The sequence below is a fragment of the Caulobacter sp. P4_E5 genome, assembly GCF_056401555.1.
In genome coordinates this window covers 1-50,583 of record NZ_JBFUJD010000030.1, presented here as the reverse complement: position 1 = coordinate 50,583, position 50,583 = coordinate 1, and the positions used below count along the sequence as shown (strand labels likewise).

The following is a 50,583-nucleotide window of genomic DNA, read 5'->3' as shown; positions in this document are numbered from 1 at the left end:
TCCTCCTCCCATGCGAAGCGGGGGAGGTGGCGCGATGCGGATACGCATCGTGACGGAGGGGGCGGTAACCGCCCTTTCTTCTACAAAACGTCGCGTTCGGACGTTATGAGGGGCGCCAGCCCACGGAGCCTCCCAGCAGGGAAACCCATGTCCGACGTCTTCAAGTTCGATCCCTTCGCCAAGACCGTCACCTTCCATGGCGATGCCGGGCTCGAAATGCTCTACGATCTGCTGCTGCGCGCCAAGTTCGGCGACGGCTACGAGAAGCCGCTGCTGATCAGCCCCTGGCTGGCGGCCCTGCTCAGCCAGCTGGACAAGGCCTTGCCGGACGAGGGTCAGTGGTTCCCGGAAAAGCCCGGCCAGCCGATCTTCGACACCGACGACCTGCTGGCCATGGGCGACGCGGTCATCGAGGAAGGCCACACCGTCGGTTGGTGGACCATGACCGAGCCGGAAAAGCGCGCCTACCTGCGCAACGTCGTCGCCGCGCCGCACCCGCTGACCGACCTCGAGGTCGAGTTCATCGAGAACGACATCGACGCGGCCCTGGCCCAGGCCCGCCGCCTGGTGGCCGACGCCGACGAGCCGCTGTCCCTGCCGGGGCACGGCTGATCCCGCTATAGTGGGGTCATGGGCCACCATCTGACCGCCCCCGCCGAGCTCTCGTTCCGCCGCTATGGCCAGGACGCGCCGCCGCACGTCCACGCGTTCGATCAGATCGTGCTGCCGCGCCGGGGCGTGCTGGAGATGGAGATCGACGGCCGGGGCGGCCGGGTCGATCCGGGCCGCGCGGCGGTGGTCCCGCCCGGCGCGCGCCACGCCTTCGCCGCCTCGGGCGAGAACCTGTTCGTGGTCGCCGACATCGGCGGCGCGCTGATGAAGCCGTTCGAACGCCTGCGCGAGCGGCCGTTCGCCCCGGTGACTGGCGCGGTGCGGGGTCTGCTTGAGTTCTTGGCTGGCGAAGGCCCCGGCCCGATCGAGGGCGGCGTGGCCAGCCTGTGGATGCCGCTGCTGCTGCGCGGGCTGTCGGCGGCCCCGGACCAGGTCGACCCACGCCTGGCCCGCGCCGCCGCCCTGATCGAGGCGCGCTACGACCAGCCTCTGACCGTCCGCGACCTGGCCGCCGAGGCGGGGATGAGCCAGAGCCAGTTCTTCGCGCGGTTCTCGGAGGTCTATGGGACCACCCCGCATGGCGCGCTGTCGGACGCGCGGCTCCGCGCGGCGCAGCGGCTGCTGTCGGACAGCGATCTGTCGATCGCAGAAATCGCCGTGCGGACGGGTCACGGCGACCAGAGCGGGCTGACCAGGCGGATGAAGGCCGTGTTGGGCGTCACGCCGGGCGCGTGGCGGAAGGGGCGGTAGTTTCCTTCTCCCCTTGCGGGAGAAGGTGGCGCGCAGCGCCGGATGAGGGGTCGAAAGGCCTGTCCGATAGGGCGGCGCGACCCCTCACCCGACCCGCTTCGCGGGCCACCCTCTCCCGCAAGGGGAGAGGGAGAGAAAACACCAAACCTCCAGGAGCTTTCGCCAAGCCGCCCGCGCCGTGACCTGCTAATCCCCCATCCTCATGAACACCTCCCGCAACCTCGTCCTGGGCCTGCTGTGCGGCCTGATCGCCGGCGCGTTCTGGGGCGGGGTGTTCCTGGCCCCGAAGCTGCTCTCCGCCTTCACGCCGTTGCAGATGACGGCGGGGCGCTACATCGCCTACGGCCTGGCCTCGGCGGCGCTGCTGGTCCCGACCTGGCGGACGGTGATGGCCAAGATGGATGGCCGCGACTGGCGCGACCTGGTGCTGCTCAGCCTGCTGGGCAATCTGATCTACTATGTCGGCCTGTCAATCGCGGTGCAGAGCGCGGGCGTGGCCCTGGCCTCGCTGATCATCGGCTTGCTGCCAGTGACGGTGACCCTGGTCGGGGCCAGACCAGGGGAGGGGGTCGCGCTCCGTCACCTGGCCGCGCCGCTGGCCCTGGTCGTGGCCGGCGGGGTCTGCATCAACGTCTCGGTGTTCACGGACGGCCACGGCGTCGGGATCGGCCGGCAGATGGCAGGCGTGCTGGGCGCGACCCTGGCCCTGGCCATGTGGACCGCCTACGCCGTCTGGAACGCCCGGCGGCTGGCGGCGACGCCGAAGTTCACCAGCCACGAGTGGTCGCTGCTGACCGGCCTGGCCACCGGCCTGCTGGCGTTGCTGCTGGTGGTCCCGGCCTTCCTGCTGGGCGGCAAGGTCCATGCGCCGGCCGCCTGGGGCGGGTTCTGGGCGGTCAGTCTCGCGGTGGCGATCGGGGCCTCGGTGATCGGCAATGGCCTGTGGAACGCCGCCAGCCGCCTGCTGCCGCTCAGCCTGTCGGGCCAGCTGATCGTGTTCGAGACCCTGTTCGCCCTGCTGTACGGCTTCCTGCACGAGGGCCGCTGGCCGCGCGGCCTGGAGACGGCGGCGATCGTGCTGATGCTGGCGGGCGTGCTGTGGTCGGTGCGGCTGCATCGGCCGGCCGCTAAACCCGCCACCGTGAGCTAAACCCAAATTCAGAGTCATCCCGGGCGGCGAAGCCGACCCGGGACCCAGGGGCCAAGCGCAGTGCGGCGACCCCTGGGTCCCGGTTCTCCGCTTCGCTGCGGCCGGGATGACGCGCGTTTTTTGGCTTTGGGAAGTTTTTCTCAACATGAAGCGAATCTGAACAGCGCGGTTCAGATCAGGTTCAAGCGCGGGGTCCTACAACTCGTATCAACAGCGCCGTCCAATCTCATCTTCGGGAAAGGGGGCGACGCTCTCGATAGGAGCCCTGCCATGAAGACCATCGGCAAGTTCACCAAGACCGTCGTCGCCGTCGCCATCACCGGCGCGCTGGTCGCCCCCGCCTCGGCCGCGTTCGCCGGCGAGAAGACCAACCGCGCCCTGGTCGGCGCCGTGATCGGCGGTCTGGCCGGTGCGGCCATCGGCGACGGCAAGACCGACGCGGTCGCCATCGGCGCGGTCGCCGGCGCGGCGCTGGGCGCCACCACGGCCAAGGACAAGCACGACCGTCGCTACAGCAGCGGCTATCGGACCGCCCCGCGCTACGACAACCGCTACAGCGGCTACCACAACAGCGGCTACACCAACAACGGCCGCTACGGCTACGACAACCGCTACAACGACAACCGCTACAACGACAACCGCTATCGCGACAGCCGCTACGCCTATGACCGCGACGACCGTCGCCACGACCGTTACGACGACCGCTACGCCTACGGCTATCGCCGCTAGGCCCCCGGCACGACCGTCGCTGGTGTCATGATCCCTCCCCAGTGACGCAGACTGCGCCGTCCGGCTCAAACCGGGCGGCGCTTTTTCGCGCCCTCCGTCTTTTCGAGAAGGAATGGGGCGGCGCTTTTTCGCGCCGCCTCACCTAATCGACGTTCGGTTGTTCGGACCCGCTAGTTCCGGTGCGAAATCTGCTATAGCCCCCATCTAGGAACGGGTGGTCTTTAACCCCTGGCGCTTGACGCTAGGCTAGACCTGTTCAGGGTTAGGGAGCGCACGCGGGCGAGATGGCTGCATCCGGCATCGCCGTTCGAGGTCCACGCAGCCTGCTGCGGCAGATCCGCGAGGCCATGGCCGGCGGGGGACCCGCCCAGGCCAAGCTCGACATGGTGGTGCGCACCATCGCCATCTCGATGGTGGCGGAAGTCTGCTCGATCTATCTGCGCCGCGCGTCCGGCGATCTCGAACTGTTCGCCACCGAAGGCCTGGCCCGCGAGGCCGTCCACGTCACGCGGCTGAAGCCGGGCGAGGGCCTGGTCGGCGAGACCATGCGCCTGGGCCGGCCGCTGAACCTGTCGGACGCCGCCAGCCATCCGCAATTCTCGTACCGTCCGGAAACGGGCGAAGACCCCTACCACGCCTTCCTGGCCGTGCCGCTGCTGCGCGGCGGCCGGGCGATCGGCGTGCTGGTCGTCCAGAACCGCACCGAGCGGGTCTATGACGAGGAGGAGGTCGAGGACCTCCAGATCATCGCCATGGTGCTGGCCGAGATGGTCAGCTCCAGCGAGCTCCTAGGCGCCGCCGAGCTCAAGGACGTCGAGCTGGCCCCGCACAAGCCGGAGCGGCTGAAGGGCTCGCGCTTCGCCGAGGGCCTGGCCTATGGCGTGGCGGTGCTGCACGAGCAGCCGGTCGCCCCCGAGACCCTGCTGTCCGACGACGCCCTGGCCGAGGAGGCCCGCCTCTCCTACGCGATCGAGGCGCTGCAGACCCAGATCGACGAGATGCTGGAAGGTCAGCACGGCCTGGTCGGCGCCTCGTACGAGGTGCTCGAGACCTACCGGATGTTCGCCCACGACCGGGGCTGGAATCGGGGCCTGCAAGAGGCGGTGCGTTCGGGCCTGACGGCGGAGGCCGCCGTCGAACGGGTCCGCTCCGAGCACCGCGCCCGCCTGGGCCAGGCCCGCGATCCCTATCTGCGCGAGCGGCTGCACGACCTGGAAGACCTGAACGACCGGCTGCTGCGCCACCTGTCGGGCGACGTGCACAAGGTGCGCCAGCTGCCCGACGACGCCATCCTGATCGCCCGGAACCTGGGGCCGGCCGACTTGCTGGAATACGACCGCACCAAGCTGAAGGGCATCCTGCTGGAGGAAGGCTCGGCCGCCAGCCATGCCGGCATCGTGGCCCGCGCCCTGGACATTCCCTGCGTCGGCCGCCTGGCCGGCCTGCGCGACCGGCTCAGCGAGGGCGACCCGGTGGTGGTCGACGCCGAGACCCAGGAGGCCTGGCTGCGGCCGCGACCGGACGTGGTCAAGGCGCTGCGGGCCCGGATGGAGGTCCGCGCCCAGCGCAAGGCCGAGTTCGCCCGCCTGCGCGACACCCCGCCGATCACCAAGGACGGGGCCAAGATCACCCTGCTGATGAACGCCGGCCTGGCCGTCGACCTCGACATCCTGGCCGAGACCGGGGCCGAGGGCATCGGCCTGTTCCGCACCGAGTTCCAGTTCATGGTCGCCGAGGAGCTGCCGCGCCTCGAGGCCCAGACCATCCTCTACGAGAAGGTGCTGGAGGCCGCCAACGGCATGCCGGTGACCTTCCGCACGCTCGACCTGGGCGGCGACAAGCTGCTGCCGTACATGGAGCTGGAGCGCGAGGACAATCCGGCCCTGGGCTGGCGCGCCGTGCGCATGGGCCTGGACCGTCCGGCCCTGCTGCGCATGCAGATCCGCGCCCTGATCAAGGCCGCCGCCGGCCGGCCGCTGCGGGTGATGTTCCCGCTGGTGGCCAATGTCGACGAGTTTCGCGCCGCCCGCTCGTTCGTCGACCAGGAAGTGGCCTGGGCCCTGAAGCGCGGCCGGCCCGCGCCCGCCCGCCTCGACGTCGGGGCGATGATCGAGGCCCCGTCCTTGCTGTGGCATTTGGACGCGCTGTTGCCGATGACCGACTTCGTTTCGGTCGGCACCAACGACCTGATGCAGTACCTGTTCGCCGCCGATCGGGGCAATCCGAAGGTCTCGGACCGCTACGACCCGCTGTCGCCGGCCGCCCTGCGGGCCCTGAAAACCATCCAGCAGGCCTGCGCCGACACCGGCACCCCGGTGTCCGTCTGCGGAGAAATGGCCGGCCGTCCGCTGGAGGCGTTCGCATTGATCGCGCTGGGTTTTGAAGCCCTTTCGATGCCGCCGGCCGGCATCGGACCGGTCAAGCAGATGGTGCTGTCGTGCGACCGCGAGGCCGCCCGCCGCAACGTCGAGGCCCTGCTGAAGGGGACCAGCGGATCCTTGCGTGGCGAGATCGAAACCTTGGCCCGGAAGCTGTACGTGGCGGTGTGATCTAAGCTTGGCTATTAACCAAGCGTGACCTTTTAGTACATTGAATCCCGCTACTTAGTTTGATATCCACAAACACTTGTTAAGACTCCGTGCGTTACGGAGTGGGGGAGCGTACGCCGCGTTCGCGCGCGGCGCGATTTTGGGGGCTACTGACTCGCATGCCGCTGGATATGGGCAACGTGAGGCGTTTGCATTTGGTCGCGGACGCTGAAGCGGACGACACACCGGCAGCCGTGGCGCAACCGTCGCTGGAACATGGCGCCGACATCGGCCTGGCCCTGAAGGCGGCCCGCGAATTCCGCGGCCTGACCACCCAGGACGTGGCCGACGCCACTCGCATCCGCCAGAGCTATATCGAGGCTCTCGAGGACATGCGCCTCGACGACCTGCCCTCGCGCCCGTTCACCATCGGCTATGTCCGCGCCTATGCCGGCCTGCTGGGCCTGGACGGCGACGCCGCCGTGGCCCGGTTCAAGACCGACGCCCCCGACGAGGGCGGCGAGCTGCGGGCCCCGGTCGGCGTGCGCCGCGAGCGCGACCCGCGCCTGGCCCTGATCTTCGCCGGCGGCCTGCTGGTGGTCGGCGCCATCCTGCTGTGGAACGTCGCCCAGCGCGCCATGGCCAAGGAAGAGCCGCCGGCCCAGGTGGCCTCGGCCGCCGCCTCGACCCAGGTCCAGGCCCACGCCAGCAACAGCCAGGTCGCGCTCGGCGCGCCGCTGCCGGCCCCGGTCGAGTCGACCACGCCCGAGCCCTACAAGACCCCTGGCCTCGACGACGCCGCCGCCAACGGCGGTTCGGTCGACGCGGCCCACGCCGCCGCCAAGGCGCGCGATGCGGCCGACGCCAGGAACGGCGTTGTGGATCCGAGCACGCAGTTCGTGCTGGGCGGGTCGTTCAAGCCCAAGGGCGCGGTGCTGGGCGCTTCGCCCGCCGAGTCCTCGGGCGTCATCCTGCAGGCCCGCAAGGCCGCCACCCTGGTGGTGCGCGGCGCCGACGGCCAGGTCTATTTCGCCCGCGCCCTCGCCGCTGGCGAGGCCTATCGAGCGCCGCGCACGCCTGGCCTGACCGCCGACGTCTCGGACCCGGCGCAGTTCGAGGTCTATGGCAACGGCGTGCTGACCGGCCGCCTGCAATCGAGCCAGACGGCGCTGAGCAAGCTGGTCCCGGCCGCGCCGGTGGCGGCGAAGCCGGCGGCTCCGGCGGCGGCTCCGAAGCCCTAGCAACCCTTCTCCCCTTGCGGGAGAAGGTGGCCGCGAAGCGGACGGATGAGGGGTTGAAAGCCCGCTCCGACAGGTCCGTGCGACCCCTCATCCGTCGCCTGGCGGCGACACCTTCTCCCGCAAGGGGAGAAGGAATGGGTTCGGCCCTTCAGTTCCTGCCTGAGAACCTCTAAATTACCCCCATGGCCGCAGACCACACGCACGTCCGTCCCTGGCGCATGATCACGCGTCGGCAATCGCGCAAGATCCGCGTCGGCAATGTCGAGGTGGGCGGCGACGCGCCGATCACCGTCCAGTCGATGACCAACACCCTGACCAGCGACGCCAAGGCGACGCTGGAGCAGATCCGTCAGCTGGAAGAGGCCGGCGCCGACATCGTGCGGGTCAGCTGTCCCGACGTCGACAGCACCGCCGCGTTCAAGACCATCGCCCGCGAGGCCAAGGTCCCGCTCGTGGCCGACATCCACTTCCACTACAAGCGCGGCATCGAGGCGGCCCAGGCGGGCGCGGCGTGCCTGCGGATCAATCCGGGCAATATCGGCTCGGCGGACCGGGTCCGCGACGTGATCCAGGCCGCCCGCGACCACGGCTGCTCGATGCGGATCGGCGTCAACGCCGGCTCGCTGGAACGCGAGCTCTTGGAAAAGTACGGCGAGCCGTGCCCCGAGGCGATGGTCGAGAGCGCCCTGAACCACGCCCGCATCCTGCAGGACCACGACTTCCACGAGTTCAAGATCTCGGTGAAGGCCTCCGACCCGTTCATGACCGTGGCCGCCTATTACCAGCTGGCCGAGGCCATCGACTGTCCGCTGCACCTGGGCGTCACCGAGGCCGGGGCGCTGCGCACGGGGACGGTGAAGTCCTCGATCGGCATCGGCTCGATGCTGTGGGCCGGCATCGGCGACACCATCCGGGTCTCGCTGGCCGCCGATCCCGTCGAGGAGATCAAGGTCGGCTTCGACATCCTGAAGTCGCTGGGCCTGCGCCACCGCGGCGTCAACATCATCGCCTGCCCGTCGTGCGCCCGGCAGGGCTTCAACGTCATCAAGACGGTGGAGGCCCTGGAAGAGCGCCTGGCCCACATCTCCCAGCCCATGTCGCTGTCGATCATCGGCTGCGTGGTCAACGGCCCGGGCGAGGCCCTGATGACCGACATCGGCTTCACCGGCGGCGGGGCCGGGGCGGGCATGGTCTACATGGCGGGCAAGCCCGACCACAAGCAATCCAACGACGGCATGATCGACCACATCGTCGAGCTCGTCGAAAAGAAGGCCGCCGAGCTGCGGGCGGCCCAGGACGCGGAAGTTTTGGCGGCGGAATAGGGAGTCGAACGATGCGCGCGATGCTTCACGGGTTGGCGGCGGTCCTCGTCCTGGCCGGGGCGTCCGCCGCGCTCGCGGCCGAAAAACACCGGGAGCCGCCCGAGGCGCAGCTGGCCAAGCTGCTCGAAGGCCGCACCGCCGGGAAGCCGGTCGACTGCCTCAACCTGCGCCTGGCCGGGTCCTCGCGGATCATCGACAACACCGCCATCGTCTACGAGATGCCGGGCGGCGCCCTCTATGTGAACCGGCCCAACGGCGCCGACTTCCTGGACCGAAACGCCACCCTGGTGACCAAGACCAACGGCGGCCAGCTGTGCCGCATGGACATCGTCACCCTGGTCGACCAAGGCTCGCGCATCTCGCAGGGTTCGGTCAGCCTGAACGCCTTCGTTCCGTATCCCAGACCCGGCCGGTAAGCGGTCCTCGATCCGGGGACGGCGTATTTCCACTAGCCACGACGCGCCATGACCGCTAACGCCGCGTCATGATCGAACCTCATCCGTCCGGCGGCTACATCCTGGAAGAACTGTCCGTCGGGATGGTGGCCGAAAAGCGCGTGACCGTCACCGAGGCGCGCATCGGCCAATTCGCCGAGGCGTCGGACGACTTCAACCCCGTGCACATGGACGAGGCCTTTGCGGCCAAGACCGCCTATCGCGGCCGGATCGCCCACGGCCTGCTGTCGGCCTCTTTCGGCTCGGCGGTGGTCGGCACCATCCTGCCGGGGGCCGGCTCGATCTACCTGTCCCAGACCCTGGCCTTCCACAAGCCGGTGCGGATCGGCGACGTGGTCGTCGCCCGCATCACCGTCGCGGCCATCGACGAGGTCAGCGCCCGGGTGACCCTGCGCTGCGAGGCCCTGGTCGGCGACGACCCGATCATGGACGGCGAAGCCGTGGTGCGGGTGCCGCGCCGGCGGCGACCCCACAAGGTCTAGCGGATCAGGTCTGCAGCCGCAGGCCGATCACGCCCAGGACCACCAGCGCCATCGCGCCCAGCCGCGGCGCGGTCACCGGCTCCTTCAGCAGGACCGCGCCGACGATCACCGCGCCGACGGCGCCGATCCCCGTCCAGACCACATAGGCCGCGCCCAGGGGCAGGCGCTGCAGGGCCTTGGTCAGCAGGGCGATGAACAGGACGAGCAGGGCCACCGAAACCGCGCCCCAGCCGAGATGGTTGAACCCGTCCGCGCGCTTGGCGGCATAGGCCCAGGCCACGTCGGTCAAGCCCGACGCGATCAGCAGCATCCACGCGCCGCCGGTCGTCATGCGCCTTGCCCCAGGAGCCTGGCTTCGAGGAACCCGTCGGCCACCGCCTGCAGCTGGGCGCGGGCGTCGGCGAGGCCGTCGGCGATCGCCTCGGCTGGACCCACCGTCGGGCCGGCCCCGATCACCGTCGCGTCCGAGAGGCCGATGAAGGCCAGCGCCGCCTTCAGATAGGGCGTCGCCAGATCCTGGCGGCCGTAGCTCAGCCCGGACCGATAGTCGCCGGAGCTGGCCAGCACCGCCACGACGGGCTTGGCGCGGAGCAACGGCGTGTAGCCCTCGCCGGGCGTGAAGCGGAAGGTCAGGCCCGGCTGGGTGACCAGGTCGATATAGTGCTTGAGCTTGTAGGGGATGCCGAAGTTCCACAGCGGCGAGGCGATGACCACGGCGTCCGCGCGGGCCAGCCGCTCGACCATGGCCTCGACCCCATGCCACGCGTCGGTCTCCGCCGCGTCGTGAGCGCGGCCGGCCAGGCGGGCGTACTTGGCCTGCAACAAGGCGCCGTCCAGTTCGGGCAGGGGCTTGGCCCAGAGATCCAGGCGATCCACCGTCACGCCGCCGTGGGACGACAGTTGCTTGACGAACTCCTCGGCCAGCGCCGTCGAGATCGAGGACGGGCCTCGCGGGGAGGCCTCGATGAACAGAAGACGGGACATGGAAGGCTCCGGTCATGGCCGTGACGGCCGCGCCGAACCGATCTAGTTTCGTGACAACGCGACGGAAATGGCCAGGAAGGCGAAGATGATTCGCAATGATGCGAACGGCATCGGCTATGCCGACGTCGAGCTGGTCGTGGCCCTGGCGCGCGGCGGGTCGATCAAGGCGGCCGCCCAGGCGCTGGGCGCCCATGTCGCCACGGTCTATCGCCGGCTGGGCCGGATCGAGCGGCGGCTAGGCGGGCCGCTGTTCGAACGGGATGACGGCCGGCTGTTCCCCAACGCCCGCGCCGCGCCGATCCTCGAGGCCGCCGAGGCGCTTTCCGAGCGCCTGCACGCCCTCGACCTGACCCTGGCCGCCGCCGACGCCCGGCTGGTGGGGCCGCTGGCCGTGACGACGCCGGACTCGCTGATCGGGCCGGTCTGCCGCCTGGTCCACGCCTTCCAGCGGGCCCATCCCGGCGTCGAGATCTCCCTGACCGTGTCGAGCACCTTCGCCGACCTGGGACGACGCGAGGCCGACGTCGCCATCCGCCCGACCCGCACGCCGCCCGAGTCCCTGCTGGGGCGGCGGGTCGGCGGCTTCGACTTCCGGGTCTATGTCGCCCGCGACGCGCCCGCCGAGGCGCTGGGCTGGATCACGTTCGACGACAGCATGCTGGGCGCGCCGTCCGCGCGGTGGGTCGCCCAGAAGGGACAGGCGGAGGGCTCCAGCTGTCGCGTCAACAGCATGGCCGTTGCGGCCGAGGCGGCGGCCAGTGGCCTGGGCCGGGCGGTCCTGCCGGAATATCTGGCCGACGCGCGGCTGCGCGGCGTCGGCGAGCCCATCCCCGAACTGGCGTCCGAGCTGTGGGTGCTGTCGCATCCGGATCTCAAGGCCTCGCCCAGGATCCGCGCCTTCACCGCCTTCGCGACCGAACACCTGCGGGAGGGGTTGATCCGGCCGGGGGACGGCTAGGCGGGAGGGCGCTCTGCTCCCCCGCGATGCGGGGGAGCAGAGCGGAGCGACTGAGGGGGCTAATGCGGCATGCGTCCAGTTAGCCCCCTCCGGCCCTCCGGGCCACCTCCCCCGCGACGCGGGGGAGGAGATAGGCCTCACCCCTCAACCAGCGCCGCCCGCTCTTCACTCGTCAGCGGGCGCCAGCGGCCTTCCGGCATTTCGCCCAGGGTCAGCGGGCCGATCCTCACGCGGAACAGGTCGACGACCTTCAGCTCGACCAGCTCGCACATGCGGCGGATCTGGCGGTTGCGGCCTTCGCGCAGGACGATGCTCAGGCGCTGGTCCGAGATGACCTCGACCTCGGCCGGGCGCAGCTCGCGGCCGTCCAGCTCCAGGCCGAAGCGCAAGAGCTCCAGCTTCTCCTCGGTCAGCTCGCCCATCACCGCGACCCGGTATTCCTTTTCCAGCTCCGACTGCGGGCCGATCACGGCCTTGGCCACGACGCCGTCCTGGGACAGCAGCAGCAGGCCGCGCGAGTCCTTGTCCAGGCGGCCGATCGGCGGCAGCAGGTCGCCCGACTGCGGGATCGGCGCGGGCACGCCGCCCCAGATGTTCTGGCGGGTCAGCAGACGGGCGGCCGGCACCTGGCCGGGATCCGGCTGGGACGAGACCACGCCGACCGGCTTGTGGATCATGTAGGTGTAGGCCGCGTTCAGCTGGGCCGTGGCGCGATCGGCCAGCACCAGGGTCTGGCCCGGCAGGATCTTGCGGCCGACGTCCTCGACGACCTCGCCGTCGATCGAGACCAAGCCTTCGGCGATCAGGGCCTCGGCCTCGCGGCGCGAGCAGACCCCGCTTTGGGCCAGCCACTTGTTGACCCGCTGGGGCTCGTCCTCGGCGTAGGTGCGGGTGAACGCCATGGCTTAGCCGAAGCTCTCTTCGAGGCTGGCCAGGCGCTCGGCCTGATCCTCGGCGATCAGCGGGTTGATCACGTCGTCCAGGGCGTCGCCCTCCATGATCCGCGCCAGGTTGTAGAGGGTCAGGTTGATGCGGTGGTCGGTGACCCGGCCCTGCGGGAAGTTGTAGGTGCGGATGCGCTCGGAGCGGTCGCCGCTGCCGACCTGGCTCTTTCGGGCGTCGGAGCGGGCGTCGTCCAAGGCCTGGCGCTGCATGTCGTACAGGCGCGCTTTAAGGTTCTTCATCGCCTTGGCGCGGTTCTGGTGCTGGCTCTTTTCCGAGCTGGTCACCACCACGCCGGTGGGCAAGTGGGTGATGCGCACGGCCGAGTCGGTCTTGTTGACGTGCTGGCCGCCGGCCCCCGACGAGCGGTAGGTGTCGATCCGCAGGTCGCTGTCCTTGATGTCGATCTCGACGTCCTCGGCCTCGGGCAGGACGGCGACCGTGGCGGCCGAGGTGTGGATGCGGCCTTGCGCCTCGGTGGCCGGCACGCGCTGCACCCGGTGCACGCCGCTCTCGAACTTCAGCCGGCCGAACACGCCGTCGCCGGTGATCGAGGCGACGATTTCCTTGTAGCCGCCCATTTCGCCTTCCGAGATGCTGTCGATCTCGACGCGCCAGCCCTGCAGAGTGGCGTAGCGCTGGTACATGCGGAACAGGTCGCCGGCGAACAGGGCCGCCTCGTCGCCGCCCGTGCCGGCCCGCACTTCCAGGATGGCCGAAGCGTTCTCGTCCTTGTCCTTGGGGGCCAGCATCAGGGCCAGGTCGTGCTCCAGGGCAGGGAGCTTGTCGTCCAGGGCCTGGATCTCGTCGCGGATCATGGCGGCCATTTCGGGATCGGCGGCCATCTCGTCCAGCTCGGCGCGCTCGGCCGACAGCTTGGCCAGCCGCTCGACGGCCTCGGCCACGGGGCGCAGCTCGGCGTGCTCCTTGGAGAGCTTGACGATCTCGGTCCCGTCGGTGGCCGCGCCCATGCGGGCCTCCACTTCGCGGTAACGGTCGAGAACCTGGTCGAGGCGGGCCTGGGGCAGTCGCAAGGGGCTTGTCGTATGGCTGATTGAACGGTCGGTCTGTCTAAAGCCTTTCCCCGCCGAAGGGAATGGATCGGGGGAGAAACCCGTCGGGGTTCGTTAGGTCAGACGGGCCTGCCAGCCGCGGGGCGACGCATAAGTATTTCGCATAGGTAGTTATTGAAAACGCTCAAGCGCGTCGTTACCTGCGCTGTGCGGCTCGGCCGGAGGGTTCGGCGAGCCTAGCGAGGGAATTCCCATGTCCGTCTCCATCCAGCACGTCGCCGTGACCTCGATCACGCGCGGCCTCAAGACGCTCTCGGCCCTGCTCGACAAGGCCAAGGCCCACGCCGAGACCGCCGGGACCGACCCGGACGCCTATGTCCAGGCGCGCCTGTTCGAGGACATGCTGCCGCTGGCCGGCCAGATCCAGCGCGCCTCCGACACCGCCAAGGGCGCGACCGCCCGCCTGGCCGGCGTCGAGGCCCCCAGCTTCGCCGACGAGGAAACGACCTTCGCCGACCTGCAAGGCCGCGTCGCCAAGACCCTGGCCTTCGTCGAGGGCGTGCCGGCCTCGGCCTTCGACGGGGCCGGGACCCGCGAGATCGAGGTGCCGGCCGGTCCGTTCACCCTGGGCTTCACGGGCCAGGACTATCTGCTGGAGTTCGTGCTGCCGAACTTCCAGTTCCACGTCGTCACCGCCTACGACATCCTGCGCCATCACGGCGTGCCGCTGACCAAGCGCGACTATCTGAACCTGGGTCCCGAGCGCGTGAAGACGCCGGCTTAGGGGGCGAGGGGGGGGGGCGGAAGGCCCCCTCCGCGCCTGCGGCGCTCCTCCCCCGGAGGGGGAAGAAGGAGCGCGTCTCTTCCGCCCCCTCCCGGGGGCGGACGACCGCGAAGCGGTCAGGTGGGGGCAAGTAGCCCCCTCAGAACGCCGGCTTGACCTCTATCGACACCACCTGCCGCGGCGCGCGCGAAGGCCGCAAATCCCCGTCCACCACCAACCGATACGGCCCCTCGCGGGCGTCCAGCTTGTGGCCGTTGACCGTGTCGGCGACCACCACCGGATTGGCGCGGTACACCGGATCGGTCTCGGCCAGGGACAGCACGCTGAAGAAGCCGTCGGCCGAGCGGGCGATCACCACCTGGTTCAGATAGCGGCCCATCAGCCGCTCGCCGTGCACCACCCCGGCCTGGGCCAGCACGGCGTCGAGCCGCACGCCCTCATAGGTGACGCTGGCGCCCTTGACCGTGATCGTCGCCTTGGCGCGGGGCAGGGCGGCCAGCTCCTTGGGGCCCAGCACCACGCTGTCGCGCCCGGCCACGGTGACCTTGAGGTCCTGGGCCTGGGTGGCGGTGGCGAGGGCGAGCGTGGCGGCGAGGGCGAGCAGCAGGCGCATGGGGATTCCCTGGAGGTTCGCTCGGAACCTGAGGCAACCTCTCCCAACACGCAAACCCCGTGTCATCCCGGAAGCCTCGCAGAGGCTGTCCGGGACCCAGGGGCCAGGCGCGGTGCGGTGGCCCCTGGGTCCCGGCCCTCCGCTCCGCTACGGCCGGGATGACACGGCTTTGTTGATGTTGATGGGCCGCTACCCGTGCGACCGCATCACCGGCAGCGCCGGCGCCTCGGACGCCACCTCGCGGGGCGCCGGGGCCGGCGCGGTCTTGTGGTCGACCAGCAGCGGGTACAGCGAGACAACCAGCAGCAGGGCCATGGTGACATTGAACGTCCGCAGCACGGCGGGACGGTCCAGGAACGGCCGTAGGCCTTGGCCAAAGCCGGCCCAGGCGGCGCTGCACGGCGCGCCGACCAGCATGAAGGTCCCGGCCAGCAGCGGCACGATGGTCCAGCCCGAGCCCTCCGGCGTATAGGTCGTCACCGTGCTCAGGGCCATGGCCCAGGCCTTGGGATTGACCCACTGGAACGCCGCCGCCTGCAGGAAGGTCATCGGCTTGCCCAGGGTCTTGTCGCTGACCGAGCTGGACATGGCGATCTTCCAKGCCAGCCACAGCATGTAGGCCGCCCCGACCCAGCGCAGCCCCTCGTGCAGCACCGGATAGGCGCGGAACACGCCGCCTAGGCCAAAGCCCATGGCCAGCACCATGAAGCCCAGGCCGCCGCTGATCCCCAGGATGTGCAGCACCGTGCGGCGGAAGCCGAAGTTCGCGCCGGATGCCAACAGCATCATGTTGTTCGGACCGGGCGTACCGGCCGTGGCGAAGGCGAACAGGACGAAAGCGAGCAGCAGTTCCGGGGTCATCACGGCCTCCCATCGGGCAAGATGTCACCGTGATGATTTCGATTGTATCGCGAGTCAAACCGCATATTGTTATGGTGACAATATAGGAGACGGTTGTGGTCCAGGCCTGGACGCCAGTGATCCCCGACGGCGAGGCGCCGCTGTACGAGCGGCTGATGGGGGTGCTGCGCGGCGACATCGCCTCGGGCGTGCTGGCGGCCGGCGCGCGCCTGCCGCCGCAGCGGGAACTGGCCTATCGGCTGGGCGTGGGCCTGGGCACGGTGACGAGGGCCTATGTCGAGGCCGAGAAGGCCGGGCTGGTCAGCGCCCATGTTGGCCGGGGCAGCTTCGTCAACGCCCTGACCGCCCACCGGCCGTTCGAACGCGACGGCCCGATCAACCTGGCCCAGAACATCGCCCTGTCGGCGCCGGCCACCGCTCGGATCGCCGAGGCCCTGGCCCGCCTGCGCAAGCGGTCGGACCTGGCCGAACACCTGGCCTACGCCCCGCCAACCGGCCACGAGGCCCAGCGGCGGGCGGGGGCGGCCTGGCTGGCGCGGACCAGCAGCTACGAGGCGGTCGACTGGCGGCGGTTGATCTGCTGCGCCGGCGCCCAGCAGGGCCTGTCCCTGGCCCTGGGCGCGGTGCTGCGGCCCGGCGACGTGCTGCTGACCGAGGCCCTGGCCTATCACGGCCTCAAGGCCCTGGCGGCCTACACCGGCTGGCGGGTCAAGGGCCTGGCCATGGACGCCGAGGGCCTGCGTCCCGACGCCCTGGAGGAAGCGATCCAGGCGACCGGCGCGCGGGTGCTGGCGGTGCTGCCGACCTTGCAGAACCCCACAGGGCGGATCATGAGCCGCTCGCGCCGCGACGCTATCGTCGCCATCGCCCGCAAGCACGACCTGACCCTGGTCGAGGACGACATCTACGGCGCCTATGCCGACGACGCCCCGCCGCCGTTCGCCATGCTGGCCCCGGAGCGGACCTTCCACATCTCGGGAGTGTCCAAGACCCTGGCCCCCGGCCTGCGCGCCGGCTTCCTGGTCGCCCCGGCGGCCGAGGCCTTCGAGCGGGTGCTGGACGCCGTGCGGGTGGTGAGCTTCGCGCCGCCGGCCTTCGGCGGGCTGATCGCCACCCAGTGGATCGAGGACGGCGTCGCCGACACGATCCTGGCCGAGGTGCGCGACGAGGCCGCCGTGCGCCTGGTCATGGCCCGCGAGATCCTGGGCCCCGCGATCGAGGCCCCGCGCTCGGACACCGCCCCGCACGTCTGGCTGCCGATGAGCGAGTTGGAGGCCGAGCGCCTGGCCGGCCGGGCCCTGCGCGGCGGAGCCGAGGTCACGCCGCCGTCGGCCCCGGTGATCGAACCCGGCTTCGGCAGCGGCGTCCGCGTCTGCCTGGGCGCGACCCCCGACCGCGAGACCCTGCGCCGGGGGCTGGAGATCGTGGCGGGGGCGCTGTCCAGCGAGGTGGGGGAGCGGTCGCGGGCGATGGTTTAGGGGCAACTCACCGAGAAGCCTACCGATGCGCACTCGCTAATCTTCGTGTCATCCCGGAAGCCTCGCAGAGGCTGTCCGGGACCCAGGGGCCAAGCCCAGTGCGGTGGCCCTGGGTCCCGGCTCTCCGCTGCGCTGCGGCCGGGATGACACGCTATTTTGGGGCAAAATGGTTCGGGCTGGACCCCTTACCACACCAACGTCTTCACCCACGTCGACCCGTCCGGCGCCGGCGACACGACCTTGATCACCACCTGGCTGTCCTTGGCCAGCCAGAAGGTGGCCGGCTTGCCTTCAGGGCGGTTGTAGTCGGTGGTCATCACCCAGCAGTCGACCTTGCCGCCGGCCGAGCTGGTCAGGGCCTGACTGCCGGTCACCTTGAACACGTAGGGCGCCGGCGGGCCGCCGCCCGGGTGGTGGAAGACGATCTTGGCCTCGTAGCCGGCCGCCAGCGGCAGGGCCTGCAGGAACTCGGTGTCGGTCTCGAAATTGAAGCTGGGCTCCGGCGAGGCCACGTCATAGGCGGCCTGGGCGTTGCCGGGCAGGTCCTTCAGGCCGACGATCCGGTCGGGCTTGAAGTCGAAGCCCTCGATCTTGGTCTGGCCGTCCTTGGTGGTGCGGCGCTCGTGGGTGAACGGGCGGAAGGTGCCCAGCTCGAACCACGAGTCCAGCGTCTTGACGTTGCCCAGCGTCGCGCCGTCCCAGTGCTGGACGATGTGCAGGCGCTTGACCCCGGCCTTGTCGGGCTCGATGCGGATCTCGCGGGTCCAGACGTCCATCGGCTGGATGGTGTCGCCGACCTGCCGGTAGCGCAGGTAGCGGTGCACGGCCGGCTTGACCTTGTCGAACCGCGCCAGCGGCTGGCCGACCGGCACCGGCGTGACCGCGGCCTGGGCCGAGGTGGCCGCCGCGACGGCGAGCGCGGCGCCGACGGCCGCGCGGAAGACGAAACGCATGGAAAGCCCCTGATCACAGAACGCGGGCATGTGAGGGCAGGGGGCCGCGGGGCGCCACTTAAGGTTCGGTAATGCGGGGGGCAGGGGACGCCCCCTCCGTCACGATGCGTATCCGCATCGCGCCACCTCCCCCGCTTCGCAAGGGAGGAGGAAACTGCTCCCCTCCTCACCCGTGCAACGGGGGAGGTGGCGCGGCGCCGATAGGCGCCGTGACGGAGGGGGTGTCCAGGCCCCCTACAGCGCCTTTTCCATGATCACGAAGCGAAGGTCGTCGCGCTGCGGCACGCCGAAGCGTTCGTCGCCATAGGGGAAGGGTTCGGTCTCGCCGGTCAGGCGGTAACCGCGCCGCTCGTACCAGGCGATCAGGGTGTCGCGGACCGAGATGACCGTCATCTTGATGGACTTGCCGCCCCGCGCCTTGGCGTAGGCCTCGCAGGTTTCCAGCATCGCCCGGCCCGTGCCGCCGTCCTGGCGCAGCGGCGAGACGGTGACCATGCCGACGTACCAGGCGTCGTCTCCCGCAGGTTCGATCCACGCGCAGGCATAGGGCTTTTCCCACTCTTCGTCGCGGAAGGTCAGGAGGGTCGAGCCCGGCTTGGCGGCCAGGTCGGCGCGCAAGGTGGCCTCGTCGGTGCGCTGGCCGCCCAGCAGATAGCTCTCGCTGGTCCAGCCCTGCTGAGCCAACTCGCCGCGATAGGCCGAGTTCACCAGCGCGGCGATGTCGGCCAGTTCGTGGTCCTTGTAGAGGGTCAGCAGCGGCATGGAGGGTTCCTGGCGAGCGAAGGCGCGGCAAGCTAAGGCGAGCCGAGCGCCATGGGAAGATGCTCCCCCGCGTGCGGGGGAGCTGTCGCGGAGCGACTGAGGGGGCCAATGCGGCGTCCGTCCAGCTCGCCCCCTCCGGCCCTTCGGGCCACCTCCCCCGCATCGCGGGGGAGGATCTCTCTATCGCCCCCGGACCTTCTTCCACGCCCCGCCGGCCATGCGCCGCACGCCGCCCGCCTCGCGCTTGATCATCTCCCAGGGGTGGAAGGCCAGGCCCACCGTGTCGGCCATGGCCGCCCCGCGCGCGCCCATCGGCCGTTCGGGGCCGGTGGTGGAGTCGACGGCCGTCTGGTGCTCGATCTCGGCGTTCAGCTCGGCGCCCACGAGAATGGCCATGATCGAGAACCACACCCAGACCATGAAGGCGATYACCGCCCCCAGCGGGCCATAGGTGGCGTCGTAGTGGGCGATGCGGTTGACATAGACCGAAAAGCCCAGCGAGYCGGCCAGCCATCCGGCCGAGGCGGCGGCGGCGCCGATCCACACCCAGCGCCAGCGCGCCTGGGCCCGGCTGGGGGCGAAGCGATAGAGCACGCCGAAGGCCGCCGCGGTCATGGCCAGCACGATCAGCCAGCGGATCGGCGCCAGGATTCCGTCCAGCGCCGACAGCCGCGCGGCCTTCAGCAGGATCGGCGTGACGATCAGCACGCCCGAGGCCATCGCCGCATAGAGCAGGGCGCAGAAGGTGAAGAGGTAGCTGAGCAGGGTGCGCGGCACGAGATGGCGCTTTTCCTCCTCGTCATAGGCGATGTTCAGGCCGTCGAAGAGCGCCCGCATGCTGGCGTTGGCGCTCCAGATCGACAGCAGCAGGCTGAAGGCGAAGGCCACGCCCAGCTTGCCCTCGCCCTGGTTGGCCAGGCGCAGCATCTGTTCGCCGACGATCTGGACCACGCTGGGCGGGAAGACCCCCTGCATGCCGCGCAGCTGTTCCTCGACGGTGCGGACGTCGGCGAACAGGCCGTACAGCGACACGAAGGCGCCGATGGCCGGGATCAGGGCCAGCAGGGTGTAGAAGGTCACGCCCCCGGCCACGGCCGGCAGGCGGTCGACGGTGATCTCGCGCCAGGTGCGCCAAAGGATGTCGCGCCAGCCCAGCAGCGGAATGTGTCCCGGATGTCGAGCCGCCCGGCCCCGGCGCGGTTCGGCCTGGTCGAACTCGTGCGGCGGCATCGCCCGGTCCTCGGACAGGCCCGGCGGATCGATGATCGGCTCTTCGGTAGGCTTCTTGGCTGGCAGGGCGAACGGGGTCAGAGCCAGCAGCACGATCCAGGGCGCCAGATGATATGGCCGCGACTTCAACCAACTCAGGATCGGACGCGGCGATGCGTCGGTCATGGGCGCCCTCCAGGCCATGGAAACCCCGATGGCCGCGCTCTGTTCCGCATTGCGGCGTTCAAAGCCTTGCCATAGCCCGAGTCGGACCCGATCTTCCGCGCCATGGACGCCCGCATCGCCTCGATCTACCGCCACCCCGTCAAGGGCTTCACGCCCGAGCGGCTGACCTCGGCTGCCTTGGAGGCGGGGGCGTGCTTCCCCTGCGACCGGCTCTACGCGGTCGAGGATGGCCCCAGCGGCTTCGACCCCGCCGCGCCGGGCCACATCTCGAAGATGAAGTTCACGGTGCTGGCCAAGATCCCGGCCGTCGCCAAGGCTCGCACGGCCTATGACGCGGCGAGCGGCGTGCTCAGCGCCACGGCCGAGGGCCGTGAGGCCTTCGCCGGCGACCTGCGCACCGATGCGGGGCGGGCGGGCTTCGAGGCCTGGCTGACCGGCCTGCTGGGCGAAGAGGCCTCCGGGCCGCTGAAGGTGATCGAGGGCCCGGGCGCGCACCGGTTCATGGACAGCCGCTCGGGCTATGTCTCGATCGTCAACTTGGCCAGCGTGCGCGACCTGGGGCAGCGCGTGGGCCGCGACCTTGATCCGCTGCGCTTCCGGGCCAATCTCTATGTCGAGGGCTGGCCGGCCTGGGTCGAGAACGACTGGACGGGCAAGATCCTGACCGTCGGGGGCGTGACCGCCGAGGTGCTCAAACCCATCGTCCGCTGCGCCGCCACCCACGTCGACCCCACGACCGCCGAGCGCGACGTCGAGCTGGTGAAGGCCCTATTCGACAATTACGGCCACATGTTCTGCGGCATCTACCTGAACGTCACCGAGGGTGGGACGGTCGGGGAGGGGGATGTGGTGGGGATTGCGTGACCGTCAGGAGAGATGGCTTTCGATGTCCATATTCTGATGGAGCACGCGGACGATCTCTATGAAGCTATCTCGTCGCCGGTAGAAAATGAAATGCGAACCCACTGAACGTCTTCGGTAGCCGTCCGGGAGATCGTCATCGACCGGACTGAGATCTGGATTCGATGCGACGAGCGCAATCGTGGTTCGAATGCCCCGCAAGTAGGCTAGCGCTCGGCGCGAGCCCCATTTTGCTTTCGAGTAGATCCAGATCTCGTCGAAGTCGCGTTGCGCTCTAGGCGTAAGCCGGTAGGCGCTCACTCCTCGAGACCTTCCTCTCTGGCCTTTTCGGCAATGAAGGCGTCGAGATCGAATTCTTCAGCGACGCCGCTTTGTTCGCCTTCGAGGAGCGCGGCGCGCAATCGAGCCAGCCGCATTTCTCTATCTTCAAGGAGCCGAAGACCAGCTCGCACCACCTCGCTTGCGGAGCCATATCGGCCTTCTTCGACCTGCTCGGCGATGAAGGATTGAAAATGCTCACTAAGCACGATGGAAGTATTCTTGCTCATGGCTGGCTCCCGGTTCCCCTGAGGGTACCAAAAACTGGTACTACGTTCAATCTCGCCTCCGCCAAATCAAAGCGCTAAACCCCCGCCCATGACCCTGACCCTCGTCAAAGCCTGGACCGCCGCCAAGGATCGCCTGAAGGAGGCCGGCATCGATCAGCCGTCCATCGACGCGCGCCTGATGCTGGAAGTGGCCGCCGACGTTTCCCGCACCGAGATCGTCACCGATCCCTATCGCGAGCTGAGCGCCGAGCAGGAGGCCACCCTGGAGGACTACCTCTCGCGCCGCGCGCGCCGCGAGCCGGTCAGCCACATCATCGGCCGCAAGGGCTTCTGGAAGATCCTGCTGCAGGTGAACAAGAACGTCCTGACGCCCCGCCCCGAGACCGAGGTCATCGTCGACGAGGTGCTGAAGGCCTTCCCCGAGGCCATGCACTTCAACATGCTGGATCTGGGCGTCGGCTCGGGGACGATCCTGCTGGCGGTGCTGGCCGAGCGGCCGGCGGCCAAGGGCCTGGGGGTCGACGCCTCCGCCGAGGCCCTGGCCGTGGCCCGCGACAACGCCGCCAGCCTGGACCTCAACACCCGCGCGGCCTTCCTGCACGGCGACTGGACGGCGGGCCTGGGCGACGAGACCTTCGACCTGGTGGTCTCCAACCCGCCCTACATCCCGACCGCCGACATCGACACCCTGGAGCCGGAGGTTCGCGACCACGAACCGCGCCTGGCCCTGGACGGCGGGGCCGACGGTCTGGACGCCTATCGCCTGCTGGCGCCGGAGATCCTGCGGGTGCTGAAGCCCGGCGGCATGTTCGCCGTCGAGATCGGCTTCGACCAGTCCAAGGCCGTCGAGGCCCTGTTCCGCCAGGCCGGCGGCCAGGAGGTCCGGACGGTCAAGGACCTGTCGACCCACGACCGCGTTGTCACCGGGGTGAAAAATCCCTTGGAAAGCCGGGCGTGAACCGTTAGACGAGTCATGTCTCCTTCCAGATCGCCGGGTGACGGGAAAAGCAGACGTCGTTGACGCTTAGGCGTCGGGCGCATGCGAGGCTCCCCCGGCAGGCGCGCCCGGTCCGCCGGTCGCCGCGCCGCAAGGCAGGGCGGGGGCTCTACGGAAACCAGTGTCTCTGAAACCGACCCAGGGTTCGACCCGCTCAGAGACCAGCAAGGCCGGACGCGCCAGCAAAAGACTGACCTCCGGACAGGTTCAGAAGAGAACATGAGAGATTTCAAAGGCATGAAGCGCCAACGCGGCCGCAACAATCGCGGCGGCAACGGCGGCAAGCCTCAACAGCACAACGCCAACCGCGCGTTCGACTCGAACGGGCCCGAAGGGGTCAAGGTTCGCGGCGCGGCCCAGAGCGTCTACGAAAAGTACCAGCAGCTGGCCCGCGACGCGACGTCGTCCGGCGACCGGGTGCTGGCCGAGAACTATCTGCAGCACGCCGAGCACTATTTCCGCGTGCTGCGGGCCATCCAGCCGAATCGTCCGGTCAGCGACATCGTCGGCAAGGACGTCTACGCGGCGTACGAAATCGACTTCGAGGCCGAGCCCGAAGAGGTCGAGGCCGTCGAGACCCCGGCGCAGACCGAGAACCAGGGCGACGGCGACGGCGGTGAAGGCGGCGAACAGCGCCGCGACCGCTTCGAGAACCGCGACCGCGACCGCAACCGCGATCGTGACCGCAACTTCGACAACCGCGACCGTCCCCGTGATGATCGTCCGCGTGACGACCGGCCCCGCGAGGGCGAAGGCCGCCGCGACCGCTGGCGTGATGACCGGCCCCGTGACGATCGTCCCCGTGATGACCGCCCGCGTGATGACCGGCCGCGCGACGATCGCCCGCGCGACGATCGTCCGCGTGACGACCGTCCCCGTGATGATCGCCCGCGTGACGACCGTCCCCGCGAGGACCGTTTCCGTGACCGCGACGACCGGCCTCGTGACGACCGCCCCCGTGAGGACCGGCCCCGTGAGGACCGGCCCCGTGACGACCGTCCGGCCGTCGCCGCCGAGGGCGAGAGCCAGCCGCAAGGCGCCGAGGGCGAGGGCCGCGAAGGTCGTCGCCGTGGYCGTGACCGCAACCGCGATCGCGATTGGCAGCCGCGCGGCGACCGCGACCCGATGGCCGTGATCGAGCCGGAAGCCTCGCCGCTRCCGACCTCGAGCGCCGCCCCGGCCAGCGAGAGCTCGCCGGTGCTGCGTGGCCAGGACGGCGCCGTCAGCGAGGCTCCGGCCTTCCTGGGCCGCAAGACCGCCCGCGCCGCCGCGGCTCCGGCCGCTGTCGAGGCGGTCGTCGCCGAGGCTCCGGCCGCGCCGGAAGGCGAAGAGGCCAAGAAACCCCGCCGCCGCCGCGCCCCGCGCAGCTTCGAGGCGGGCGAAGGCGCTCCGGCCGGTTCGGGCTCCGACGAGGGCTGAGGCTTCGGCCTTTCGCCGAGACTAATTGAAAGGGAGCCGTGAAAGCGGCTCCCTTTTTCGTTGGGCGATGTAGACCCACACTCGAAGAAACCCCTTTTCCATGTCATCCCGGAAGCCTCGCAGAGGCTGTCCGGGACCCAGGGGCAACCGCACTGCATTGGCCCCTGGGTCCCGGCTCTCCGCTTCGCTGCGGCCGGGATGACAAGCTGATTTGGATGCCGGATCATGTTCGGTGCTGGGACGGAAGAACGTCGCTGGCTGGGAGGTTTTTCGTGCGCCTGACAGCCCTCGTCTTGCTCCTGACGCTCGCCACCCCCGCCGTCGCCGCACCGAAGCCCGACGTCTACCTCCTCACCGGCCAGTCCAACATGTCCGGGCGCGGCCTGGTCGCGGAGCTGACGCCGGAAGAGCGCGTCGCCGACCCCGCCATTCAGCTCTACGGCAATGACGAGAAGATCCGGCCGGCCCTGGATCCGCTGGACGACGCGACGGGTCAGGTCGACGCGGTGTCGAGCGACGTGGGGATCGCCGCCGTGGGGCCGGGCCTGGTCTTCGCCCGCGCCACCCGCGCCGTGCGCCACCGCCCCATCCTGCTGGTCCCCTGCGCCAAGGGCGGCTCGTCCATTGAACAGTGGAAACCCGGCGGCGGGCGCGACACCCTGTACGGCTCGTGCCTGGCCCGCGCCCGGGCGGTGGGCGGCCAGGTGAAGGGGATCCTCTGGTATCAGGGCGAGACCGACGCCGGCCGCGCCGACGCGGCGAAGGCCTGGCGCGCGGCGTTCGAGGGGCTGGCGGCGCGGTTCCGCCAGGACCTGGGCGACGCCCGTCTGCCGATCGTGATCGTGCAACTGGCCGATCGGCCCTCGCCCGAGGTCAGCGCGCCGAAGACCTATCCCTCGTGGGCGGCGATCCAGGCGGTCCAGGCCGGGCCGCTGCCCGCCTGCGTGGCCATGGTCCCGGCCCTAGGCCTGCCCATGAAGCCCGACGAACTGCACCTGACCACCGCCGCCCAGCGCGTCGTCGGCGCTCGCCTGGCGGCGGCGATGGAAGGCCTGCGCCGGAGCGGGTGTCGCTAGAGCCTTCTAGAGATAGGCCGAGCCGAATTCTGCCGGCGGCGGCTTGATCATCGGCGGCGCGGCGGGCTTGGGCGCCGCCGGCGGACGCAGCAGGCGCGCGACCCGCTCGACCACGTCGGCCCCGCTGAACGGCTTGAGCATGCAGTCGCGCACGCCCAGGCCGATGCCGCGCTTGACGTCTTCCGGCGCCAGCCGGCGGCCGGTCAGCAGCACCGGGCAGGGCTTTTCCCCGCGCTTCTTCAGCGTGTCGAGGATGTCGAAGGCCGACAGCTCGGCCAGGCTGGCGTCCAGGACCATGACCGCCGGCCGCACCTGCTTGAGCAGCTCCAGCACGGCCGGGCCGTTGCGGGCGAGGCAGACGTGATAGCCGGCCGTGTCCAGCCGGATCTGCAGCAGCTCCAGGACCGTGCGGTCACCGTCGCCGACAATGATTTTCTGACCTTGAGCGTAGATCATCGCATGAACCTCCGCGCGAGCCCGACCTAAAACAGGTCCAGGTCGCCGGCGTCTTCGCCGTCGTAGATGCCGCGTTCCGTGCCGCCGAAGGCCACCGACATGCGGTCGGCCAGGGCGCCCAGGGTGATGTCGCTGAGCGCGATGTCGACGCTGGCCGTCACGTCCTCCGGGGTCAGGGCGCTCATCCGGCGGGCGAAGGCCGACAGGCTGGTCAGATGCTGGGCCAGCAGGTCGACCGTGTGCATGCCCTCGACCAGCAGGTCTTGCTGCCCCTCGGGGACGTTCTTCATCATCTTGCCGATCATGCTGTCCAGATAGATGCAGCGGGCGCCGGCCAGCTCGATCTCCCAGGCCAGCACGTCGAGCATGGTCGCCATGCTGGCGTGCAGCGGGGCTCCGGAAACGGCGGCGGCAGCGTTCATCGGACGAACTCCTCGGGTCTAGCCACAATCCTTGGCGCGCGCCCGTTTCCAAGAAGTTGAAACTTAGAGAGGTGCGACAATGTCGCGCACGGGTCGCGCGCTGGTGTTTCCCTCTCCCCTTGCGGGAGAGGGTGGCCCGCGAAGCGGGTCGGGTGAGGGGTTGAAGACAGCATCCGCCGCGACAGCGTTCAGATCTGGGCGACAAGCCGACAGGACTATCGACCCCTCATCCGGCGCTCCGCGCCACCCCGGCCTTCGCCGGGGCAGGCTCTTCTCCCGCAAGGGGAGAAGGAAACAAGCTCTACCGGTTGCGCGTCGCAATGCCGCCGTCGATAAGGCTTATGTCGCCTCCGAAATATAGCCGAGTTCCTGGCCATGCGCCTTAGCCGTCTGACCGTTCCGCTTCTGCTGGCCGCCGCCTGCGCCATGTCGGGCTGCGCCTACAACGCCGACCTCGGGCGCAACCAGCTGCTGATCGTCGGCGACGACAGCCTGGCCAGCCAGGGCGAGAAGGCCTGGGCCGACACGCTGCGCACCAGCTACGTCTCCAAGGAGCCGCGCAAGAACGCCCGGGTCCAGGCGATCGGCCAGCGGGTGATCACCGCGGCGGGCCTGGGCAGCCGGCCGTGGGACTATGCGGTGTTCCTGGACGAGGCTCCCAACGCCTTCGTGCTGCCGGGCGGCCATGTCGGGGTGACCGTGGGCCTGCTCAGCCTGGTCGAGAACGACGACCAGTTGGCCGCCGTGATCGGCCACGAGGCCGGCCACGTCGTCGCCCACCACGCCGCCGAGCGGGCCTCGCAGGAAACCACCTCGAAGATCCTGCTGGGCATCGCCGGCGCCGCGGCCGGGAAGACCGAGTTCGGCAAGCTGGTGAAGGACCACGGCGACGACGCCGCCAAGTTCGGGGTGCTGCTGCCGTTCTCGCGCAAGCAGGAGCTGGAGGCCGATCGGCTGGGCGTCGACTACATGCAACGCGCCGGCTACCGGCCGCGCGAGGCCGTGGCCCTGTGGCGCAACATGCAGGCCCAGGCTGGCGGCAAGCCTGCCGGCGGCGAAATGGCCTCGACCCACCCGTCCGACGCGGTGCGGATCCAGGAACTCCAACGTTATCTGACCAGCAAGGGCTGGTGAGACTTGTGTGGCTGATCCGCCACACCTACATGGCCCCTCGTGGGTGCGTTGTGCTTGATCAAGGCGGCGCGCCCCGATCCGCCTAGGAAGGGGACATCATGAACATCGACCTCTATTCGGACCGCGCCAAACAGGCCGTCCAGTCGGCCCAGAGCCTGGCCCTCGCGCGAGGCCATCAACAGTTCGCGCCCGAACACATCCTCAAGGTCCTGCTCGAGGAGAAGGACGGCCTTTCCCGCGCCCTGATCCAGAGCGCCGGCGGCCGCGCCGACACCCTGGACGGCGGTGTCGAGACCTTGCTGGCCAAGACCCCGCGCGTCGACGGGGCCGGCGGCCAGCTCTACATGAAGCCCGACACGGCCCGCGTCTTCGCCGAGGCCGAGAAGTCCGCCAAGGCCGCGGGCGACGCCTTCGTCACCACCGAGCGCCTGCTGATCGCCATCGCCAAGGAAGGCGCCGAGGCCGCCAAGCTGTTCAAGGAGGCCGGCGTCACGCCCAAGGGGCTGGAAGACGCCGCCAACGCCATCCGCAAGGGCCGCACCGCCGACAGCGCCAATGCCGAGGAAGGCTATGAAGCGCTGAAGCGCTACGCCCGCGACCTGACCCAGGCGGCCCGCGACGGCAAGCTGGATCCGGTGATCGGCCGCGACGAGGAGATCCGCCGCACGATCCAGGTCCTGTCGCGCCGCACCAAGAACAACCCCGTCCTGATCGGCGAGCCCGGCGTCGGCAAGACCGCCATCGTCGAGGGCCTGGCCCTGCGCATCGTCAACGGCGACGTGCCCGAAAGCCTGAAGGACAAGAAGCTGCTGTCCCTCGACATGGGCAGCCTGATCGCCGGCGCGAAATATCGCGGCGAGTTCGAGGAGCGCCTGAAGGCGGTGCTGGCCGAGACCACGGCGGCCGAAGGCTCGATCATCCTGTTCATCGACGAGATGCACACGCTGGTCGGGGCCGGCAAGGGCGACGGGGCGATGGACGCCTCCAACCTCTTGAAGCCCGCCCTGGCGCGCGGCGAGCTGCACTGCGTCGGCGCCACCACGCTCGATGAATTCCGCAAGCACGTCGAGAAGGACGCGGCCCTGGCCCGTCGCTTCCAGCCGGTGTTCGTCAGCGAGCCGACGGTCGAGGACACCGTCTCGATCCTGCGCGGCCTGAAGGAGAAGTACGAGGTCCACCACGGGGTGCGGATCAGCGACAGCGCCATCGTCGCCGCCGCCACCCTGTCCAACCGCTACATCGCCGACCGCTTCCTGCCCGACAAGGCCATCGACCTGATCGACGAGGCCTCCAGCCGTGTGCGCATGGCGATCGACTCCAAGCCCGAAGAGCTGGACGAGATCGACCGCCGCCTGGTGCAGCTGAAGATCGAGCGCGAGGCCCTCTCGAAGGAAACCGACGCGGCCTCGCGGCAGCGCCTCGAAAAGCTGGAAGACGAGATCGACGAGCTGCAGGCGGAATCGGACGACATGACCGCCCGCTGGAAGGCCGAGAAGGAGAAGGTCGGCGGCGCGGCGCAAGCCCGTGAAGCCCTCGACCGCCTGCGCGCCGACCTGGCCACCGCCCAGCGCGCCGGCGACTTCGCCCGCGCCGGTCAGATCCAGTACGGCGAGATCCCGGCCCTGGAGCGCCGCCTAGCCGAGGCCGAGGCTGGCGAGAACACCGGCAAGGCCCTGACGCCGGAAGTCGTCGACGCCGAGCAGATCGCCGCCGTGGTCAGCCGCTGGACCGGGGTGCCGGTCGAGAAGATGCTGGAAGGCGAGCGCGAGAAGCTGCTGAAGATGGAGGACCAACTGCGCGGTCGCGTGGTCGGCCAGGACGAGGCCCTGACCGCCGTGTCCGACGCCGTCCGCCGGGCCCGCGCCGGCCTGCAGGACCCGTCCAAGCCGATCGGCTCGTTCCTGTTCCTGGGCCCGACGGGCGTGGGCAAGACCGAGCTGACCAAGAGCCTGGCCGAGTTCCTGTTCGCCGACGAGCACGCCATCACCCGGATGGACATGTCCGAATATATGGAAAAGCACTCGGTCAGCCGGCTGATCGGCGCGCCTCCCGGCTATGTCGGCTACGACGAGGGCGGGGCGCTGACCGAGGCCATCCGCCGGCGGCCGTACCAGGTGATCCTGTTCGACGAGATCGAGAAGGCCCACCCGGACGTGTTCAACGTGCTGCTGCAGGTGCTGGACGACGGCCGCCTGACCGATGGCCAGGGCCGCACGGTCGACTTCCGCAACACGCTGATCATCATGACCAGCAACCTCGGCGCCGAGTTCCTGGCCAACCAGGAGGACGGTGAGGACGTCGAAGCCGTCCGGCCGATGGTGATGAACATGGTGCGCGGCCACTTCCGCCCCGAGTTCCTGAACCGGATCGACGAGATCATCCTGTTCAAGCGCCTGTCGCGCCACAACATGGGCGACATCGTCCGCATCCAGCTGCAGCGGGTCGACAAGCTGCTGGCCGACCGCCGCATGGCCCTGGCCCTGGACGCCGAGGCCCTGAACTGGCTGGCCGACAAGGGCTACGACCCGGTCTACGGCGCCCGGCCCCTGAAGCGGGTGATCCAGAAGGAACTGGTCGACCCGATCGCCCGCCGGCTGCTGGCCGGCGAGATCGAGGACGGCGGCGTGATCGCCGTCGGGGTCGAGGACGGCCAGTTGTCGTTCGGCAAGGCGACGCTGCAGTAGGGTGAGGGGGCGCTTCCATCGGGAGCGCCCTTTTCTTGGACATCCAGAATCCCTCTCTCTGAGAGAGAGGGAGGGGCCCGCCGCGTAACGGTGGGAGGGTGAGTGGTTTCACCGCTGGCCAGAAAACCCCAGAGTACCGAGTTGGCTTTCCAAACCCCCGACTTCCCCGGCGAAGGCCGGGGTCCAGATCGAACCCGCCAACGCCTGCGATCCCGCCCAATCGGCGGATCGCGAACACCTCAAAACGCTCAGGATGAATCTGGGCCCCGGCCTTCGCCGGGGAGGTCGGAAAAGAGCGCTTCGACCGGCGAGACCGTAACCACTCACCCTCCCACCGCCTGCGGCGGCGGGCCCCTCCCTCTCTCTCAGAGAGAGGGAATTCGGCGGCGATTGCCCCGTCGACTCCCCCACCTCCGGTTGACGCGTCAGCGGACATCGGCGACGGTCCGGCGCCGGTTCGTGGGAGCCTCCTCAGTGCGTATGGTCTTGGGTTTGGTCGTCGCGGCGACGGTCGCGGTGATGCTGCTGGGCGCGGGCCAGGCCCGGGCGGCAGGCATCGACTGCGGCAAGGCCGCGGCGGGCGTCGAGCGGATGATCTGCGAGGATCCGGATCTGAAGTCGCTGGACTCGCAGCTGGCCGCGGCCTTCGCCGGCGCGATGGACCGGTCGGCCCGTCCCGCCGAGGTGCGGCAGGGGCAACGCGCCTGGCTCAAGGTCCGTGACGCCTGCGCCAGCGACCTGGCCTGCGCGCGAGGGGCCTATCGCAAGCGGATCAAGGCGCTGTCGGCGCTGTCGGACCCGCCCGCCGAGTGCGCCGGATCGTCGACGCCGGAACGCGACCTCTGCGCCGCGGCCTACGCCCAGCGCGCCGACCGCGAGCTCGACCGCTATGTCGCCGCGGCGCGCATGCGGCTGCTGGACGAGGCCAAGGCGACCCCCGGCTCGACCGCCTCCGCCGAGGCGCTGAGCCAGTTCGACAAGTCCCAGGCCGCCTGGGTCGCCTATCGCAAGGCCGAATGCGACGCCGTCTACAGCTGGTGGAGCGAGGGCACGATCCGCGGCGCCCTGTACCTGGACTGCTGGCAGGGGGCCACCAAGTCGCGCACCGGCGCCATCCTGTCGACCTGGCTAGGATTCATGGACAGCACCGAGCCGCTGATGCCGCCGCCGGCGGCGAAATAGCGTCAGGAGCGCCTGCACGGCTTGCACGCTGTGCAGCTCACTTTTGGAAACAATGGTTTTCCGTGATTTCTATTTATGTGACGATCGGTCGCGGCCATTCTCGCTTCATCGGACACCGGGAACGGGCCTGGCGGCCTCCCGAGCACAGGGACAACGGACATGAGCAGCGGCTTCTTCACCACCCCCGACGGCGTGCAGATCTTCTTCAAGGACTGGGGCCCCAAGACCGCCCAGCCGATCGTGTTCCACCATGGCTGGCCGCTGTCGGCCGACGACTGGGACGCCCAGATGATGTTCTTCGCGCTGAAGGGCTTCCGGGTCGTCGCCCATGACCGCCGCGGCCACGGCCGCTCGACCCAGACCGACACCGGCAACGAGATGGACACCTACGCCGCCGACGTCATCGCCCTGGCCAAGCATCTGGACCTGAAGAACGCCGTCCATGTCGGCCACTCGACCGGTGGCGGCGAGGTCGCCCACTATGTCGCCCGCGCCGAGCCCGGCCGTGTCGCCAAGGCCGTGCTGATCGGGGCCGTGCCGCCGACCATGCTGAAGACGGACGCCAATCCGGGCGGCCTGCCGATCGAGGTGTTCGACGGTTTCCGCGCCGCCCTGGTCGCCAACCGCGCCCAGTTCTTCCACGACGTGGCGGCCGGGCCGTTCTACGGCTTCAACCGCGAGGGCGCGACGGTGTCGCCGGCGGTGGTCGACAACTGGTGGCGTCAGGGCATGATGGGCGGGGCCAAGGCCCACTACGACTGCATCGAGGCCTTCTCGGCGACCGACTTCACCGACGACCTGAAGGCCATCGACGTGCCGGTGCTGATCCTGCACGGCGAGGACGACCAGATCGTCCCGATCGCCGACAGCGCCCACCTGGCTATCAAGCTGGTCAAGAACGGGACCCTGAAGACCTATCCGGGCTTCCCGCACGGCATGGCGACGACGCAGGCCGACGTCATCAACGCCGACCTGCTGGCGTTTATCGAGGGGTAGGTCCCGTCAGAACGACCAAAAACGTGTCATCCCGGAAGCCTCGTAGAGGCTGTCCGGGACCCAGGGGCCAAACGCGTTGCGGCGGCCCCTGGGTCCCGGCTCTCCGCTGCGCTGCGGGCCGGGATGACACGCGGGTTTTGAGCTTTGATTTCCTTAGGGCGCCGGGCCCAGGTCGGCCACGTCTCAGCCCGCCCGCACCCGCAGCCCCGTCATCATCACGTCCAGAAGCCGCCGCGCGCCGGCTTCCCAGCCGGGCTGCTCGTAGCCCGACCAGATGCCGCCCGTCATGCGCAGGATGTCCTCGTAGGTAATGTCGGGGCGGATGTCGCCGGCCGCGTGGGCCGCCGCGATCAGGTGTTGCAGGGTCGCCAGCAGCGTGGCGCCCGAGGTCTCGTAGAGACGGGCGCCTTCGCCGGGATCGGCGCGCAGGGCCGGGGCCACGACGCGCTTGGTGGCCACATAGTCGATCAGCAGATCCAGCCAGGCTTCCAGGGCCCGGCCCGCCGGACGCTCGGCCGCCAGCGTGTCGGCCGAGGCGACCAGCTGCGCGATCTCGCGCGCATAGACCGCCGCCAGCAGCGCCTCGCGGGTCGGGAAGTGGCGATAGAGCGTGCCGATGCCCACGCCCGCGCGGCGCGCGACGTCCTCCAGCGGCGCTTCGGCCCCAATTTCAGCGAACGCCGCCTTGGCCGCCGCCAGCAGCAGGTCGCGGTTGCGCAGGCTGTCGGCGCGCGGCTTTCGGGCTCCCTTCCCATTTTTGGGGATTTCAGAATCTTCGGACATTGGCCTTGAAAAACGGAGGTAGCCTCCGAATATGTATCCGGAGCCATCCTCCATTTAGTACCGAGGATGGGATCGGACAACAGCCCTCCACAAGGAAACCAGGGTCATGAGCGAACATTTCGGCGCCAAATCCACTACCGACGACGTCCTGGCCGGCGTCGATCTCTCCGGCAAGCGCGTGCTGGTCACCGGCGTCTCGGCCGGCCTGGGCGTCGAGACCGCCCGCGTGCTGGCCGCCCACGGCGCCCACGTGGTCGGCGCGGCCCGCGACCTGGCCAAGGCGAAAGCCGCGACCGAGGTCGTCCGCGCGGCCGCCGCCAAGGGCGGTTCACTGGAGCTGATCGCCCTCGACCTGGCCGACCTTGCGAGCGTGCGGGCCTGCGCCGACGCGCTGGTCGCGGATGGCCGGAGCTTTGATTTGGTGATCGCCAACGCCGGGGTGATGGCCCCGCCGTTCGGCAAGACCGCCGACGGCTTCGAGACCCAGTTCGGGACCAACCACCTGGGCCACTTCGTGCTGATCAACCGCATCGCCAGCCTGCTGAAGCCCGGCGCGCGGGTGGTGTCGCTGGCCTCGTCCGGCCACCGCTTCTCGGACGTCAACCTCGAGGACCCGAACTTCGAGACCACCGAGTACACGCCGTTCGGGGCCTATGGCCGCTCCAAGACCGCCAACATCCTGTTCGCCGTCGAGTTCGACCGCCGGCACAAGGATCGCGGCGTGCGGGCCGTGGCCGTGCATCCGGGCGGCATCCAGACCGAGCTGGCTCGTCACCTGGATCCGGCCTTCATCCAGGGGTGGATCGAAGACCTGAACGCCCAGGCGGCGGCCCGGGGCGAGCCGCCGATCGAATGGAAGACCATCCCGCAGGGCGCGGCCACCAGCGTCTGGGCCGGCGTCGTGGCCCCGATCGAGACCGTCGGTGGCCTCTATTGCGAGGACTGTCATCTGGCTCCGCCGGTCGAGGACGCCGCCGAGGTGCGCTTCGGCGTGCGGGCCTACGCCCTCGACCCCGCCAACGCCCGGGCCCTGTGGGCGCTGAGCGAGCGGATGGCAGGGGAAAGCTTCTAGAGGGTGAGCTTCCCTCTCCCCTTGCGGGAGAGGGTGGCCCGCGCAGCGGGTCGGGTGAGGGGTTGCACGACCGGATCCGCCGCGATGGGCGGCTGATGCTGGGCGACAAGCCGACAGGCCTATCGACCCCTCATCCGTCGCCTCCGGCGACACCTTCTCCCGCAAGGGGAGAAGGGGGTTATTCCGGCATCCGCTCGAACCGGTGCGCGCCTGGGGCCACGGTGTCCCAGGCGTGGCCGCTCGAAGCGAACAGCGCCACGGTCGGCTGGTAGCGCTGGGGCTCGTCCAGGCTGCCGGCGTGGACGATGAAGATCTCCGGCATGGCCGGGAAGGTCAGGTGGGTCGGCGTCCCGCAGGTCGGGCAGAAGTGGTGGCCCTTGACCGTGCCGAGGTCGCCGGTCACCTGCCAGGTCGCGGCCTGGCCCGAGACGGTCACCGTCGCGTCCTTGAAGGTCAGGTACGAGCCGTGGCCCGTGCCGCTGCGCTGCTGGCAGTGCCGGCACTGGCAGTCGTTCATCATCAGCGGCTCGCCGGCCACGGCGTAGCGCACCGCGCCGCAGGCGCAGCCGCCGGTGAAAGGTTTCTGGCCGCTCATCGCCCGTCCTCGCCCAGCACGGTGTCCAGCTTCTGGACGACCTTGGTCCAGCCGTCGCTCATGTTGCGGTAGGCGCTGTCGTTGCGCGGCAGCACGAAGCCCGAATGGACCAGCCGCACCCGCGTGCCGCCCTCGCTGGGCGACAGGGTCCAGGTGACCACCGTCTCCAGGCGCGAGCCGTAGCCGACATTGGCCTCGTGGCCGCCGGTCCAGGCGTAGGCGAAGCGCTGGGCCTCGACCACTTCCAGCACCTGGCAATGGATGGTCCCGTCCCACTCGCCGGCCGGGGTGGTCTTGAAGGTGAAGCGGTGGCCTTCGACCGCCGCGAAGTCGGTCGGCGGCATCAGCCAGCGGCCGATCAGGGCGCCGTCGGTCAGGGCCTTCCAGACCACGGCGGGCGTGTGCGGGAAGACCTCGTCGACGACGATCTCTTGAGTGGCGGCCTTTTGGGCGTCGGGCTGGAGGGCCAGGCTGGTCATGGGTTGGGGTCCTTGGAAGGGCTTTCGGGGGAAGAGGCGGGTTCGGGGGGATCGATGTCCTTGAGCAGGGCGCGCAGGTCGTCGAAGCGGTCGCGCCAGAAGACGCCGTACAGGCTCATCCAGTCGACCAGCGGGGCCAGGCCCTGGGGCGCGACCCGGTAGTAGACCTTGCGGCCTTCGGGCCGTTCGGCGACCAGGCCGGCCGTCTTCAGCGACTTCAGGTGCTGGGAGACCGCGCCCTGGCTGACGCCGCTGTGGCGGGTCAGCTCGGCCACGGTGATCTCGTCGGCGCGGACGATGCGTTCATAGACCGCCCGCCGGGTGGGGTCGGCCAAGGCGCGCATCACGGCGTCGAAGGGGATGGTCTCGGTCATGCAGACTAATTAGCAATGGCTAATACATTAGTCAATACTAATTAGTAGGGGCAAAGAAAAACCCTCTCCCCTTGTGGGAGAGGGTGGCCCGCGCAGCGGGTCGGGTGAGGGGGCGAAGGTGATGTCCGCCGCGACGGCGGCGGCGCCGGATGAGGGGCTGACAGACCTATCAACCCCTCATCCGGCCCTTCGGGCCACCCCGGCCTTCGCCGGGGCAGGCTCTTCTCCCGCAAGGGGAGAAGGCAAACCGCTACCCGTAGTGGATGTCGTAGCTGCCCGCGCCCGTGCCGACCGTCAGGCCGGTGACGCCGACCAGCTTGATCAGCCCGTCGCCGGTGTTGACGCTGGCGCCCATATTGACGCCGACCGTGGCGTCCTGGGCGTAGACATAGGTGTCGCCGTTCCAGGTGAAGACCGCGACGGTGTTGGTCGCCACGTGGGCCGAGACGGCGACCAGGGCGTCGGTCAGGGTCGTCTTGCCGTCGGCATAGGTCTGGACGTTGGCGGTGATCGCATGCTCCAGGGCGTCCAGCACCAGATGGTCGACGCCCTTCTGGAAGCCGATGATCTCGGGCGGGGCGCTGAGGGTGACATTGTCGCGGATATGCAGATTGGCCAGCGACGTCGCGGCGAAGACGTTGTCTCCCGGCGCCGACATGGCGCTGCCGGTCAGGCTGACCGTGTCGACGCCCGCGCCCAGGTAGAACTTCACCGCGGCCGGGGTGAGCGGCAGGGTCGCGCTGCCGTTGAAGAAGATGCTCAGATTGTTGGCGCCGTCGCCCAGGCGGAAGGTCTGGGCCGTGGTCGAGGTCTTCGCCTCGTAGGACACCGTCAGGTCGCCGGCCTGGGTGGCGTCGACATTGGTGAAGTTGCTCGAAATCTGCGCCGTCAGCTTGCCGGCGCCGGTGATCGTCAGGTTCGCCAGGGGACCCTTGAAGGTCCCGCTCGTCGGGATGGTCGAGTAGCCGTAGATCAGGCCGGCCGTGCTGTCGGTGTCGACGTGCAGGGCCAGGGTCGCGTTGGAGTCCCCGGATCCGACCGCGAAGCCGATCGCGCCGCCGTTGGGGCTATAGGAGCCAAAGTTTTGCGAGACGCTGGTGGTCGGGGCGCCCATGAAGTTCTGCAGGTGCACGTCGACCTTGGTCCCGCCACCCGTCTGAGCCGGAGCGCTGATCAGGACGGCGTTCGGCGTGTCCTTCAGGACCACCACTTCCTTGCCGGCCAGGTTGATGACGACGGGTTGATTGGCGTACTCGGCCGCGTTGACGACGTCGTAGATCACGGCGGCGCCGGTGACGGCCGGCATGTTCGGCGAGTGCATATAGACGGTCTGGAAGCCGCTGACCGTGCCCGTGTAGATGACGTCGCCGCCCGGGGTCCCCGTGTGGTCGACATGCAGCACGTTGTTCGTGCCCGTCGCCGTCAGGCTGGTCCCGGTGGCCATGTTGCCCTTCAGGGTGACGACATTGTTGTCGGCGCCCAGGGCGACGGTCCCGTACTGGGCCGGTATGCCCAGGGTCGGGGTCGACGCGCCCAGGGTTCCCAGCGTGACCGTGTCGCCGCCGTCGGCGGTGGTGATGGTCCCGTAGATCGTCCCGGTGAGGTTGATCGTGTCGTGACCAGCTCCGGCGTCGATGCTCTGGCCGCCGTTGAGGCCGGCCGTCCCGGTGATGGTGTCGTCGTTGGCGGTCGACTTCAGCAGCGGGTCGGTGGCGGTCGGGGAGATCGTCTTGTCGGCGGCCGCCGTCAGGGTCGCGCCCGGCGTGCCGGCCGTGGGGGTCCCATAGGCCGCGACCAGGCCGCTGCGGAAGGCGGCCACGCCGTCGGGGCCGAGGTCCGCCAGGAAGGCGTCATTGGCCTTGGCGTAGGTCCCGATGTCTTCCTTGGCGGCGGCCGACAGCAGCCAGCCGACCATGGCGGCCTTGGTTCCCTGGCCTTCCAGGCCGTCGCCGCCATACGAGGCGAAGTACTGCTGGCGCGTATAGGTCCCGCCCTGGCCGTTCGGCACCTGGCTGTTCAGCAGCTCGTCGACCTTGGCCGCGGTCGGGATGATCCCGAAGATCTCGGTATAGGCCTTGACCACCGCCTGGCTCATGGTCAGCGCGCCATAGTTGGCGGTGAACCAGGTCGCGCCTTCGCCGGCCTTGCCCAGGTTCATGGCGAAGTTGATGTAGCGGTTGTCGACGTTGAATGCCTGATAATAGGCCGAGTTGAGGTTGTTCGGGTTCGGGCCGCCGGCCGACACCAGATAGTCGAAGCCGCTGGCGTAGGGCGTGCCGCCCGTGAAGAAGCTGTAGGCCAGGCTGGCGACCGAGGTCGTGTCGATGGCCAGCTTGGCGATCTGGCCCTGGGCGGCGGCCAGGGTCAGGGTTCCGCCGTCGACCTGGCTGGACAGGCTGGTCAGCAGCGTCGCATGCGCCGCCGGGATGTGGGCGAAGTCCGCCCGCATCAGGTTGTCGTAGTAGGTTTTCAGGGTCAGCAGGGTCGATGCCATTACGCGCGCTCCAATCCCTCGCCTCGCGGCGAACGTTTCCTCGATCGGCGCTATCCATATAGGGTTTGCTAAACACCCTCAAGCTGAGCTGCTAGGCTTCCCCTATCCGAAGGTGGAAAAAGAGCGCGCGAGGCGATCGCGGCTTAGTGCTGGCCCACGGCGTGGCCGAGGCGCGGCGCCAAGGCCTGGGTCTCGACCGCGTTCGGATCCAGCGGGAACGACGCTTCGACCACGAAGCGGCTGCCCAGGCCCGGCTGGCTCTCGACACCCAGCTCGCCGTCCATCATCTCGACGATCTGGTGGGTGATGCTGAGGCCCAGCCCCGCGCCGCCGCCGCGGCTCTGCTGGTCGCCGACCTGCTCGAACGGACGGAAGATGCTGTCGATCTGGTCGGCGGAGATCCCCACGCCGGTGTCCTCGACGATGAAGCGCAGCCGCGCCGTCTCCCCGTCCGAGGCGAGCGCCGCCACCCGCAAGGCGACCCCCCCGTGCTCGGTGAACTTGATCGCGTTGCCGACCAGGTTGATCAGCACCTGCCGGATGCGCTTGCGATCGGCGACGACGCCGGCCGGGACCTCGGGCGCGATGTCGACCACCAGGTCGAGGCCCTTTTCCTCGGCGGGCAGGCGGAACATCTCGCCGACCCCGGTCACGCAGTCGTGCAGGTCAAGCGGGGCGGCCAGCAGCTCGAACTTGCCGGCCTCGATCTTGGCGATGTCCAGGATGTCGCTGATCATGGCCAGCAGGTGCTCGCCGCTGGACTGGATGGCTCCGACCGCCTCGCGTTGCTTGGCCGACAGCTCCGTGCGGTTCAGCCAGTAGGCGCAGCCGATCACCGCGTTCAGCGGCGTGCGCAGTTCGTGGCTCATATTGCCCAGGAAGCGCGACTTGGCGCGGCTGGCGGCTTCGGCCGAAGCGTGGGCGCCGGCCAGCAGGCGGGCCTCGTCGGCCTGGCGCTGCTGGCGCGCCTCATAGGTCTGTCGCATCTGGAAGACGCGCAGCACCAGAAAACCCCCCACCACGACCAGCCAGACGCCCAGGATGACCAGGTAGAACTGCTCGGTCGAAAGATGCGTGCCTTTGAATTCGATGTCGTCGACGGTGACGGCGTGGGCGCTGGGCGTCTCGGCGTTGCTGGTGGTGAGGGCGACGATGTGGACCTCGTCCAGCACCGGCGCGGCCTCTTCCGGCGACAGCTTGTGGTTGGCCACCCACCATTGCTCGGGCGCCAGCGCGCTGAGCGGCAGCTGGACCGCGTTGGCGCCCTGCACGACCGGGAAGTCGGTCGCCAGCGGCACCAGCTCGCCCTTCAGCTTGGCGCGCAGGGCGGCCGGCGGCGCGCTTCTGACCAGCAGCCGCAGCCGGTCGCCGTCGCCGTGATAGGTGAAGCGCAGGGTGACGGTCTGCAGGGTCGAGAAGTTCAGCCCCTTGCCGTCGATCGCCCCCGGCGCGCTGGCGGCGTCCAGCTGCAGGCCGTAGCCGCAATAGGGATAGGCGACGCCCGCATGGACCTGGCACGACCAGGACAGCGGCCTTTTCGGATCGGCCGTGACGACCGAGCGGCCGCCGTCGTCGGCGTCCGAGAAGGTGTAGCCGGCGAACCGCCCGGAGTCCGGCGACAGGTTCAGCGTCTGGCTGGTGAGGGCGCTCTTGCCCAGCACGGCGGCGAAGGTGACGGCCAGCAGCAGGAAGACCGCCGCCTCGAGCTTGAGATTGGCGTAGGCCAGCCAGGGCTTTCGACCATCCTGGACGTCAGCGCGCGCGACGGCGACCTCCGTCGTGGATGGACGATGATCCGGACCGTTCGACACCCTGTTCCCCCGACCTCCCTCGATGCGGGTCGAGGGCGCTGCGCAAAAACCTGCGTTACTCGGCTTTAGAGCGTCAGCGTTGCTTCATCATTGAGGAAAGGGGCGGTGCGACATTTTGTTACGAGGGTGAGGGAGGGGGCTGGCGGAGAGCTCCGCACTCAATTGACCAATGCCCTTTCCCCTCGTCATCCCGGCCGCAGCGAAGCGGAGAGCCGGGACCCAGGGGCGGCCGCACTGCGCTTGGCCCCTGGGTCCCGGATCGGCCCTGCGGGCCGTCCGGGATGACGAGGGTTTAGAGGTTTGATTTGGAAGCGAACCCTACCGCCGTCCCATCTTCGCCAGCGCCGCCCGCATCGCCGCGGCCTGGGCGGCCGGGGGCTTGGCTTCGGCGGTCTCGGCGGGCGCATCGATGGCGGCGTCCATGCGCTCGAAGGCCTCGCGCAGCGCGGTGGGCGCCAGGCGGGGCTTTTCGTTGCGGCGTGGAGGAGGAACCAGGGCGGCGATCCGGCGGGCCTCGGCCGCCAGTTGGCCGGCCAGCCGGGCCTTGTCGCGGACCCTGGCGATGACGGCCGGATCGTCGCTCTTCTCGGCCAAGGCCCAGGCGGCGTCGATCGCGTCCATCAGCTTGCGCTGCAGGGCTTCGCACCAGGTGGAGACGGGGGTGTGGGTGTCGCTCATGAGGATAGAGCATGAGGCCGCCGGAAAGGGCGGGGATAAGAAACGTGTGTTTTTGTGTAAGTGGCTGTCGGGGAACAGAAACGTTGGTTTTTTAGCGGGGATAAGCACGGGAGTTCGTGACGCCCCCTCCGTCACGATGCGTATCCGCATCGCGCCACCTCCCCCGCTGCGCAGGGGAGGAGGAGACCCTCCTCACCCGTGAAACGGGGGAGGTGGATCGCCGCGGATACGCGGCGAGACGGAGGGGGCGTCCTCGCATCGCCCCTGTGGATAACTTTTTCCGCCTAACCCCCGAACCCCGCCGCCACGACCGCGTGGGCCAGCTCGGCATGCACCGCGTTGCGGGCGTCGTCGTCGGCGCTGCCGCGGTCGTGGAAGGCGGCGATCAGGATCGGCTTGCGGCGAGGCGGCCAGGCGATGGCGATGTCGTTGGTGGTGTCCTTGCCGTTGTTGCCGGTCTTGTCGCCGACCCGCCAGTCGCGCGGCAGGCCCGCCCGCAGGCGCTTGTTCCCGGTGCGGTTGGCCACCAGCCACGCGGTCAGCTGCTTGCGCGAGGCTGGAGAGAGGGCGTCGCCCAGTAGCAGGGTCTTCCAGGTCCCCAGGATGGCCGAGGGCGTGGTGGTGTCGCGCGGGTCGTCGGGGCCGCCGGTGTTCAGCTCGGGCTCGCGGCGGTCGCAGCGGGTGGTCTGGTCGCCGATGGCGCGCAGGAAGCGGGTGAGGTCGGCGGGGCCGCCCCCCGATCCTCCTAGCGCGTCGAGCAGCAGGTTGGCGGCGGCGTTGTCGCTCCAGGTGATGGTCGCCTCGCACAGGGCGCCTACCGTCATGCCTTCGCCGAGATGYTTCTCGACCACGGGCGAATTGCCCATCAGCACGTCGCGGCCGTAGGCGATCCGGCGGTCCAGCTGCTCGCGGCCCTGGTCGACCCGGCGCAGGATGGCGGCCGTCAGCGGCATCTTGAAGGTGCTGCACATCCGGAAGCGGTCGTCGCCGCGCCAGGCGAAGCGGCGGCCCGTATGGGTGTCCAGAACCGCCACCCCCAGGCGGCCGCCGCTACGCTGCTCCAAGTCGTTAATACGTGAGTTAAGGGCTGACGGGGCCGTTTCGGCCGCCAGCGAGGCGGCGGGCAGCACGACGGGCGCGGCCGCCAGGGCCGTGAGGAACGTTCTACGATGCAGCATGTGGGGGTCTCCTTGCCCGCCCGAACCTGCCTGGGGCTGGTCATCGCCGCAAACGACGATACCTTGGCTGAGCCCCTAGTTTAATTTGGGTCTTCCGGATGAGCCGCGCCCAACTGCCCTTGAATGCCCTGCGCGCCTTCGAGGCGTCGGCCCGGCATCTGTCCTTCACCCGCGCCGCCATCGAGCTGTGCGTGACCCAGGCCGCCGTCAGCCACCAGGTGAAGGGGCTGGAGGCCCGCCTGGGTGCGACCCTGTTCCGCCGGCTGCCCCGGGGCCTGGCCCTGACCGACGAGGGGCTGGCCCTGCTGCCCAGCGTGCGCGACTCGTTCGACCGGCTGGGCGAGACCTTGGCGCGGTTCGAGGGCGGCCGGGTGCTGGAGGTGCTCAGCGTCGGCGTGGTGGGCACCTTCGCGGTCGGCTGGCTGCTGCCGCGCCTGCCGGCGTTTCGCGAGGCGCATCCGTTCATCGACCTGCGCCTGTTCACCAACAACAACCGCACCGACCTGGCCGGCGAGGGCCTGGACTGCGCGGTGCGCTTCGGCGACGGGGCCTGGCACGGGACCGAGGCCGCGCCGCTGTTCGAGGCCCCTATGAGCCCGCTGTGCTCGCCGGCCATCGCCGAGCGCCTGACCGAGCCGTCGGCCTTGTTGGCGCAGACCCTGCTGCGCAGCTACCGCGCCGCCGACTGGCCGGACTGGTTCGCCGCCGCCGGCCTGTCGCCGCCGCCGATCCGCGGGCCGGTGTTCGACAGCTCGTGGGTGATGGTCGAGGCGGCCCTGCAAGGAATAGGGGTGGCCCTCGCGCCGCCAATGATGTTTGCTCGCGATCTGCAGCAGGGGCGCCTGGTTCGGCCCTTCCCGACTCAGGTCAGCGCGGGTCGCTACTGGCTGACCTGGCTGAAGTCCAAGGCCCCGAGTCCCGCCTTGCGAGCCTTCCAGGCGTGGCTTTCGAACACCTCTAGTGAATAAAAAATCCAGGGAACCAAAGTCCGTGGACGGCGCTCGCGCGCGGTATAGAAAGTGCTCGAAATAGGCTGCGATATCAACGGTCTAGCTTGGCTTCGAAAGGCCGGAATCGCGCCCATCTTTAGCCTAGTTTGGCTTGCCGATTTGCAACGGCGAGCGTTGCAGGACGTCTCGCGACCCCTTCTACGGACGAGACCCAGACAATGATAGCAAGCACGAAGACCATGATGGTCGCCGCCGCCCTGGTGATGGGCGGCCTGTCGGTCAGCGGCTGCGCGACCAAGAAGTTCGTCAATCAGCAGGTCGGCCAGGTCGAGACGCGGGTCAGCGCTCACGACACCCAGATCGGCGAACTGGACCAGACCGCCAAGGAGGCGCTCGATCGCGCCACCAAGGCCGGCAAGCTGGCGGAGGGCAAGTTCCAGTTCGCCCTCGTGCTCAGCGACGACTCGGTGAAGTTCCCGGTCAATGCGGCGAACCTCTCGCCGGAAGCCGAGCAACGCCTGGCCGAGTTCACCGACAAGCTGAAGGCCGACAACAAGAACGTGTACCTGGAAATCCAGGGTCACACCGACAACTCCGGCGCCCCGAACTACAACGAGAAACTGGGTGAAGAGCGCGCCGAGACGGTGCGTAAGTTCCTCAGCCAGCATGGCGTGGCCCTGAACCGCATGGCCACGATCTCGTACGGGGAAGAGGCCCCTGTCGCCCCGAACGAAACGCGCGAAGGCCGGGCCCAGAACCGCCGCGTCGTCGTGATGGTGCTGTCGTAAGTTTCTAGCGTTCCAGGTCGGCTTCCCGGTAGGCATCAACCCGGGAAGACCGATCAGGGCGGACTCGCCGGCGCGGGAGTGAGCGCCGCGCCGGCGAGGTTTCGCTCAGTGCAGTATGTTCATTGCGCACCAAACCCGTGTCATCCCGGAAGCCTCGCAGAGGCTGTCCGGGACCCAGGGGCAACCGCACTGCGCCGGCCCCTGGGTCCCGGACAGCGCTTCGCGCTTCCGGGATGACACGCTTTGAGGTGATGGGCTCTAGCTCCTACGCCGCCTTGAACCGGTCCGCCGGATAGCGGCGCGACAGGTTCGGGGCCAGCTTGCCGCGGGCGCCCTGGAAGGCGTCCCAGTCGGCCGGATCGGGCAGGGACGGGATGGTGACCAGCTCGCCCTGGTCGAAGCCCGCCAGCGCCGCGTCGACCAGGTCGTCGACGTCCATGACCATGTTCGGGTCGAGCTCGCTCACGTCGCGGCCGGCCCGCTCCCAGATCTCGGTGCGCGTGGCGCCGGGCAGCACGGCTTGCAGGCGCACGCCGGCGGGGAATTCCAGGCGCAGGGCCTGGGTCAGATAGAGCACGAAGGCCTTGGTCGCGCCGTACACCGGCGACTGGAATTCCGGCATCAGCCCGACCACCGAGCCGAGGTTGATGATCGTCCCACGCTCACGCGGCACGAAGGCCGAGGACGCCGCCTGGGCCAGGCGGGTGACGGCCGTGACGTTCAGCTGGATCAGCCGGTCGATCGCGTCGCGGTCGGTGACGGCAAAACCCTTGAAGCCCGCCGCGCCGGCGTTGTTGACCAGCAGCTCGATGGCCGGGTCGCTGGCCAGCCGGTCTTCCAGCTTTACGAGATCGGCCTTGTCGGTCAGGTCGGCCTTGATCACCTCGACCTTGACGCCCGTCTCGGCGCGCAGGCGCTCGGCCAGGGCGTTCAGGCGGCTCTCGTCGCGGGCCGCCAGGATCAGGTCGTAGCCGCGCTTGGCCAGCCGGTCGGCATAGACCGCGCCGATGCCGGTCGAGGCGCCGGTGATCAGGGCCACGCCTTTGCTGTTGTTGTCGCTCATCGTCGTCTAAGTCCTTTGCCGAGGCCCCAGCGGTCCGGCGTGCACCCTAGCTATGAGGTAACTTGCATTTCGCAAGTGAGTGACCAGATTATTCGTCATGAGCAAATCTGAACGCGCCCCCACCCAATGTCCGGTCGGCCGCACGCTGGAGCGGGTCGGCGACGGCTGGACCTTCCTGATCCTGCGCGACGCGTCCCAGGGGCTGACCCGCTTCGACCAGTTCGAGAAGAGCCTGGGCGTGGCCCCGAACATCCTGACCAAGCGGCTGGCGGCCCTGGTCGAGAACGGCCTGCTGGAAAAGCGCCGCTACCAGGAGCGGCCGCCGCGCTTCGAATACGTGCTGACCGAGCGGGGCCGCGACTTCGACGGGGTGCTGACGGCGATGATGGCCTTCGGCAACCGCCACTTCGCCCCCGAGGGCGCGGCGGGCCAGCTGGTCGATCGCCAGACGGGCCGGGTCGCCGAGCCGATCCTGGTCGACCGGGTCAGCGGCAAGCCGATCACCGAGGAGCACTTCGCCTACRCCCCCGGTCCGGCCGCCGGCCCCGAGGTGCTGGCGCGGGTGGCGTTCATGGCCGAGCGGGCGGGGAAGTAGGCCCTCTTTCTCCGGGGAGGTCGGAAGTTTGGGGGAAGCCAGGAAAGTGTGTTGTCTGAAGGTGCGGGCAACGGCAACGTTCGGCCTCCATCGCCCCGGAGCCCGCATGCGCCTGCCCATCATCCTCGCCGCAAGCCTGGCCGCCGCCAGCATCGCCCATGCCGAGACCCCGGCTCCCTCCACCGACCAGCCGCTGCTGCGGACGATCGCCGCCGACGTCGATCCTAAGGCGCTGGAGAGCACGATCYGCTCGCTGGTCGGCTTCGGCACCCGCCACACCCTGTCGGATGCGAAGTCGGACAAGCGCGGCATCGGCGCGGCCCGCCGCTGGGCCAAGGCCCGCTTCGAGGCGATCGGCAAGGACTGCGGCGGCTGCCTGACGGTCGAGACGCCCGCCCAGACCGTCACCGGCCGCCGCGTGCCCAACCCGACGGAGGTGATGGACGTGCTGGCCATCCAGAAGGGGACCACCGACCCCGACCGGGTGATCATCATCGCCGGCCACATCGACAGTCGCGTCACCGACGTCATGGACTTCACCAGCGACGCGCCCGGCGCCAATGACGACGGCTCGGGCGTGGCGGCGGTGATCGAGGCGGCGCGGGTGCTGTCCAAGCACAAATTCCCGGCTACCCTGGTGTTCGCGGTGCTGTCGGGCGAGGAGCAGGGCCTGCTGGGCGGCAAGGTGCTGGCCGACTACGCGCGCGCCCAGGGCTGGAAGGTCGAGGCCGACCTCAACAACGACATCGTCGGCAACAGCCGGGGTGTCAGCGGCCTAGTCGACAACACCCACGTGCGGATCTTCTCGGAAGGCACCAAGGCGGTCGAGACCCCCGAACAGGCCAACGGCCGCCGCTACAATGGCGGCGAGGTCGACAGCCCGTCGCGCAACCTGGCCCGCTTCATGGACGTGCTGGCCGACCGCTACCTGACCAATTTCGACGTCAAGATGGTCTACCGCACCGACCGTTTCGGGCGCGGCGGCGACCAGGTGCCGCTGCTGGAAGCGGGCTATCCGGCCGTGCGGGTCACCGAGGCTGTCGAGAACTACGACCACCAGCACCAGACCCTGCGCACCGAGAACGGCAAGTTCTACGGCGACACCGTCGAGGGGGTGGACTTCACCTACCTGGCCCAGGTCACGCGGCTGAACACCATCGCCATGGCCACCCTGGCCTCGGCCCCCAAGCCGCCGTCGGACGTCAAGATCGGCGGGGCGGTCGGCGCCGACACCAAGGTCTCATGGGCCCCGACCCCCGCCGCGGCCGGCCACCGGGTGTGGTGGCGGACCACGACCGAGCCGACCTGGACGGCCAGCCGCTGGGTTCCGGAAGGAACCACGGTCACCCTGAAGGACGTGGTCATCGACGACTACTTCTTCGGCGTCTCGTCGATCACCGCCGACGGCTGGGAAAGCCCGGTGGTGTTCCCGGGCGCGGCGGGGGCGTTTGAGAGCGTGGTTCCAGCTCCCGCGGTCACCAAATAACCCGACCTCCCCGGCGAAGGCCGGGGCCCAGATTCAGCCTGAGCGGTTGGGGTGGTCGCGCCCGTCTGTCTCGCCTAGAGGGTCAGGCGCCCTGGGTTCGACCTGGGCCCCGGCTTTCGCCGGGGAGGGCGGATTACAGAAGGCCTAAGCTATCAAATCCGGATCGTTCCGCCGCAGCCAGGCGGCCGCGTAGGAGCACAGCGGGGTGATGCGCATGCCCTCCGCCCGCGCCGTCTCGGCGACGCGGGTCATCAGGCGTCCGGCCGAGCCCTTGCCGCGCAGGGCGGGGTCGGCCTCGACGTGCGGGATGACCAGCCGATGCCCGGCCCGCTGATAGTCGGCCCAGGCGAGGAAGCCGTCTTCCTCCAGCTCGTAGCGGCTGAGTTCGGGGTTGTGGCGGAAGGTGTCGGTCATGACGAAGGAACGCGTTTCGCTATGATCTGATCCTCCCCCGCGATGCGGGGGAGGTGGCCCGGAGGGCCGGAGGGGGCTAGCTGGACCTACGCCGCATTAGCCCCCTCAGTCGCTCCGCGACAGCTCCCCCGCAGCGCGGGGGAGCAGACTCGAAGTCTCAGACCAGCTCGATCGCCATCGCGGTGGCCTCGCCCCCGCCGATGCACAAGCTGGCCAGCCCCTTCGTCCCGCCGCGCGCCTGCAGCGCCGAGATCAGGGTGCACAGGATTCGCGCGCCCGAGGCGCCGATCGGGTGGCCGAGGGCGCAGGCGCCGCCGTTGACGTTCAGCTTGTCGGGGTCGAAGCCAAGCTCCTGCTGGGCGATCATCGCGACCACGGCGAAGGCTTCGTTGACCTCGAACAGGTCGACGTCGGCGACCTCCCAGCCGGCCTTCTTCAGCGCTTTGCGCATGGCCGGGACCGGGGCGGTGGTGAACAGGCCCGGCTCATGGGCGTGGGCGGCGTGGCCGACCACCTTGGCGACGATCGGCAGGCCGAGAGCCTTGGCGACGCTCTGCCGGGTCATGACCAGGGCGGCCGCGCCGTCGCTGATCGAGCTTGAATTGGCCGCCGTGATGCCGCCGTCGCGGGCGAAGGCCGGGCGCAGGGTCGGGATCTTGGCCGGGTCGGCCTTCAGCGGCTGCTCGTCGGTGTCGACGACCTCGGTCCCCTTGCGGGTGGTCACCGTCACCGGAGTGATCTCGGCCTTGAAGGCCCCGCTCTCGATGGCCGCCTTGGCCTTCATCAACCCCTTGGTCGCGTAGTCGTCCATGGCCTCGCGGGTGAACTGGTAGGTCGCCGCCGTCTCTTCGGCGAAGGCGCCCATCAGCTTGCCCGGGGTGTAGGCGTCCTCAAGGCCGTCCAGATACATCGAGTCCCACATCTGGTCGTGGCCGATCCGGGCCCCGCCGCGGTGCTTGGACATCAGGTAGGGCGCGCCGGTCATGCTCTCCATGCCGCCGGCCACCACCAGGTCGACCGAGCCGGCCGCCAGGGCGTCGTGGGCCAGGATCGCTGCCTGCATGCCGCTGCCGCACATCTTATTGACGGTGGTCGCTTCGACCGAAAGAGGAAGGCCCGCGCCGATCGCGGCCTGGCGCGCGGGGGCCTGGCCGAGGCCGGCGGGCAGCACGCAGCCCATGATGATCTGCTCGACCTTGTCGCCGGCGACCCCGGCCCGCTCGATCGCGGCCTTGACCGCCGCCGCGCCCAGTTCGGTGGCCTTCACCCCGCCCAGCGCGCCCTGAAAACCGCCCATCGGCGTGCGGGCGAAGGAGACGATGACGACGGGATCAGCGACGGACATGGATTAGGCTCCCTGAGCGGATTTTGAGGCGAGATAGGCCTTCATGGTCTCATCGTGCGCAAGAGGATTGCGAAGATGTGATGAGAAAGGGGCGAGGCGTCGTTGGGCGAACCCGTGACGCCTCGCCAGTCGTGCAATAACCGAGAGAGTCAATTGCGATTAAAAACCTATGCCGGTTCATCTTCAAACGCAACGGTCTCTTGCTTTCCCTCGCGGAACGCCGCACCCTGCCAAAATGGGCCGCACTGCTGACTATACCAACGAACGTTGCTCGGTCGCCGCCACCCTCGAGGTCGTGGGTGATCCGTGGACCTTGCTGATCCTGCGTGACGCCTTCGCCGGCGTGAAGCGCTTCGAGCAGTGGCAGGAGCGGCTGGGCGTCGCCCGCAACGTCCTGGCCGCGCGGCTCAAGACCCTGGTCGCGCACGGCGTCATGGAAACGCGGCGCTATTCGGAACGCCCGCCGCGCCACGAATACTGGCTGACCCAGAAGGGCCTGGCCCTGTCGCCGGTGCTGCTGACCATGGCCGAATGGGGCGACCAGCACGTCTATGGCCGCGACAAGTCGCCGGTGATGTTCCGCCACAAGGGTTGTGGCTGCGCCTTCCATCCCGTCCTGGCCTGCGAGGAGTGCGGCGAGGTGGTTCAGCGCCGCGACCTCGAACGCGCGCCGCAGGAAGACCAAACGCAGACCGTCGGCGAGGCGCTGGAAGCGTCCAAGATCGCGGCCGAGTGAGCTACCGCTTCCACGTCCACCGCACGCGGCCGGCCTACAGGCTGGTGATCGCCGAGGGCGCGCCGTTCCCGGCGGCGGCTCGCGAAGAGGATTGGCGTTTCACCATCTCCCGCGAGCGCGACGACACCGCCGCCGACGTTGCCCGTCTGGTCGACGAGACCGGCTATTGCCTGTTCAAGATCGGCCTGAGCTTTGAAGAGCTGGCGCGGGACGGGTAGCGCGGCGGCCATAGCTCCAGGCACCGTCCTCAATTGAACAATGTCCTTTCCCCGTGTCATCCCGGCCGAAGCGCAGCGGAGAGCCGGGACCCAGGGCAACCGCGCTGCGCCGGCCCCCGGGTCCCGGACAGCCTCTGCGAGGCTTCCGGGATGACACGGGTTTAGAGCTTTTCCCCAAGTCCCGCGGGCCCTAGTCGGCGACACCCGCCCGCAGCGGATCCTCGCCCGTGAGGTCCTTGATGTGCTGGCGCTGGCGCCGCACGTCGGCCGCCTTCGTCTCGGCCGCCGGCTGAGGCGTTTTCGGCCTGGGCTTGGGTTTTTCCGGCTTCATCATGGGCGGGTCTCCGCGCGCGAAAGGCTTCCGACAGAAACCCCGCGCCGCCCGCTTTGATCCGTGGAGGACTAGGCCTGCGCCAGGTCCATCTGGCGCGTCGTGCCGGCGATGAAGCCGCCGCCCAGCACCCGCTCGGGGTCGGCCGGATCGTAGAGCACGCAGGCCTGGCCGGGCGCGACGCCTTCCTCGGCCCCGTCGAACACGACCGCGACCTGACCGTCCTTCACGGCCAGGCGGCCGGCGACGGGTTCGCGGGTCGAGCGGACCCGGGCCAGCACGGGCTGGCCGTCCTCGGCGGCGGCCTCCAGGCTGTCCTGGCCGCCCAGCCAGCTGCCTTCCTTGAGGGTCAGCGACGCGGTCAGCAGGGCCTCGCGCGGGCCGACGATGACCTGGCGCTTGTCGGCGTCGATCCGGACCACGAACAGCGGGTCGCCGACGGCGATGTTGAGGCCCCGGCGTTGGCCGATGGTGTAGCGGGTGACGCCCTCGTGGCGGCCCAGCACGCGGCCGTCCAGGTGCACGACGTCGCCCGGCTCCGCGCCCTGCGGGCGGATGCGGTCGATCACCGTGGTGTACTTGCCCTCGGGCACGAAGCAGATGTCCTGGCTGTCGGGCTTGTCGGCGATGGCCAGGCCCAGGCCGGCAGCGACGGCGCGCACGGTCGGCTTGTCCATCCCGCCCAGCGGGAAGCGCAGGAAGTCCAGCTGGTCGCGCGTGGTGGCGAACAGGAAATAGCTCTGGTCCTTGGCCGGGTCGGCGGCGCGGCGCAGTTGAGGCCGATTGCCGCCCAGTCCTTCTCTTGAAGAGGGGGCGAAGGCCCGCTGCACGTAGTGGCCGGTGGCCATGGCCTCGGCGCCCAGGTCGCGGGCCACGTCCAACAGGTCGCGGAACTTGACGGTCTGGTTGCAGCGCACGCACGGGATCGGCGTCTCGCCGCGCAGATAGGCGTCGGCGAAGTCCTCGATGACCTGCTCGCGGAAGCGGCTCTCGTAGTCCAGCACGTAGTGCGGGATGCCGATCCGCTCGGCGGCCATGCGGGCGTCCAGGATGTCCTGGCCGGCGCAGCAGGCGCCCTTGCGCGAGACCGCCGCGCCGTGGTCGTAGAGCTGCAGGGTCACGCCCACCACGTCGTAGCCGGCGCGGGCCAGCAAGGCGGCGGTGACGGTGGAATCCACGCCCCCCGACATGGCCGCGACGATCCGCGTCCCCTCCGGCAGGCCGACGGCCGCGCGCACCTGTTCGACGGCCCGGACGATGAGCGCGTCAGGGTCGTGCGTGGCGGCGGGGGTCAGCAGGTCGGCGTCCATCGCCGCGCATATAGCGGGTCGGGCGCGGTTTTGCGAGGTCGGGGAAGGGGATCCTCCCCCGCGATGCGGGGGAGGTGGCCCGAAGGGCCGGAGGGG

Annotated in this window: 53 protein-coding genes and 8 pseudogenes; 32 read left to right on the top strand and 29 right to left on the bottom strand. The window is 69.5% G+C overall.

Going from position 1 to position 50,583, the window contains the following annotated elements; genetic code table 11:
- Positions 1–147: 147 nt before the first annotated feature.
- The 10 genes and pseudogenes from AC1DSO_RS11700 (at position 148) to AC1DSO_RS11655 (ending at position 9,269) form a co-directional block, all read left to right on the top strand.
- Positions 148–612, top strand: coding sequence for a hypothetical protein (locus AC1DSO_RS11700; protein WP_477068981.1), 465 nt, complete (start codon positions 148–150; stop codon positions 610–612).
- Positions 613–630: 18 nt separating this feature from the next.
- A complete protein-coding gene (locus AC1DSO_RS11695) occupies positions 631–1,362 on the top strand; it encodes a helix-turn-helix domain-containing protein (protein WP_477068980.1) in 732 nt (243 codons plus the stop codon).
- A 202-nt stretch (positions 1,363–1,564) separates the two neighbouring features.
- Entirely contained in the window at positions 1,565–2,512 is a 948-nt protein-coding gene (locus AC1DSO_RS11690; protein ID WP_477068979.1) for a DMT family transporter, read from the top strand.
- A gap of 16 nt (positions 2,513–2,528) precedes the next feature.
- Positions 2,529–2,636, top strand: a pseudogene (locus AC1DSO_RS11685) (hypothetical protein); the annotation flags it as partial.
- 146 nt (positions 2,637–2,782) lie between these two features.
- On the top strand, positions 2,783–3,241 hold the full coding sequence (locus tag AC1DSO_RS11680) for a hypothetical protein (RefSeq protein WP_477068978.1): 459 nt from the start codon (positions 2,783–2,785) through the stop codon (positions 3,239–3,241).
- A 284-nt stretch (positions 3,242–3,525) separates the two neighbouring features.
- Positions 3,526–5,790 carry a phosphoenolpyruvate--protein phosphotransferase gene (gene ptsP / locus AC1DSO_RS11675; RefSeq protein ID WP_477068977.1) on the top strand — a complete coding sequence of 755 codons (2,265 nt, stop codon included), beginning with the start codon at positions 3,526–3,528 and terminating at the stop codon, positions 5,788–5,790.
- 158 nt (positions 5,791–5,948) lie between these two features.
- A complete protein-coding gene (locus AC1DSO_RS11670; RefSeq protein ID WP_477068976.1) occupies positions 5,949–7,010 on the top strand; it encodes a helix-turn-helix domain-containing protein in 1,062 nt (353 codons plus the stop codon).
- Positions 7,011–7,192: 182 nt separating this feature from the next.
- On the top strand, positions 7,193–8,332 hold the full coding sequence (gene ispG / locus AC1DSO_RS11665) for a flavodoxin-dependent (E)-4-hydroxy-3-methylbut-2-enyl-diphosphate synthase (RefSeq protein ID WP_477068975.1): 1,140 nt from the start codon (positions 7,193–7,195) through the stop codon (positions 8,330–8,332).
- A gap of 11 nt (positions 8,333–8,343) precedes the next feature.
- Entirely contained in the window at positions 8,344–8,748 is a 405-nt protein-coding gene (locus AC1DSO_RS11660) for a hypothetical protein (RefSeq protein WP_477068974.1), read from the top strand.
- Positions 8,749–8,816: 68 nt separating this feature from the next.
- The gene (locus AC1DSO_RS11655; RefSeq protein ID WP_477068973.1) at positions 8,817–9,269 is read left to right on the top strand and encodes a MaoC family dehydratase; all 453 of its coding nucleotides are present in this window, start codon (positions 8,817–8,819) and stop codon (positions 9,267–9,269) included.
- A 4-nt stretch (positions 9,270–9,273) separates the two neighbouring features.
- Here the strand turns inward: AC1DSO_RS11655 and AC1DSO_RS11650 are convergent, their stop codons facing one another.
- Both AC1DSO_RS11650 and AC1DSO_RS11645 read right to left on the bottom strand, forming a co-directional pair.
- Complete coding sequence (locus AC1DSO_RS11650; RefSeq protein ID WP_477068972.1) at positions 9,274–9,600, bottom strand: DMT family transporter; 327 nt, start codon at positions 9,598–9,600, stop codon at positions 9,274–9,276.
- The gene (locus tag AC1DSO_RS11645; protein ID WP_477068971.1) at positions 9,597–10,253 is read right to left on the bottom strand and encodes an FMN-dependent NADH-azoreductase; all 657 of its coding nucleotides are present in this window, start codon (positions 10,251–10,253) and stop codon (positions 9,597–9,599) included. The genes AC1DSO_RS11650 and AC1DSO_RS11645 overlap by 4 nt, the downstream gene beginning before the upstream one ends.
- 85 nt (positions 10,254–10,338) lie before the next feature.
- On the opposite strand from AC1DSO_RS11645, the gene AC1DSO_RS11640 reads away from it, so the two are divergent.
- On the top strand, positions 10,339–11,211 hold the full coding sequence (locus AC1DSO_RS11640; RefSeq protein ID WP_477068970.1) for a LysR family transcriptional regulator: 873 nt from the start codon (positions 10,339–10,341) through the stop codon (positions 11,209–11,211).
- 137 nt (positions 11,212–11,348) lie between these two features.
- Here AC1DSO_RS11640 and AC1DSO_RS11635 read toward each other — a convergent pair whose 3' ends face one another.
- Both AC1DSO_RS11635 and prfA read right to left on the bottom strand, forming a co-directional pair.
- Positions 11,349–12,113, bottom strand: coding sequence for a pseudouridine synthase (locus tag AC1DSO_RS11635; protein WP_477068969.1), 765 nt, complete (start codon positions 12,111–12,113; stop codon positions 11,349–11,351).
- A 3-nt stretch (positions 12,114–12,116) separates the two neighbouring features.
- Positions 12,117–13,187 (bottom strand): peptide chain release factor 1, encoded by a 1,071-nt coding sequence (gene prfA / locus AC1DSO_RS11630; RefSeq protein WP_477068968.1) that lies wholly within the window; start codon positions 13,185–13,187, stop codon positions 12,117–12,119.
- A 232-nt stretch (positions 13,188–13,419) separates the two neighbouring features.
- Between prfA and AC1DSO_RS11625 the strand changes: the two genes are divergently transcribed.
- On the top strand, positions 13,420–13,950 hold the full coding sequence (locus AC1DSO_RS11625) for a DUF1993 domain-containing protein (protein ID WP_477068967.1): 531 nt from the start codon (positions 13,420–13,422) through the stop codon (positions 13,948–13,950).
- Between the two features lie 26 nt (positions 13,951–13,976).
- Here AC1DSO_RS11625 and AC1DSO_RS11620 read toward each other — a convergent pair.
- The 3 genes and pseudogenes from AC1DSO_RS11620 to AC1DSO_RS11610 all read right to left on the bottom strand — a co-directional run.
- Positions 13,977–14,046, bottom strand: a pseudogene (locus AC1DSO_RS11620) (hypothetical protein); the annotation flags it as partial.
- Positions 14,047–14,089: 43 nt separating this feature from the next.
- The gene (locus AC1DSO_RS11615; protein ID WP_477068966.1) at positions 14,090–14,563 is read right to left on the bottom strand and encodes a molybdopterin-binding protein; all 474 of its coding nucleotides are present in this window, start codon (positions 14,561–14,563) and stop codon (positions 14,090–14,092) included.
- A gap of 189 nt (positions 14,564–14,752) precedes the next feature.
- Positions 14,753–15,424, bottom strand: coding sequence for a LysE family translocator (locus tag AC1DSO_RS11610; RefSeq protein ID WP_477068965.1), 672 nt, complete (start codon positions 15,422–15,424; stop codon positions 14,753–14,755).
- A gap of 95 nt (positions 15,425–15,519) precedes the next feature.
- Between AC1DSO_RS11610 and AC1DSO_RS11605 the strand changes: the two genes are divergently transcribed.
- Positions 15,520–16,902 carry an aminotransferase-like domain-containing protein gene (locus AC1DSO_RS11605; RefSeq protein ID WP_477068964.1) on the top strand — a complete coding sequence of 461 codons (1,383 nt, stop codon included), beginning with the start codon at positions 15,520–15,522 and terminating at the stop codon, positions 16,900–16,902.
- A gap of 185 nt (positions 16,903–17,087) precedes the next feature.
- On the opposite strand, the gene AC1DSO_RS11600 is transcribed toward AC1DSO_RS11605, so the two are convergent.
- The 3 genes from AC1DSO_RS11600 to AC1DSO_RS11590 all read right to left on the bottom strand — a co-directional run bounded on the left by AC1DSO_RS11600 (position 17,088) and on the right by AC1DSO_RS11590 (position 20,012).
- A complete protein-coding gene (locus tag AC1DSO_RS11600) occupies positions 17,088–17,855 on the bottom strand; it encodes a DUF3108 domain-containing protein (protein WP_477068963.1) in 768 nt (255 codons plus the stop codon).
- A gap of 234 nt (positions 17,856–18,089) precedes the next feature.
- Positions 18,090–18,617 (bottom strand): GNAT family N-acetyltransferase, encoded by a 528-nt coding sequence (locus AC1DSO_RS11595; protein ID WP_477068962.1) that lies wholly within the window; start codon positions 18,615–18,617, stop codon positions 18,090–18,092.
- 180 nt (positions 18,618–18,797) lie between these two features.
- Positions 18,798–20,012: a YihY/virulence factor BrkB family protein gene (locus tag AC1DSO_RS11590; protein ID WP_477068961.1), complete on the bottom strand. Its 1,215-nt coding sequence runs from the start codon at positions 20,010–20,012 to the stop codon at positions 18,798–18,800.
- A gap of 102 nt (positions 20,013–20,114) precedes the next feature.
- Here AC1DSO_RS11590 and AC1DSO_RS11585 point away from each other — a divergent pair, with 102 nt between their 5' ends.
- On the top strand, positions 20,115–20,876 hold the full coding sequence (locus AC1DSO_RS11585) for an MOSC domain-containing protein (RefSeq protein WP_477068960.1): 762 nt from the start codon (positions 20,115–20,117) through the stop codon (positions 20,874–20,876).
- Between the two features lie 3 nt (positions 20,877–20,879).
- On the opposite strand, the gene AC1DSO_RS11580 is transcribed toward AC1DSO_RS11585, so the two are convergent.
- The gene (locus AC1DSO_RS11580) at positions 20,880–21,173 is read right to left on the bottom strand and encodes a type II toxin-antitoxin system RelE/ParE family toxin (RefSeq protein WP_477068959.1); all 294 of its coding nucleotides are present in this window, start codon (positions 21,171–21,173) and stop codon (positions 20,880–20,882) included.
- Positions 21,170–21,421 (bottom strand): type II toxin-antitoxin system ParD family antitoxin, encoded by a 252-nt coding sequence (locus AC1DSO_RS11575; protein ID WP_477068958.1) that lies wholly within the window; start codon positions 21,419–21,421, stop codon positions 21,170–21,172. The genes AC1DSO_RS11580 and AC1DSO_RS11575 overlap by 4 nt, the downstream gene beginning before the upstream one ends.
- Positions 21,422–21,509: 88 nt before the next feature.
- On the opposite strand from AC1DSO_RS11575, the gene prmC reads away from it, so the two are divergent.
- The 3 genes and pseudogenes from prmC to AC1DSO_RS11560 all read left to right on the top strand — a co-directional run bounded on the left by prmC (position 21,510) and on the right by AC1DSO_RS11560 (position 23,837).
- Positions 21,510–22,379 carry a peptide chain release factor N(5)-glutamine methyltransferase gene (gene prmC / locus AC1DSO_RS11570; RefSeq protein ID WP_477068957.1) on the top strand — a complete coding sequence of 290 codons (870 nt, stop codon included), beginning with the start codon at positions 21,510–21,512 and terminating at the stop codon, positions 22,377–22,379.
- Between the two features lie 37 nt (positions 22,380–22,416).
- A pseudogene (locus tag AC1DSO_RS11565) lies at positions 22,417–22,641 on the top strand (hypothetical protein).
- Positions 22,638–23,837, top strand: coding sequence for a DUF4167 domain-containing protein (locus AC1DSO_RS11560; RefSeq protein WP_477068956.1), 1,200 nt, complete (start codon positions 22,638–22,640; stop codon positions 23,835–23,837). The pseudogene AC1DSO_RS11565 and the gene AC1DSO_RS11560 overlap by 4 nt, the downstream one beginning before the upstream one ends.
- 102 nt (positions 23,838–23,939) lie before the next feature.
- On the opposite strand, the pseudogene AC1DSO_RS11555 reads toward AC1DSO_RS11560, so the two are convergent.
- Positions 23,940–24,050, bottom strand: a pseudogene (locus AC1DSO_RS11555) (hypothetical protein); the annotation flags it as partial.
- 59 nt (positions 24,051–24,109) lie between these two features.
- On the opposite strand from AC1DSO_RS11555, the gene AC1DSO_RS11550 reads away from it, so the two are divergent.
- Positions 24,110–24,913 (top strand): sialate O-acetylesterase, encoded by an 804-nt coding sequence (locus AC1DSO_RS11550; RefSeq protein ID WP_477068955.1) that lies wholly within the window; start codon positions 24,110–24,112, stop codon positions 24,911–24,913.
- 6 nt (positions 24,914–24,919) lie between these two features.
- Here AC1DSO_RS11550 and AC1DSO_RS11545 read toward each other — a convergent pair whose 3' ends face one another.
- Positions 24,920–25,369, bottom strand: a complete 450-nt coding sequence (locus AC1DSO_RS11545) for a response regulator (protein WP_477068954.1) — start codon at positions 25,367–25,369, stop codon at positions 24,920–24,922.
- A gap of 26 nt (positions 25,370–25,395) precedes the next feature.
- Positions 25,396–25,791 carry a hypothetical protein gene (locus AC1DSO_RS11540; RefSeq protein ID WP_477068953.1) on the bottom strand — a complete coding sequence of 132 codons (396 nt, stop codon included), beginning with the start codon at positions 25,789–25,791 and terminating at the stop codon, positions 25,396–25,398.
- A 375-nt stretch (positions 25,792–26,166) separates the two neighbouring features.
- Between AC1DSO_RS11540 and AC1DSO_RS11535 the strand changes: the two genes are divergently transcribed.
- The 4 genes from AC1DSO_RS11535 (at position 26,167) to AC1DSO_RS11520 (ending at position 31,787) form a co-directional block, all read left to right on the top strand.
- Positions 26,167–26,925 (top strand): M48 family metallopeptidase, encoded by a 759-nt coding sequence (locus tag AC1DSO_RS11535; RefSeq protein WP_477068952.1) that lies wholly within the window; start codon positions 26,167–26,169, stop codon positions 26,923–26,925.
- A gap of 98 nt (positions 26,926–27,023) precedes the next feature.
- The gene (gene clpB, locus AC1DSO_RS11530; RefSeq protein WP_477068951.1) at positions 27,024–29,609 is read left to right on the top strand and encodes an ATP-dependent chaperone ClpB; all 2,586 of its coding nucleotides are present in this window, start codon (positions 27,024–27,026) and stop codon (positions 29,607–29,609) included.
- Positions 29,610–30,089: 480 nt separating this feature from the next.
- Positions 30,090–30,791, top strand: coding sequence for a lysozyme inhibitor LprI family protein (locus tag AC1DSO_RS11525; protein ID WP_477068982.1), 702 nt, complete (start codon positions 30,090–30,092; stop codon positions 30,789–30,791).
- A 159-nt stretch (positions 30,792–30,950) separates the two neighbouring features.
- Entirely contained in the window at positions 30,951–31,787 is an 837-nt protein-coding gene (locus tag AC1DSO_RS11520) for an alpha/beta fold hydrolase (protein WP_477068950.1), read from the top strand.
- Between the two features lie 6 nt (positions 31,788–31,793).
- Here the strand turns inward: AC1DSO_RS11520 and AC1DSO_RS11515 are convergent.
- Together AC1DSO_RS11515 and AC1DSO_RS11510 are read right to left on the bottom strand one after the other, a co-directional pair.
- Positions 31,794–31,925, bottom strand: a pseudogene (locus AC1DSO_RS11515) (hypothetical protein); the annotation flags it as partial.
- 45 nt (positions 31,926–31,970) lie between these two features.
- Complete coding sequence (locus AC1DSO_RS11510; protein WP_477068949.1) at positions 31,971–32,570, bottom strand: TetR/AcrR family transcriptional regulator; 600 nt, start codon at positions 32,568–32,570, stop codon at positions 31,971–31,973.
- A gap of 106 nt (positions 32,571–32,676) precedes the next feature.
- On the opposite strand from AC1DSO_RS11510, the gene AC1DSO_RS11505 reads away from it, so the two are divergent.
- Positions 32,677–33,642: an SDR family NAD(P)-dependent oxidoreductase gene (locus tag AC1DSO_RS11505; protein WP_477068948.1), complete on the top strand. Its 966-nt coding sequence runs from the start codon at positions 32,677–32,679 to the stop codon at positions 33,640–33,642.
- Between the two features lie 178 nt (positions 33,643–33,820).
- On the opposite strand, the gene AC1DSO_RS11500 is transcribed toward AC1DSO_RS11505, so the two are convergent.
- The 5 genes from AC1DSO_RS11500 to AC1DSO_RS11480 all read right to left on the bottom strand — a co-directional run bounded on the left by AC1DSO_RS11500 (position 33,821) and on the right by AC1DSO_RS11480 (position 39,395).
- Entirely contained in the window at positions 33,821–34,237 is a 417-nt protein-coding gene (locus AC1DSO_RS11500; RefSeq protein WP_477068947.1) for a GFA family protein, read from the bottom strand.
- Positions 34,234–34,716, bottom strand: coding sequence for an SRPBCC family protein (locus AC1DSO_RS11495; RefSeq protein WP_477068946.1), 483 nt, complete (start codon positions 34,714–34,716; stop codon positions 34,234–34,236). Before AC1DSO_RS11495 ends, AC1DSO_RS11500 begins: the two co-directional genes overlap by 4 nt.
- Positions 34,713–35,090, bottom strand: a complete 378-nt coding sequence (locus AC1DSO_RS11490) for an ArsR/SmtB family transcription factor (RefSeq protein ID WP_477068945.1) — start codon at positions 35,088–35,090, stop codon at positions 34,713–34,715. The genes AC1DSO_RS11495 and AC1DSO_RS11490 overlap by 4 nt, the downstream gene beginning before the upstream one ends.
- Before the next feature lie 250 nt (positions 35,091–35,340).
- Positions 35,341–37,584, bottom strand: a complete 2,244-nt coding sequence (locus tag AC1DSO_RS11485; protein ID WP_477068944.1) for a hypothetical protein — start codon at positions 37,582–37,584, stop codon at positions 35,341–35,343.
- 143 nt (positions 37,585–37,727) lie between these two features.
- Positions 37,728–39,395 carry a sensor histidine kinase gene (locus AC1DSO_RS11480; RefSeq protein ID WP_477068943.1) on the bottom strand — a complete coding sequence of 556 codons (1,668 nt, stop codon included), beginning with the start codon at positions 39,393–39,395 and terminating at the stop codon, positions 37,728–37,730.
- Positions 39,396–39,581: 186 nt separating this feature from the next.
- On the opposite strand from AC1DSO_RS11480, the pseudogene AC1DSO_RS11475 reads away from it, so the two are divergent.
- Positions 39,582–39,699, top strand: a pseudogene (locus AC1DSO_RS11475) (hypothetical protein); the annotation flags it as partial.
- 14 nt (positions 39,700–39,713) lie between these two features.
- Here the strand turns inward: AC1DSO_RS11475 and AC1DSO_RS11470 are convergent.
- Together AC1DSO_RS11470 and bla are read right to left on the bottom strand one after the other, a co-directional pair.
- A complete protein-coding gene (locus AC1DSO_RS11470) occupies positions 39,714–40,073 on the bottom strand; it encodes a hypothetical protein (protein WP_477068942.1) in 360 nt (119 codons plus the stop codon).
- A 284-nt stretch (positions 40,074–40,357) separates the two neighbouring features.
- Positions 40,358–41,251: a class A beta-lactamase gene (bla, locus tag AC1DSO_RS11465; RefSeq protein ID WP_477068941.1), complete on the bottom strand. Its 894-nt coding sequence runs from the start codon at positions 41,249–41,251 to the stop codon at positions 40,358–40,360.
- A 98-nt stretch (positions 41,252–41,349) separates the two neighbouring features.
- Between bla and AC1DSO_RS11460 the strand changes: the two genes are divergently transcribed.
- The 3 genes and pseudogenes from AC1DSO_RS11460 to AC1DSO_RS11450 form a co-directional block, all read left to right on the top strand.
- Positions 41,350–42,219, top strand: coding sequence for a LysR family transcriptional regulator (locus AC1DSO_RS11460; protein ID WP_477068940.1), 870 nt, complete (start codon positions 41,350–41,352; stop codon positions 42,217–42,219).
- Between the two features lie 200 nt (positions 42,220–42,419).
- Positions 42,420–42,989 carry an OmpA family protein gene (locus AC1DSO_RS11455; RefSeq protein ID WP_477068939.1) on the top strand — a complete coding sequence of 190 codons (570 nt, stop codon included), beginning with the start codon at positions 42,420–42,422 and terminating at the stop codon, positions 42,987–42,989.
- Positions 42,990–43,097: 108 nt separating this feature from the next.
- Positions 43,098–43,202: pseudogene (locus AC1DSO_RS11450) on the top strand (hypothetical protein); the annotation flags it as partial.
- Positions 43,203–43,254: 52 nt separating this feature from the next.
- Here AC1DSO_RS11450 and AC1DSO_RS11445 read toward each other — a convergent pair.
- Positions 43,255–44,052, bottom strand: a complete 798-nt coding sequence (locus AC1DSO_RS11445; protein WP_477068938.1) for an SDR family NAD(P)-dependent oxidoreductase — start codon at positions 44,050–44,052, stop codon at positions 43,255–43,257.
- A 97-nt stretch (positions 44,053–44,149) separates the two neighbouring features.
- On the opposite strand from AC1DSO_RS11445, the gene AC1DSO_RS11440 reads away from it, so the two are divergent.
- Together AC1DSO_RS11440 and AC1DSO_RS11435 are read left to right on the top strand one after the other, a co-directional pair.
- Positions 44,150–44,647: a winged helix-turn-helix transcriptional regulator gene (locus tag AC1DSO_RS11440; protein ID WP_477068937.1), complete on the top strand. Its 498-nt coding sequence runs from the start codon at positions 44,150–44,152 to the stop codon at positions 44,645–44,647.
- Positions 44,648–44,753: 106 nt separating this feature from the next.
- A complete protein-coding gene (locus tag AC1DSO_RS11435) occupies positions 44,754–46,133 on the top strand; it encodes a M20/M25/M40 family metallo-hydrolase (RefSeq protein WP_477068936.1) in 1,380 nt (459 codons plus the stop codon).
- A 144-nt stretch (positions 46,134–46,277) separates the two neighbouring features.
- Here AC1DSO_RS11435 and AC1DSO_RS11430 read toward each other — a convergent pair whose 3' ends face one another.
- Positions 46,278–46,547 (bottom strand): GNAT family N-acetyltransferase, encoded by a 270-nt coding sequence (locus tag AC1DSO_RS11430; RefSeq protein ID WP_477068935.1) that lies wholly within the window; start codon positions 46,545–46,547, stop codon positions 46,278–46,280.
- A 157-nt stretch (positions 46,548–46,704) separates the two neighbouring features.
- Positions 46,705–47,892, bottom strand: a complete 1,188-nt coding sequence (locus AC1DSO_RS11425; RefSeq protein ID WP_477068934.1) for an acetyl-CoA C-acyltransferase — start codon at positions 47,890–47,892, stop codon at positions 46,705–46,707.
- A gap of 235 nt (positions 47,893–48,127) precedes the next feature.
- Between AC1DSO_RS11425 and AC1DSO_RS11420 the strand changes: the two genes are divergently transcribed.
- The 3 genes and pseudogenes from AC1DSO_RS11420 (at position 48,128) to AC1DSO_RS11410 (ending at position 49,040) form a co-directional block, all read left to right on the top strand.
- Positions 48,128–48,628 carry a winged helix-turn-helix transcriptional regulator gene (locus AC1DSO_RS11420; RefSeq protein WP_477068933.1) on the top strand — a complete coding sequence of 167 codons (501 nt, stop codon included), beginning with the start codon at positions 48,128–48,130 and terminating at the stop codon, positions 48,626–48,628.
- The gene (locus AC1DSO_RS11415; RefSeq protein ID WP_477068932.1) at positions 48,625–48,846 is read left to right on the top strand and encodes a hypothetical protein; all 222 of its coding nucleotides are present in this window, start codon (positions 48,625–48,627) and stop codon (positions 48,844–48,846) included. Before AC1DSO_RS11420 ends, AC1DSO_RS11415 begins: the two co-directional genes overlap by 4 nt.
- A 33-nt stretch (positions 48,847–48,879) precedes the next feature.
- Positions 48,880–49,040 (top strand): annotated as a pseudogene (locus AC1DSO_RS11410) (hypothetical protein).
- Here AC1DSO_RS11410 and AC1DSO_RS11405 read toward each other — a convergent pair.
- Positions 49,037–49,180 (bottom strand): hypothetical protein, encoded by a 144-nt coding sequence (locus tag AC1DSO_RS11405; RefSeq protein ID WP_477068931.1) that lies wholly within the window; start codon positions 49,178–49,180, stop codon positions 49,037–49,039. The pseudogene AC1DSO_RS11410 and the gene AC1DSO_RS11405 sit on opposite strands and share 4 nt — an antisense overlap.
- Before the next feature lie 68 nt (positions 49,181–49,248).
- Positions 49,249–50,487, bottom strand: a complete 1,239-nt coding sequence (mnmA, locus tag AC1DSO_RS11400; RefSeq protein ID WP_477068930.1) for a tRNA 2-thiouridine(34) synthase MnmA — start codon at positions 50,485–50,487, stop codon at positions 49,249–49,251.
- Between the last annotated feature and the right edge of the window lie 96 nt (positions 50,488–50,583).

Coding starts and splice junctions, on each gene's coding strand:
- AC1DSO_RS11700 (WP_477068981.1), top strand. CDS start 148: ATGTCCGACGTCTTCAAGTTCGATCCCTTCGCCAAGACCGTCACCTTC.
- AC1DSO_RS11695 (WP_477068980.1), top strand. CDS start 631: ATGGGCCACCATCTGACCGCCCCCGCCGAGCTCTCGTTCCGCCGCTAT.
- AC1DSO_RS11690 (WP_477068979.1), top strand. CDS start 1,565: ATGAACACCTCCCGCAACCTCGTCCTGGGCCTGCTGTGCGGCCTGATC.
- AC1DSO_RS11680 (WP_477068978.1), top strand. CDS start 2,783: ATGAAGACCATCGGCAAGTTCACCAAGACCGTCGTCGCCGTCGCCATC.
- ptsP (WP_477068977.1), top strand. CDS start 3,526: ATGGCTGCATCCGGCATCGCCGTTCGAGGTCCACGCAGCCTGCTGCGG.
- AC1DSO_RS11670 (WP_477068976.1), top strand. CDS start 5,949: ATGCCGCTGGATATGGGCAACGTGAGGCGTTTGCATTTGGTCGCGGAC.
- ispG (WP_477068975.1), top strand. CDS start 7,193: ATGGCCGCAGACCACACGCACGTCCGTCCCTGGCGCATGATCACGCGT.
- AC1DSO_RS11660 (WP_477068974.1), top strand. CDS start 8,344: ATGCGCGCGATGCTTCACGGGTTGGCGGCGGTCCTCGTCCTGGCCGGG.
- AC1DSO_RS11655 (WP_477068973.1), top strand. CDS start 8,817: ATGATCGAACCTCATCCGTCCGGCGGCTACATCCTGGAAGAACTGTCC.
- AC1DSO_RS11650 (WP_477068972.1), bottom strand. CDS start 9,600: ATGACGACCGGCGGCGCGTGGATGCTGCTGATCGCGTCGGGCTTGACC.
- AC1DSO_RS11645 (WP_477068971.1), bottom strand. CDS start 10,253: ATGTCCCGTCTTCTGTTCATCGAGGCCTCCCCGCGAGGCCCGTCCTCG.
- AC1DSO_RS11640 (WP_477068970.1), top strand. CDS start 10,339: ATGATTCGCAATGATGCGAACGGCATCGGCTATGCCGACGTCGAGCTG.
- AC1DSO_RS11635 (WP_477068969.1), bottom strand. CDS start 12,113: ATGGCGTTCACCCGCACCTACGCCGAGGACGAGCCCCAGCGGGTCAAC.
- AC1DSO_RS11625 (WP_477068967.1), top strand. CDS start 13,420: ATGTCCGTCTCCATCCAGCACGTCGCCGTGACCTCGATCACGCGCGGC.
- AC1DSO_RS11615 (WP_477068966.1), bottom strand. CDS start 14,563: ATGCGCCTGCTGCTCGCCCTCGCCGCCACGCTCGCCCTCGCCACCGCC.
- AC1DSO_RS11600 (WP_477068963.1), bottom strand. CDS start 17,855: ATGCGTTTCGTCTTCCGCGCGGCCGTCGGCGCCGCGCTCGCCGTCGCG.
- AC1DSO_RS11595 (WP_477068962.1), bottom strand. CDS start 18,617: ATGCCGCTGCTGACCCTCTACAAGGACCACGAACTGGCCGACATCGCC.
- AC1DSO_RS11585 (WP_477068960.1), top strand. CDS start 20,115: ATGGACGCCCGCATCGCCTCGATCTACCGCCACCCCGTCAAGGGCTTC.
- AC1DSO_RS11575 (WP_477068958.1), bottom strand. CDS start 21,421: ATGAGCAAGAATACTTCCATCGTGCTTAGTGAGCATTTTCAATCCTTC.
- prmC (WP_477068957.1), top strand. CDS start 21,510: ATGACCCTGACCCTCGTCAAAGCCTGGACCGCCGCCAAGGATCGCCTG.
- AC1DSO_RS11545 (WP_477068954.1), bottom strand. CDS start 25,369: ATGATCTACGCTCAAGGTCAGAAAATCATTGTCGGCGACGGTGACCGC.
- AC1DSO_RS11540 (WP_477068953.1), bottom strand. CDS start 25,791: ATGAACGCTGCCGCCGCCGTTTCCGGAGCCCCGCTGCACGCCAGCATG.
- AC1DSO_RS11535 (WP_477068952.1), top strand. CDS start 26,167: ATGCGCCTTAGCCGTCTGACCGTTCCGCTTCTGCTGGCCGCCGCCTGC.
- clpB (WP_477068951.1), top strand. CDS start 27,024: ATGAACATCGACCTCTATTCGGACCGCGCCAAACAGGCCGTCCAGTCG.
- AC1DSO_RS11525 (WP_477068982.1), top strand. CDS start 30,090: ATGGTCTTGGGTTTGGTCGTCGCGGCGACGGTCGCGGTGATGCTGCTG.
- AC1DSO_RS11520 (WP_477068950.1), top strand. CDS start 30,951: ATGAGCAGCGGCTTCTTCACCACCCCCGACGGCGTGCAGATCTTCTTC.
- AC1DSO_RS11510 (WP_477068949.1), bottom strand. CDS start 32,570: ATGTCCGAAGATTCTGAAATCCCCAAAAATGGGAAGGGAGCCCGAAAG.
- AC1DSO_RS11505 (WP_477068948.1), top strand. CDS start 32,677: ATGAGCGAACATTTCGGCGCCAAATCCACTACCGACGACGTCCTGGCC.
- AC1DSO_RS11500 (WP_477068947.1), bottom strand. CDS start 34,237: ATGAGCGGCCAGAAACCTTTCACCGGCGGCTGCGCCTGCGGCGCGGTG.
- AC1DSO_RS11495 (WP_477068946.1), bottom strand. CDS start 34,716: ATGACCAGCCTGGCCCTCCAGCCCGACGCCCAAAAGGCCGCCACTCAA.
- AC1DSO_RS11490 (WP_477068945.1), bottom strand. CDS start 35,090: ATGACCGAGACCATCCCCTTCGACGCCGTGATGCGCGCCTTGGCCGAC.
- AC1DSO_RS11485 (WP_477068944.1), bottom strand. CDS start 37,584: ATGGCATCGACCCTGCTGACCCTGAAAACCTACTACGACAACCTGATG.
- AC1DSO_RS11470 (WP_477068942.1), bottom strand. CDS start 40,073: ATGAGCGACACCCACACCCCCGTCTCCACCTGGTGCGAAGCCCTGCAG.
- AC1DSO_RS11460 (WP_477068940.1), top strand. CDS start 41,350: ATGAGCCGCGCCCAACTGCCCTTGAATGCCCTGCGCGCCTTCGAGGCG.
- AC1DSO_RS11455 (WP_477068939.1), top strand. CDS start 42,420: ATGATAGCAAGCACGAAGACCATGATGGTCGCCGCCGCCCTGGTGATG.
- AC1DSO_RS11445 (WP_477068938.1), bottom strand. CDS start 44,052: ATGAGCGACAACAACAGCAAAGGCGTGGCCCTGATCACCGGCGCCTCG.
- AC1DSO_RS11430 (WP_477068935.1), bottom strand. CDS start 46,547: ATGACCGACACCTTCCGCCACAACCCCGAACTCAGCCGCTACGAGCTG.
- AC1DSO_RS11425 (WP_477068934.1), bottom strand. CDS start 47,892: ATGTCCGTCGCTGATCCCGTCGTCATCGTCTCCTTCGCCCGCACGCCG.
- AC1DSO_RS11420 (WP_477068933.1), top strand. CDS start 48,128: ATGGGCCGCACTGCTGACTATACCAACGAACGTTGCTCGGTCGCCGCC.
- AC1DSO_RS11405 (WP_477068931.1), bottom strand. CDS start 49,180: ATGATGAAGCCGGAAAAACCCAAGCCCAGGCCGAAAACGCCTCAGCCG.
- mnmA (WP_477068930.1), bottom strand. CDS start 50,487: ATGGACGCCGACCTGCTGACCCCCGCCGCCACGCACGACCCTGACGCG.